This window comes from Kocuria tytonis (assembly GCF_003226895.2).
Taxonomy (GTDB): domain Bacteria; phylum Actinomycetota; class Actinomycetes; order Actinomycetales; family Micrococcaceae; genus Kocuria; species Kocuria tytonis.
Window position 1 is genome coordinate 682,611 of the sequence record NZ_PNJG02000002.1, and the last position, 56,549, is coordinate 739,159.

Here is a 56,549-nt window from a genome sequence, read left to right on the forward strand (position 1 = left end):
CGGGCAGGGCGAGCATGGCGGCGGTGGACGTGGCCGCCGTCCCCACCGAGGGGTCACCCGTGGTGGAGCACAGGGAGATCAACCGCCGCACCGCGTCCGGGTTGGCCCGCCAGGGACTGCGCGATCATCCCTCCCAGGGAGAAGCCCATGACGTCCGCGCGCTGCACCCCCAGTTCGCGCAGGGCGTCGGCCACGTCCTGGGACATGTCCTCCACCGTGTACTGGCCCTCGGGGAGCGTGCCGCTCAGCAGCTGCCGCGCGGTGGGCGGGGCCGACGACGCACGGAAAGAACGTCCCTCGTCCCGGTTGTCCAGCCGGATCACGCGGTGGCCGTGCCGGGTGAGTCCGCGCACGAAGGACAGCGGCCACGTGGTGAGGTCGAAGCCCAGGCCGGTGATCAGCACCAGTGGCGGACCGTCGGGCGGGCCTTCCAGGCGCGCACAGATGAACCGCTCCTCGTCCAGGCGGATGATCCGTTCCTCGCCGCCGCCCTCCGGCTCCAGGAGCGGGTCAGGCTCCGGGGGCGCACCCGGAACCGGGGGCGGGACCGGTTGCGGCGCGCGGGCGGTCGCGGCGGCGTCGTCACCCGAACGGGAACGGCCCACCGCGGGAGCACGGAACCGGCGGGTCACGGCACCCGGCGGAGCCGCGAGAGCCCGGACGGACCGGTGGGGGCGCCGGTCACCGCAGCACCACCGTCTTGCCGCCGTGCAGGATCACGCGGCCCTCGCAGTGCCAGCGCACGGCGTCCGAGAGCGCCTTGCACTCGGTGTCCCGCCCGGCGGCCACGAGGTCCTCCGGACCGTAGGCGTGGTTCACCTCCACCACCTGCTGGGTGATGATGGGGCCCTCGTCCAGCTCCGCGTTCACGTAGTGGGCGGTGGCACCCACGGTCTTCACACCACGGTCGTAGGCCTGGTGGTAGGGTTTGGCGCCCTTGAAGGAGGGCAGGAACGAGTGGTGGATGTTGATCACGCGCCCCTCCATCCTGGTGGCCAGGGAGTCGCTGAGCACCTGCATGTACCGGGCCAGCACCACCAGGTCCACCTCGAAACGGTCCACCAGGTCCAGCAGCTTCGCCTCCGCCTCCGGCTTGGTGTCCTTGGTGACGGGCACGTGGAAGAACGGGATGCCGTGCCACTCCACGAGCCGCTGGTGGTCCCGGTGGTTGGAGACCACCGCCACGATCTCCACCGGCAGCTCCCCGGTGCGCGCACGGAAGAGGAGGTCGTTGAGGCAGTGGCCGAACTTGGAGACCATCACCAGCACCCGCCGCTTGGCCCTGTGCTGGTGCAGCTCCCACCGCATCCCGAAGCGTTCGGCCACCGGTGCGAGGTCCGCGCGCACCGCGTCCTCGTCCAGCACGGCGCCGTCCATGGGTGCCATGTGCACGCGCATGAAGAAGCGGCCCAGGCGCCGGTCGTCGAACTGTGTGAGCTCCACGATGTTCGCGCCGTGCTCCAGCAGCACCCCGCTCACGGCGTGCACGATCCCGGGCTGCTCCGGGCAGTCCAGGGTCAGCACCAGTTCCGGGGTGGCCGGCGTGGCGGGCGGTGAGGTGGGGTGGGGTGCGGGGTGCTCACGGGTTCTCCTGGTGGTTGCTCGTCCATGGTGGTCGGGGTCCGGGTGCGGGTCCCCGGTCGCGTCGCACGACCTCGGGACGTGTCCTCAGTCACGGCGTCCAGGAGCCAGTGTGCCGTGTCCCACCCGCAGGATGCGCGAGGCGTGACCCGCCACGTGTCCTGCGTCGCAGAGCGGGGCGGTCGCAGCAGCGGAGCAGCGCGCCGACCGCCCAGGTCGCCCGCGTGCTGACACGGTGGGCGATCGGCGTCTCGGGAGGACCGGTGGGCGGAGCGCCTTGCCGTTCCGGGTGTGACGTGACTAACGTTGGCGCACAGCCTACGGCGGGTCCTGAACGGACTATCTACCGGGCGAGCAATCAGAACCGCACCGGTTCGGCGCCAGGAAGCTCCCGGAACAGCTGAGGACTCATCCGCTTCGCGTCGCGGCCGGTGGCTTGTCACGAGGAGTCCAGCGCCATGAACCAGATCCGGATGACCATCAACGGCCAGGACAGGGAGTTCGCCGCGGTCGGTCCCCACGCCCGCCTGCTCGACTTCCTGCGGGACCAGGGGCTCACCGGCGCCAAGGAGGGCTGCGCCGAGGGCGAGTGCGGCGCGTGCGCGGTGCTCGTGGCCCGCCCGGACGGCGTGCAGGGCACCCGGTGGACCTCCGTCAACGCGTGCCTTCCCGCCGCCGCGGCGTTCGACGGCCAGGAGGTCGTCACGTCCGAGGGTCTCGGCACGGCTCCCGGCCCGCGCGGACCCGGCAGGCTGCACCCCGTCCAGCGGGAGATGGCCGAGCGCGGCGGTTCGCAGTGCGGCTACTGCACCCCCGGTTTCGTGTGCGCCATGGCCGCGGAGTACTACCGCCCCGAGCGTGGAGCCACGGCCGCCGCGGACGAGGAGCAGACCGGTACGGGCGTGGCCGGTGCCGAGCACGCCGCCGACCACGAGTGCGGTCCCAACGGCTTCGACCTCCACGCCCTGAGCGGCAACCTGTGCCGCTGCACCGGCTACCGTCCCATCCGCGACGCCGCCTACGCCCTGGGCGCCCCGGAGGAGACGGACCTGCTGCGGCGTCGGCTGCGGGAACCGGCCCCGGAGCCGAGTCCCACGCGCATCGAGGCCGACGGCTCGCGCTTCGTGCGCCCCGCGAGCACGGCCGAGCTGTTCGCGTGCCTGGACGAGGACCCGGACGCCCGGCTCGTGGCGGGTTCCACGGACGTGGGCGTGGAGGTCAACATCCGCCACGTCCGTCCCCGCACCGTGCTCGCGGTGGACCGGCTGACGGAGCTGCGCGGCCTGGAGGTCACGGCGGAGCACGTGCAGATCGGTGCCGGGCTGAGCCTGTCCGAGGTGGCGCAGGCCCTGGAGCACCGCGTGCCGCTGCTCGACCAGCTCTTCCCGCAGTTCGCGTCCCGGCTGATCCGCAACGCCGCCACGTTCGGCGGGAACCTGGGCACGGGCTCGCCCATCGGGGACTCGGCGCCGGTGCTGCTCGCGCTGGGGGCGTCCCTGCTGCTGGCCTCCCGGGACGCGGAGCGCGAGGTCCCCCTGGACGAGTACTACACGGGCTACCGCGAGAGCGTCCGCCGCCCGGACGAGATCATCCGGGCCGTGCGCATCCCGCTGCCGGTCGCGAACACGGCCGCGTTCCACAAGGTCGCCAAGCGCCGCTTCGACGACATCTCGAGCGTCTCGGTGGCCCTCGCGCTGCAGGTCGACGACGGCACGGTGACCGCCGCGCGGATCGGCCTGGGCGGCGTCGCCGCCACACCGTTGCGGGCCCGTGAGGTGGAGGACGCGCTGATCGGCAGACCGTGGACCCGCGAGACCGCCGAGGCGGCCGCGGCGGTGCTGGGACGGCAGGGGACGCCGATCGACGACATGCGCGCGAGTGCACGCTACCGCCGCGCCGTGCTCGAACAGTCGCTGCTCAAGTTCTGGGCGCAGTCGCAGCCCGGCCAGGCCCAGGAGGTGCGCTCATGACATCCCTCGCGGATCGCCCCGAGAACCCGGTGGTGGGTCGTGCGGTGGCGCACGACCACGGTGCGGACCACGCCACGGGTGCGGCGCTCTACACCGACGACCTCGTCCACCGCAGCCGGAACGTGCTGCACGCGTGGCCGGTGCAGGCCCCGCACGCCCACGCCCGGATCACGTCCCTGGACACCGCCCCCGCGCTGCTGGTCCCGGGGGTCGCCCGCGTGCTGACCGCCGAGGACGTGCCCGGCGTCAACGACGCCGGCATCAAGGAGGACGAGCCGCTGTTCCCGAGCGAGGTCATGTTCCACGGGCACGCGGTGTGCTGGGTCCTGGGGGAGAGCCTCGAGGCCGCCCGCCTCGGCGCGGCCGCCGTGCAGGTGGAGTACGAACCGCTGGCCGCGATCATCACGCTCCGGGAGGCCATCGCGGCCGAGAGCTTCCAGGGCGGTCAGCCCACCGTGAGCCGCGGGGACGCGGCGGCCGGCCTGGCCGACGCCCCGCACCGCTTCAGCGGGGAGTTCGAGTTCGGGGGGCAGGAGCACTTCTACCTGGAGACCCACGCGTCCTTCGCCCACGTGGACGAGGGCGGTCAGGTGTTCCTGCAGTGCAGCACCCAGCACCCCACGGAGACCCAGGAGATCGTGGCCCAGGTGCTCGGTCTGGACGACCACGACGTCACCGTCCAGTGCCTGCGCATGGGCGGCGGCTTCGGCGGCAAGGAGATGCAGCCCCACGGGTTCGCGGCCGTGGCCGCCCTGGGGGCCACGCTCACGGGCCGCCCCGTGCGGCTGCGGCTCACCCGCAACCAGGACATCACCATGACCGGCAAGCGCCACCCCTACCACGCGCAGTGGGACGTGGCCTTCGACGACGACGGCCGCCTCCGTGCGCTGCGGGCCACCGTCACGAGCGACGGCGGCTGGAGCCTGGACCTCTCGGAGCCGGTCATGCAGCGGACGCTGTGCCACATCGAGAACGCGTACTTTGTGCCCGACATCGAGGTGCACGGGCGGATCGCCCGGACCCACAAGACGTCCCAGACGGCGTTCCGGGGCTTCGGGGGACCACAGGGGATGCTGGTCGTCGAGGACATCATGGGCCGGTGCGCTCCGCTGCTCGGGATCGACCCCACGGAGCTGCGCGCCCGCAACCTGTACACCCCGGGACAGAGCACCCCCTACGGTCAACCCGTGCGCCACGCCGAGCGGCTCAGCGCCATCTGGAACGAGCTGCACCAGCGCGCGGACGTGATCCGGCGCAAGCAGGAGATCGAGCGGTTCAACGCCGGCCACCCGGACACCCACCGGGCGCTCGCGGTGACCCCGGTGAAGTTCGGCATCTCCTTCAACCTCACCGCGTTCAACCAGGCCGGTGCACTGGTGCACGTGTACCGGGACGGCTCCGTGCTCATCAACCACGGTGGCACCGAGATGGGCCAGGGCCTGCACACCAAGATGCGCCAGGTGGCCGCCACCGCACTGGGTGTCCCACTGGAGGCGGTGCGGTTGGCGCCCACCCGCACCGACAAGGTGCCCAACACCTCCGCCACCGCCGCGAGCTCCGGGGCGGACCTCAACGGCGGTGCCGTCAAGAACGCGTGCGAGCAGATCCGGCAGCGCCTGGCCGAGGTCGCGGCGCGGGAGTTCGACATCCACCCCGACGACGTCCGCTTCGTGGCGGGCAGGGTCACCGGGATCGGGTTCCACGACCGCGAGCTGAGCTTCGGCGAGCTGGCCCACAAGGCGTACTTCCAGCGCATCTCCCTGTGGGCGGCCGGCTACTACCGCACCGAGGGACTGCACTGGGACGCCCAGCGGATGCAGGGCGAGCCGTTCAAGTACTTCTCCTACGGGGCCTCGGTCTCCGAGGTGGAGGTGGACGCCTTCACAGGTTCCCACCGTCTGCTGCGCACGGACATCGTCCACGACGTGGGCGACAGCCTGTCGCCGCTGCTGGACGTGGGGCAGATCGAGGGCGGATTCGTGCAGGGCGCCGGGTGGCTCACCCTGGAGGAGCTGCGCTGGGACACCTCGGACGGGCCCTCCCGTGGGCGGCTCAGCACCCAGGCGGCCAGCACTTACAAGCTGCCGAGCTTCTCCGAGATGCCCGAGGAGTTCAACGTGCACCTGTTCGAGCGGGCCACCGAGAGCGGAGTGGTCTACGGCTCCAAGGCCGTGGGGGAACCCCCGCTCATGCTCGCGTTCAGCGTGCGCGAGGCGCTGCGCGAAGCGGCGGCGTCGTTCGGGCCGGAAGGCCACAGCACGCAGCTCGCAAGCCCCGCCACCCCGGAGGCCGTCTTCTGGGCCGTGCAGGACGCGCGGAAGGCGCTCGCGGCCGCGCGGTCCGCGGGAGCGGTCGCCCCGGCGGCCGTCTGACGTGGACTGGCTGGACGCCCTGCAGCTGCTGCGCGGGGAGGGGCGCGCGTGCGTGCTCGCCACCGTGACGGACGTGCGCGGGCACGCCCCGCGCGAGGCCGGCACCAAGATGGTGGTGGACGAAGCCCGCACCTGGGACACCGTGGGCGGCGGGAACCTCGAGGCCACGGTGGTCGAGCGGGCCCGTGCCATGATCGCCGCGGGGGAACGGGATCCGCGGAGCGTGGAGTTCGCCCTCACGGAGCACGCCACGGTGGAGCACGGCCGGCAGTGCTGCGGGGGCGTGGTGCGGGTGCTGCTGGAACCGCAGCCGGCGCTTCCCACCGTGGCGGTATTCGGCGTGGGGCACGTGGGTCACGAGCTGGCACGCGTGCTCAGCCGGTTCCCCGTGCGGCTGCACCTGGTGGACAGCCGCGCGGAACAGGTCCGCCGCGACCGGTTCGCGGACCTGGTGGACGGCCCCGCCCAGCTGCAGCTGCACTACACCCCGGCGCCCGAGAGCGTCCTGGCGGGGCTGCCCGCCGGGGCCCACGTGCTGATCATGAGTCACGACCACGCCGAGGACTTCCTCCTGTGCGATGCCGCTCTGCGCCGGGGGGATCTGGGCTCCGTGGGCCTCATCGGCTCGTCCGCCAAGTGGGCGCGGTTCCGCAAGCGGCTGCGGGAGGAAGGCCACACGGAGGCGGCGGTCCGCAGGATCAGGTGCCCCATCGGTCTGCCGGACGTCCCGGGCAAGTCCCCGGCGGCCATCGCCGTGAGCGTGACGGGGCAGCTGCTGGGGGAGTTCGAACGGCAGCGGCCCGGCCACCCCCGGGACGGCGCGGCTCAGTAGTCCGTGCGTGCGCTGTTCTCCGCCCAGGCCTGGAACGGCGCGTTGCGGTTCTCCACGGCCACGTGGGAGACGGGGAGCATCCGGTCGCGCTCCTCGGGCGCGGCGGTGAAGAAGTCGTGGAACGCGGCGTCGTCGAACCCGCCGCGTGCGGCGTCGTGGCGGTCCGCCGCGAAGTGGACCGCGTCCAGCCGGGCCCACAGTGAGGTCGCCAGACACATGGGGCAGGGCTCGCAGCTGGAGTACAGGACGGCCCCGCTGAGGTCGTGGGTGCCCAGCGCACGGCACGCGGCACGGATGGCGGAGACCTCGGCGTGGGCCGTGGGGTCGTTGTCAGCGGTGACGCGGTTGACGGCGGTGAACTCCCGCCCGTCCGCCGTGACGAGCACGGCACCGAACGGCCCGCCGTCCTCGGAGGCGTTGCGCGCGGCGGCCGCGATGGCCGTGCCCAGGTGTCGGCGGACGGTGTGCGGATCAGGGGAGTGCGTCATGGGGCTGTGCCTTCCGGGAGGGGATGTGGATGTGGCTGCATGCTCGTGTCACCGCTCGTCCTGCGGGTAGACCCGGTGGATCTGTCCGGTCTCCGTGAGCTCGCCGCTCTGCACGCGTCGGCGGGCGTCCGCCACGAGGTGGTCGTCCACCACGGCCACCTCCTGACCGTCCTCGCCCAGCAGGCGGCCGTCCACCACGGTGTCCCCCTCCTGCAGGCCCTGGACGACGGAGCGCGGGAGCACGCGCGGCGGGGCCGCGGCGAACACGGACGAGTCGGGGCGTGAGCCCCACGTGATCTCGTTGAAGAGGATGTTGAGCAGCACGGCGGTCACGGCCGACGCGCTGATGCCGGAGCCCAGCACCACCTGCACCCAGGACGGGAACTGCTCGTAGAAGGCGGGGGAGACCACCGGGATGAGGCCCATGGCCACGGCGACCGCCACCACCACCAGGTTCAGCCCGGAGCGGTAGTCCACGCCGCCCAGGGTGCGGATGCCGGAGGCGGCCACGGTGCCGAACAGCACGATGCCCGCCCCTCCGAGCACGGGTGAGGGCACGGCGGCGACCACCCGGCCCAGGACGGGCAGCAGGCCCAGGGCCACCATGATCACGCCAGCCCCGGCCACCGCGAAGCGGCTGCGGATCCCGGTGATCGCCACGAGGCCCACGTTCTGCGCGAAGGCCGTCTGGGTGAACGAGTTGAAGATCGGGGAGACCGTGGAGGAGAGCATGTCCGCCCGCAGGCCGCTGGCGATGCGCCGGGAGTCCACGCGGGTCCCCACCACCTCACCCACGGCCACGATGTCCGCGGTGGTCTCGGTCATGGTCACGATGACCACCACGATCATGCCCAGCACGGCGGAACCCACGATCACCGGGAAACCGAACGCGAACGGGGTGGGAAATCCCACCGCGGGGCCCTGGCCCACCCCCGAGAAGTCGGCCTGTCCCGTCAGGACCGCCACGAGGGTGCCGATCACGATGGCCAGCAGGATCGACAGGCGCGAGATCGCCGCGGAGCCCACCTTGGACAGCAGCAGGACCACCAGGAGGGTGAACGCGGCCAGCCCGATGTTCGCCGCCGAACCGTGACCCGGACTGCCCTGCGGGCCGAGGGCCCACCCGGCCGCCACGGGCATGAGGGTCACCCCGATGGTCGTGATGACCACACCCGTGACCACGGGCGGGAAGAACCGGATGATCTTCGCGAAGAACGGGGCCAGCACGAATCCCACAGCCGCGGCCACCACGATGGCGCCGAACACCACCCGCAGGCCGTCCTTGCCCGGGGTGCCCTGCAGGATGGCCAGCATGGTGGCCACTCCCGAGAACGAGACGCCCTGCACCAGAGGAAGCTGTGCCCCCAGGAACGGGACCCCCACGCTCTGCAGGATGGTGGCCAGCCCGCCCGTGAAGAGGGCCGCGGCCACCAGGACCCCGGTGGCCCCGGCATCCAGGCCCGCGGCGTTGCCGATCACGAGCGGCACCGCGATCACACCGCCGTACATGGTCAGCACGTGCTGCAGACCGTAGCCCAGGGACCTGCCGACGCCCAGGCGGACGTCCTCGGGCCGCCGCGGTGTTCCCGTGGTGGCTGAGGTTCCTAGTGCTCTCCCGACACGTGCCACGGCGATCGCCCCCCTCGTTCTCGGACCGTCGCGCGGGAGGCGCGGGACCGGCACGGCCACCGGCCCACGCCGTCACCGGCGCGGGCCGGTGTGCAGTGGATTCCTGTCCGGTCCCGCTCCCACGGGGAGGCACCGCGGCCAGGGTGGGGTCGAGCGTAACCGGCGGAAAGTGTGAGGTGCAACACTCCCGCATTCGGGCCCGGACTCGGCCCCCGCCCATCCGCGGGCAGCCCGCCTCCCGGCGCGGACGTGGAGCACTCGGCATGGTAGTAATGTGGATCACATCCTGCGGGGAACGCGCCGGTGCCCGGGGCCCGCCCGCACGAGCAGGCCTGCAGCGCGTCGTTCACGCACCCCTCGTCGATTGGACCCGCGACATGCGTTCCCGTCAGAAGCAGCTGCTCCCGGCCATGGTCTCCATCCTGGCGCTGGTGGCGCTCAGCGGCTGCGGTGCGGGATCCCGCGTGGCCGAGAACGGCGGCGGCACCGAGGTCCCCTGCGACGTCGGCGTTCCGCAGGGCGGCGCCACGGTGGAGGTGCTCGCGTACAACTCCTCGGCCATCGACCCGTTCACCAACACGATGGTCCGCAGCTGCAAGCAGGACAACCTGGTGGTGCGCCACGAACCCATCGACTTCGCGGGGCAGCTCCAGCGCACCCAGGCCACGCTGTCCGGTGACAAGGGCACGTTCGACCTGGTGGAGACCTACAACTTCATCGTCCCCACGTACGGGGCGGAGGGCAAGCTCAGGCCGCTCGACGACCTCTTCGCCAAGTACAAGGAGAAGTACGGCCTGGACGGGCTGAACCAGCAGATGCTGGACGCGATGTCCTACGACGGCCACCTCTACGCCCTGCCCATGCAAGCGCAGGTGTTCACCATGGCCTACCGCAAGGACGTCTTCGACGAGCTCGGGCTGAAACCGCCCACCACCTTCGCCGAGCTGCGGGACGTGGCGCGCAAGATCCAGGACTCCGGGAAGATGGAGCACCCGGTGGCGATGCCCTGGCTCGCGAGCGCGGACATCGTCACCGCCTACGACGCCGCCATGGGGTCGTTGGGCACGGACCTCATCGACAGTGCCCGCAACCGCCCCAACTTCGACACCCCGGCCGCCGGCAGGGCGTTCGAGGAGCTCACGTCCCTGATGCCCTACATGGATCCGCAGGTCACCACGTTCGACCAGCCGGCCGTCCAGCAGCAGATGTACAACGGGGACGCCGCGGTGTCCATCATGTTCTCCGGCCGCATGAACGACCTCGCGGACCCGGACAACTCCCAGTACGCGGACCGCATCGCCTTCGCCCCGCCGCCCAGCGTGGAGAAGGGCGGCAAGCAGTACAGCTCCCTGTCCGTGGACGGCTGGTCGATCCCGGCCAACACGGAGGTGGATCCTGATCTGCTCTTCCAGCTCATGGCAGTCTCGGTGGGGCAGGAGGCCTCGGAGTCCGCGGTGCCCGCGGCGTATCCCGCCCGCAAGGGCGTGGTGACCCCGCAGAACTCCCCGTACGCGGACGCGGCCAACAACGCGATCAAGCACGCGCCGCCCCCGGAGCCGTACGCGGCGACGTCGTTGATCAGCAACGCGATCACCCCCACGGTGGCCGAGGTGGTGACGGGCAGGACCGAGCCCGAGGAGGGGACCCGGCGCATGCAGGAGACGGCCGCGAAGATCCTGAAGGAGAACCAGTGACACGTGATCCGAGCGCAAGGCGGCCCCGATGATGCGCAAACGGGAGTTCTACTCCCTGGTGGGCCCCAGCATGCTGGTGATGGTGGGGCTGCTGCTGGTGCCCCTGTACCTCACGGTCAAGTGGAGCTTCCAGGACGTGGACTACGGCTCGCCGGGGCAGTTCGTGGGCCTGGACAACTACGCCCGGGCGTTCACGGACCCGCGGTTCGGGCACGCGCTGCTGTTCACCGCCGGACTCACCCTGGTGGTGACCGCGGTGCTGCTGGTGGGCGGGTACGTCCTGGCGGCCATGATCAACAGGCTGGGCCGGATGCGCCCGGTGGTGCTGGGGATCCTGCTGATCTCCTACGTGATCCCGCAGGTGGTGGGCGCCACCATGTTCTCGTGGCTGTTCGACCAGAACTTCGGCGGCGTGGTCAACCTCGCCGTCAGCTGGGTCACGGGGGAGGATGTCCTGTGGTTCGTGGAGGCGTGGCCCAACCGCATCATGGTGGCACTAAATGTGATCTGGTCCATGCTGCCCTTTGCCACGCTCATCATGCTGGCCGGTCTGCAGGGGGTTTCCCAGGATGTGCTGGAAGCGGCGCAGCTGGACGGCGCGGGGCCGGTGCGCACCCACTGGAGCATCATCATCCCGTCCATCCGCGGGGTCATCGGATTCGTGGGGCTCATCTCGATCATGGACATCCTGCGGGTCTTCGACAACCTCGTGCCCCTGTCCCCGCAGGCCGTGCAGCTCGGCAACGAGTCGCTGATGCTCTACATCTTCAACATTGCGTTCCAGGACGGCGGTCAGGACCTGGGGCTGGGAAGCGCGCTGTCCGTGCTGACCATCGTGGTGATCGTGATCATGCTCTACCCGTTCCTGCGTGATGTGGTCAAGGAGGCCCGGCAGCAATGACGACATCCCCTTCTCCCTCGTCGGGGGCCCGGGCCGGATCCTCGAGCTCCACGACCTCTCGCCCGCGGAGGCCACGCCGCGGTGCCGCGCCCCGCTCCGTCGCCCGCCGCGGTCTCGGGCCACTCGGCGGCATCGTCCTGGCGCTCGTGTGCGTGCTGATGCTGCTGCCGGTGATCTGGACGGTCCTGTCCGTCATCAAGCCCGCGAACGTGGCATTCGCGAACCCTCCCGTGCTCTCGTTCCGACCCACCCTGGACGCGTTCGTGGACCTGTGGCAGGCCACGTACTTCTACCGCTACCTCATCAACACGTTCGTGGTGGCGCTCATCAGCACCCTGGGCGCCCTGATCCTGGGCATCCCCGCGGCGTACGCGCTGTCCCGGTTCCCCGGGTGGGTTTCGGTGGCGCTGCTGCTGCTCGCCCTGGTGTTCCGGTCTCTGCCGCGGTTCGCGATCGTGCTGCCCATGTACGACATCGCCCGCAACCTGGGCATCTACGACACCCGCTGGGTCCTGGCGGTGGCCCTGATGGCCATCAACCAGCCGTTCACCATCTGGCTGCTGCGCAACTTCTTCGCGGCCATCCCCCGGGAGCTGGACGAGGCCGCGATGCTCGACGGCTGCCGCCGTGACCAGGTCCTCACCCGGATCATGGTCCCGCTGCTGGGTCCCGGCATCCTGACCTCCGGGATCTTCGTGTTCTTCTTCGCGTTCCAGGAGTACCTGACCGCCGTGGTGCTCACCAATACGGAGGCCGGCACCGTCCCGGTGTTCATCGCCACCCAGCTGGGCCAGACCCTCCCCATGCTGCAGCAGGCGGGCGCGGCGGCCGTCCTGCTCACCGTTCCCGTGATGATCTTCGCGTTCGTCGCGCAGCGCTACCTGGTGGCCGGACTCAGCGCGGGCTCGGTCCGCGGCTGAGGGTGCGTCCGCCCCACGACGCCCCCCGGCCGGCTCCCGCTACCGGCTCTCCTCGTCCTTCGCGATGGTCTGCGACTCCGCCCAGCGTCGGCCCGGGTCCCCGCCCCACGCGTCCCAGGCCACGCGACCGGGGGAGGGAAAACCCTCCTCGCCGGAGGAGAAGCCCGTGGCCTCCGAGTCCTTGTGGTGGCGGGCGAAGTAGGCGCGCATCCGCTCGATGACCTCGTCGTCCACCGCCCGGCCCTCGGCCAGCTGGTGGGCGCGGTGCTCACCGGTGTCGGTGAAACCCTTGCCCGCCCTGCCCTCCTCGATCCAGCGCACGGCGCGCGCGGCGGCTTCCTGGACGCCCTTGGGCGGCTGATGCGTGCTCATGACTGCTCCTCCGGTGTTCGACGTGGGGCCTCCGGTACGGTCCCACCCGGCCGACTCGACCTCTTCATGCAGGAATACCAGGTTTTCCGGCCGCGCACGCGGTGGAGGTGCACTGAGTCGTCACGGCCTGGCGACGACGCCGTGGCCGCGCCCACCGCGCGGAGGATCGCCCGGGGCGTCGTCCTCCGCGGGTTGATAGCTTGGGGCGATGAGCGGCGCGCCCGTCACGGAGTGTTCCTGCGGGCGGAGACCATGCACGGCACGTTCGCGTATCTCTCGGAGGACAACTCCGGGCGGGGAGACGGCAAGTACAACTTCCAGGGCCACGACGGCCCGTCCCCGGCGCACGCCGAATAGGCTCGCCCCATGGTCACTGCGCCGCCCGCTCCCCGCCGGATCCTCGTGGCCGGTGTCAGCGGCGTCGGCAAGACCACGCTCTGCCGGAAGATCGCGCGGCGCTCCGGGATCTCGCACACGGAGATCGACGCCCTGTTCCACGGCCCGGACTGGACCCCGCGCCCCGAGTTCGTGGCGGAGGTGCAAGACCTGACCGCGCAGGACGCGTGGGTCAAGGAGTGGCAGTACGACGCCGCCAGGCCGCTTCTCGCCGCCCGCGCCGACACTCTGCTCTGGCTGGATTTCCCCTTCTGGACCGTGACGTTCCCGCGCGTGCTGCGCCGGACCGTGCGGCGCAGTTGGAAGCAGGAGGAGCTGTGGAACGGCAACCGTGAGGCACCGCTGCGCAGCATCGTCACGGATCCGGAGCACATCATCCGCTGGGCGGTGGCCACGCGGAACAGCTACCGCGAGCGCATCCCCACGCTCGCGCGGACGGCCCCACAGCTGCGGGTGGTGCGGTTGCGCCGTCCCCGGGAGGCAGAAGCGTGGGTGGCAACCACCTGGCCACACCCGCTCGGATCGACCGGCTGGGTCAAGACTTCGGGACCTGGCCCGGGGTGACGAACATCCTGGGCGGGAAATGCCCACCGATGGACCCGCGGGGCAGTCATTTCGTGCCTCAGATGTCGGGCGGGGCCCACGCACGGGACGTGGTGGCGCTGAGTGCTCCACGGGAACGGGCGGGTGAGCGGGTTCTGGACCCGCTCACCCGCCCGTTCCACAGCAGGGGGTGTGCCTCTCCGGGATCCTCAGATCTTCAGGTGCACCAGGCTCGGGCCCTTCGTGGCGAGCGCCTTCTGCACGGTCTCCGCAAGGGTGTCCATGGTCGCGGGGAACCCGGTGGCGCCGAAGCCCTCCGCGAGCTTGACCCAGTCCGGCTGCACGAGGTCCACGGCCAGGGGGTCGATGTCCCGGTCCACCATGTTCTGGCGGATCTCCCCGTAGCCGCCGTTGTCCACGCAGATGATCGGCAGGTCCAGTTCCAGCTCCACGGCGGTCATGAGCTCCTGGATGGAGAACATCAGCGCGCCGTCACCCACCAGGCACACCACCGGGCGCTCCGGCGCGGCCAGCTTGGCGCCCACCGCGGCGGGAAGCCCGTAGCCCAGGGTCGCGTACGTGCCCATGTACAGCAGCGAGTGCGGCTGGGGTGCACGGAAGAACGTGGTGGAGCCCATGTAGGTCACCTGGGAGGAGTCCCCGGCCAGGATGGTGTCGTCCGGGACCACGTCCATGATCGTCTCGTTGAGCGCGGCGAGGTCCGATGCCCACTGGCGGCCCTCCTCGTCCATTGCGTCGAACACCTCGCGCAGGTCCCGTTCGGGCCGCGGCTGCGCGCCGGAGGCCTCGAACGCGGAGCGCAGCCCGGCGATCAGCTGCGGCATCACGGCGGCGGCGTTGCCGGGGACCTCCACGTCCGGAGCCAGGTTGCACAGCATCTGGTCGCGCATGATGTCCACGCGAACGATCGGGCCCTGCGGGGTGATGTCACCGCCCCACAGCTCCGCCTCGCCCACCTTGGAGCCGATCACGAGCAGCGCGTCCGCCGAGCGCATGAACTCGTGCGCGGTGCTCAGCCGCAGGTCCGCGCCCAGGGACAGCCGGTGCTTCTCCGGGATCGCGCCCTTGCCGTTGGTCGTGGTGATCACGGGGGCCTCGAGCAGCTCGGCCAGCTCCAGCAGCCGGGACCCGGCCGCGAGCGAGCCACCGCCGGCGAGGATGACCGGGCGCTCGCTGGCCGCGAGGGCGGAGACGGCCGCGGCGACGTCGTGCTCCGGGGCGGGTGTGGGCTCACCGAGGGGACGCGGCGCCGTGGCCGACTCGGGGACGTCCGCCGGGGTCTCGAGGATGTCCAGGGGGATCTCGATGTGAATGGGCCGGGGCCGCGAGTGCGCGAAGTCCCGCATGGCGTCGTGGATCATGGTCACGGCCTCCGCGCCGGAGGTCACGCGGCGGGAGAGGCCCACGATCGCGTTGACGGCGGCGGAGGGGTTCTTGGTCTCGTGCAGCGAGCCGATGTCCCGGAAGTCGTGGCCCACGGGGCGGCCCGGGGACAGCAGGATCATGGGTCGGGACTCCGCGTACGCGGTGGCCGCACCGGACAGCGAGTTGAGCAGACCGGGGCCGGAGGTGGTGATGACCACGCCGGGCAGCCCGCGCACCTGGGACCAGCCGTCCGCGCCGTAGGACGCGCCCTGCTCGTGGCGCGTGGTGACCGCGCGGATGCCGAGCTCGCGCAGCGGCCGGTAGAACTCGAGCGAGTGGGTGCCCGGGATGCCGAACACGGTGTCGATCCCGTAGCCACGCAGGGTCTCCAGCACGGCCTTGGCCACGGTGCGTTCGGGGTACGACGCCGCCTGGGTCCCCCCGGTCTCGGACGTGCTGTTCTCGGTGCTCATGCCTTGGACTCCTGGATGCGTCGGTTCCACTCTTGACTGATTCGGGGCGCCGTGGGCGTGCTCACCAGGGACACCACCACGAATACTACGGCGGAGGCGGTCAGACCCAGGTAGATGGGGGCGTTGGCCAGCACCCCGAACGCGACCATGCCCGCCACGGTGGCCACCACTCCTGCCGCCATGGACCACATGGCCCCGGCTGCGGTGCCGCGGCGCCACACGAGCCCGCCGAGCACGGCCACCAGAAGCCCGCCCACCAGCAGGTCGTAGGCGATGGTCAGGGCCACCACGGTGGAGCTGACCAGCATGGACAGCACGGTGATCACGAGGCCCACGACGACCACGTAGATCCGGTCCTTCGTCACGGAGGCATCCTCGGAGCGGGCGCGGGCGACGTCGTCGGGGGACGCCCCGGACAGCCCGCGCAGGGTGGGGACCACGTCCACGCGGGCCACGGTGGCCGCGGCGATCGTGGCACCGGAGGCCGTGGACATCATGGCGGCCACGCCCGCGGCGAGCACCACACCGCCCAGACCCACGGGCACGTGGTGCTGGGCCATGGCGGCGAACGCCTCCTCGGGCACCTCCAGGGTGGGGAGCACGGCGGCCGCGGCGGTGCCGATCAGGGCGCCGGCCACGCCGTAGACGGCCACGTACGCGGCGGCGGCCAGGCCACCCCAGCGGGCGACCTTCGGGGAGCGCGCCGTGAACACGCGCTGCCAGATGTCCTGGCCGATCAGCATGCCGAAGCCGTAGACCACGAACTGGGTGACGATGGCCTGGAACCCCATGGAGCCCACGGAGAAGAAGGATGCATCCAGGCGCTCGGTGATCCCGGACCAGCCACCGCCGGCGGCCAGGGAGAAGGGCAGCAGGATCGCGAAGATCCCGATGGTCATGAACACGAACTGCATGAGGTCCGTGAGCGTGATGGACCACATGCCGCCCAGCACGGAGTAGGCGATCACCACCGCGCCGCCCAGCAGGATGGCCCAGGGCCGGGAGATGGGGAACAGCACGGAGAAGATCGCGGCGTAGGCCGCCGTGGAGGTCACCGCGATCATCAGGGTGTACGCGAGCATCACGAAGGACGACGCCGTGGCCCCACCGCGCGCGCCGTAGCGCAGCTGCAGCATCTGGGAGACCGTGAACACCTTCAGGGACTGGATGCGCGCGGCGAAGAACAGGCTCAGCACCGCGAGTCCGGTGGCGATGGCCACCACGAGCCACATCCCGGAGATGCCGTACTGGTAGCCCAGGCCCACCCCGCCCACGGTGGAGGCGCCCCCGAGCACCACGGCGGCCATGGTGGAGGTGTAGAGCCCCGCGCCCAGGCGACGGCCGGCCACGCGGTAGTCGGTGGCGGTGCGCGCACGGCGTGCGGCCCACAGTCCGATCACCACCATTGCGGCCAGGTACAGCACGATCACGATCACGTTCACGGGGGTCTCTCCTCGGACGGGGGCCACGGCGCCGGGCGTCCGGGCACGGCTGTGCTCTCGGGTGTGAGCGTGGCGTTAGGGTTTATGCACCAGGTCACAGAAAGTACCACCGACACGGTGGATCGCAGCATCACGGGGCCCCAGCGACGTGGCCCCGGACGTCTCCCGGATGATCCCGGGACGAGAGGAGTACGGGTGGAACCGGAACGCATCGTCGAGACCAACAGCGCTGGTGAGCAGCGGGTGGGGCCCGTGAACGCGGCCCTCACTCCGCGCTGGGCCGGGCCCGCCACGTTCGCGCGGCTGCCCCGCACGGACCAGGTGGAGCACACGGACGTGGCCGTGGTGGGCGTGCCCTTCGACTCCGGGGTGTCCTACCGCTCCGGGGCGCGCTTCGGGCCGAACCACGTCCGCGAGTCCTCCCGCCTGCTGCGCCCCTACAACCCGGCGCAGAACCACTCGCCGTTCGCCAACCTGCAGGTCGCGGACGCCGGGGACATCGTGGGCAACCCGTTCGACATCCCCGAGGCCATCGACTCCATCGAGACCGCGGCCAAGGAGCTCATGGGGGAGTCCACCAAGGTGGTGGCGATCGGCGGTGACCACACCATCGCCCTGCCCCTGCTGCGCGCGGCGCACTCGCGCCACGGCAAGGTGGCGCTGCTGCACTTCGACGCCCACCTGGACACATGGGACACCTACTTCGGCGCCGAGTACACCCACGGCACCCCGTTCCGCCGGGCGTTCGAGGAGGGGATCATCGACACCGACGCCGTGATGCACGTGGGCACCCGCGGTCCGCTCTACGGCACGCAGGACCTCGAGGACGACTCCCGCTTCGGCTTCGAGATCGTCTCCTCCGCGGACGTCATGCGCTCCGGTGTGGACGCCGTGGTGGCCGCCCTGCGCGAGCGCGTGGGGGACCGCCCCCTCTATATCTCCCTGGACATCGACGTCCTGGACCCCGCCCACGCCCCGGGCACGGGCACCCCCGAGGCCGGCGGCATCACGAGCCGCGAGGTCCTGGAGATCCTGCGCGGGCTGCGCGGCCTGGACGTGGTGGCGTGCGACGTCGTGGAGGTCTCCCCGGCCTACGACCACGCCGAGCTCACGGGCATCGCCGCCGCGCACGTGGTCTACGAGCTCATCTCCCTGATCAGCCTGGGGGCCGACGCCGCCGCGGACGGCCCCGCGTACGGCATCTCGGGCACGCGCTACGGAGCCGCGCAGTGAGCGGCTTCGCGTCCCGCGCGGACGAGTTCCGTCCCTCCCCGGTCCGCGCTGTCTTCGAGGTGGCCCGGGACCCCTCGGTGGTGTCCCTGGCGGGTGGCAACCCGGACCTCTCGGTGCTGCCTGCGGACGCGGTGGGGGACGTCGCCTCCCTGCTGCTGCGCGGCCGCGCCGGGGAGATCCTGCAGTACGGCTCCGGCGCGGGCATGGACGGGCTGCGCGAGCTGGTCGTGAAGCTCATGGCGCGCGGTGGCTCCACCGTGACGGGTGCGGACATCCTGCCCACCACGGGCTCCCAGGCCGGGCTGGACCTCGTGACCAAGCTGTTCTGCAACCCCGGTGACGTGATCCTCGCGGAAGGACCCACCTATGTGGGCGCGCTCGGCGTGTTCGGCGCGTACGAGGTGGAGGTCCAGCACGTGGCCATGGACCACGACGGGATGCAGCCCGAGGCCGTGGCCCGGGCGCTCGACGATCTCGCCGCCCAGGGCAGGCGCGTCCCGTTCGTGTACGCGATCCCCAGCTTCCAGAACCCCACCGGCGTGACCATGCCGGAGGAGCGGCGTCGTGAGCTCGTGGCCGTGTGCGCGCAGCGGGACGTGATGATCGTGGAGGACGATCCGTACGCGCTGCTCGCCTTCGACCGCAGCGAGCCCGTGGCCTCCATGCACGGCATGGACCCGGAGCACGTGATCCACCTGGGCAGCTTCTCCAAGATCTTCGCTCCCGGACTGCGGGTGGGCTGGATGGCGGCACCCCCCGAGGTGCGCGGCCGGCTGCAGATCGCCGCGGAGTCCGTGGTCATCCACCCGTCCAACCTGGCGCAGTCGCTCGTGACCTCCTGGGTGGGCTCCGAGCACTGGGAACCGGCGCTGGACCAGGCGGTGGAGCTGTACAAGGAGCGCTGGGAGGCCATGAACGAAGCACTCACCGAGTTCATGCCCGAGACGGCATCATGGACCACCCCCACCGGCGGCTTCTTCACGTGGGTCACCGCGGAGGAGATCCGCGGGAAGGACATCCTGGCCGAGGCCATTGCCCACGGCGTGGTGCTCGTGCCGGGATCGGCGTCCTACATGGACGGCCGGGATTCCAACGCGGTGCGCCTGGCGTTCTCGGGTGTGGCCCCGGCGCGCATCCGTGAGGGCGTCCGACGCCTCGGTGAGGCCCTGCGCAACCTCTGACGCGGCACCGCCGAACGGTGCTCCCCGGGCGGGGCGGGTCACGGACCTGCCCCGCCCGAGGTGTTTCCCGCGGTGGCCCTGGATGCGCTGATCGCCCGGACGGTGAGAATCCGGGCGGATCGCCGCCGAGAGATCCATCTCGCTGGGCGTTGCTGAGCGGTCTCCGCGTGCACGGATAAAATGGGGCGCCATGGAGACCTCCCGCACCTCGGCACCGGATGACGACCGCGCCCGCATGCTCGCGAGCGCCGCGCGGTTGCGGGAGGTGCTGCGGCACGGGGTGTATTTCCTGCGCAGCATGGAGGGCGCGCGGGAGATCACCAGTCAGCAGGTCAGTCTGCTGACCATGTTGCGCCCGGGCGGTGTCCGGATGACGAGCATCGCAGCACAGCTGGGCGTGCGCACCCCCACCGCCACCCAGAGCGTGGACCGGCTGAGCAGAGCGGGTCTCGTGCAGCGGGATCCGGACCCCACGGACGCGCGCGCGGTGCTCGTGTCCCTCACGCCCCTCGGGCACGAGGTGCTGGAACGCGAGGACCAGCACCGCAACGAGTGCGTTGCGGACGTGCTGCGCGAGCTGAGCGAGCAGGAGGTCGCCACCCTGGACGCCGCCCTCCCCGTGCTCGCGAAACTTGCCGGGGCGGAGCACGAGACGGGCGACGACGCCGCCCCGGGAACCGCGCGCTCGTAGCGGCACGGCCCACGGGGCGGCGCGGGCGGAGCTCAGATGGTTTCGGTGACGTCCTCGGCGGCGAAGCGCGGGCTGCGCTCGTAGCCGGGGGCCTGGGGATGGCCCAGGTTGACCACCACGATGGAGCGCTTGCCCGTGCCCTCGAAGAATTCCCGGTCCACGGCGGGGGCGTCGAAGCCGGTCATGGGGCCGGTGGCCAGCCCGGCCGCACGCGCGGCGATGATGAAGTACCCCACCTGGATGTGGGAGTTCGCCTTGCCGCTGGTCATGCGCAGCTCGGCGTTCTCGTCGTACATGCCCTGCATGTGCGGGGCCGAGGGGAGGAACTCGGGGAAGCGGGTGTGCCAGTTCTCGTCGTAGGACAGGATGGCGGTCAGCGGGGCCTTGCGGGTCTTCTCCTGGTTGCCGCCGCTCATGTGCTGCACCAGGCGCTCGCGGGCCTCCGGGGACTCCACCCAGGTGATGCGCAGGGGCTGCGAGTTGAACGCGGTGGGGCCCATCTTGGTGAGTTCGTAGATCGCGTGCTTCTGCTCGTCGGTCACGGGCTCGTCCGTGAAGTGGCTCGCGGTGCGGGCGGTGGTGAACAGGCGCTCGGCGTCCTCGGGGGTGATCTCGAGGGCCAGCTGGTGCATGGCGGGGGCAGTCATAAGGGGGTCCTTTCGCGTGAGTGTTCACCACGGATGCCGCGCACCCGAAATGATTTCTGGGGAAACTATACATGCCGGCGCCCCCACGACGCACTCGGATGTCGGCGATCTCACGTGAACCTGTAGTTTGTCGTGGTGACTTCTGCGTTCCTCCCGGGCCTCGTGACCGGCCTGGCCCTCATCGTCGCCATCGGTGCCCAGAACGCCTTCGTGCTGCGGCAGGGGATCCGTCGGGAGCACGTGGGCGTGGTGGTGGGCATCTGCATCGTCTCGGACGTCTTCCTGATCGGACTGGGAACCGCGGGGATCGGATTCCTCATCGACCGGGTGCCGTGGCTGCTCAACGCGTTCCGCTGGGTCGGGGTGGCCTACCTCGCGGCGTTCGCGGTGCTGTCCTTCCGCTCCGCGCTCACACCCCAGACGATGGCGGCCGCGCGCGACGGCGCCGGCTCCCTCCGCGGCGTCGTCCTCGCGACTCTCGCGTTCACCTGGCTGAACCCGCACGCCTACCTGGACGCCGTCCTCATCCTGGGCAACCTGGCCAATCAGCACGGCGCTCAGCGCTGGATCTTCGCGGGCGGTGCGTTCACCGGATCGGTCATCTGGTTCACCGCCCTGGGTGCCGGTGCGAAGGCGCTCTCCCACGTGCTGAACACCCCGCTGACCTGGCGCATCGTGGACGTGGGAGTGGGCCTGGTGATGCTCTTCATCGCGGTGCAGCTAGCGCTGATGCCGGCGATCTGAGATTTCGCCGCCGCGGAGGGTTATTCTTAGGCGATACTGAGAGCGCTGAATTATGTTAAGTGAGGGGCTTTGAAAGATTATAGCGTAATCGGCTGCGCGCTAGTTACAAAAATTTCAACGCGAGAATATAGTCGTGAAAAGAAAAGAGATTTAAATGATTCCGAGTGGAAACCTCAACCTTTAAAATCGACCATTTTTTGGGATTCCATAATTTGCATTTTCGCATACGTTGCGCTGGTTGCATTTCCTGCGCTGTTTGGTCTAATGTATGAAAAATCGAAAAACAGCTCCCAGGAGGGTGGGGAGGCGGCGTTTGTGGAAGTAGTGGGGGAATTTTGGGCCGTTTGGCAAACCCAGGTAAAAATTGCTCTAGGTCTGCCGGATTCGGGGGTGTTGCTGGCATTGACTGGAGGTTTTCTCACGCTAATAATCGCGGCTATTTTTTCAAGCAATGGTAACCCTGGGCCGGCCACCCCCATAATGCTCGCAGTGGAAATTTGGGGCTATTTGACGGGGGTTTATGCGGTCCACTCGATTTTATCGCCGATTGCTATATCTTGGGGTCAACCAACGTGGTTATTTTTCGGTATTAGTTCCCTGGTGGCGATCGGCGTGTTCGTCGCCGTTTCACTTCTTCGAAACTCTATGATTCAAGGGGGTATTGGTTTCCGGTTTAGAAACGAGAGCGAAGTATCCCGTAGAAAATTTATTCGTAATGAACGGCAAAATTTAAAAAATGTTTACGAAAAAATTCGTGCTGGGGACGAGGAAGGTGGCAGCTACAGCATATGTAGTTTGCACGGAGCTGCATATAAACGGAAAAAACTTCGGTCAGCAATCAGAACTTTTGTAAGTCCATTAGCTATAACAATAATAGCGGTACTTTTCTTTACTTTATTTCGACAGTTTGGTGTAGCAGCTATTATACTTGCACTCACCTTTTTGTGGCAAATTTTTATTTATTATTTTCATTGGAGTATCCCATCCTGGAAGCCAAGGTCGGGATTTTCTAGGGTGGTTGCACCTTCGTTAGTTGGCCTCTATTTTGGTATGGCGCTGTTGTCGACAGCTGGCTTGTCTTTATCGCGTATAATTATCCCTTATGTCCCTCAACTGCAAAATAACTTGGTTCTCGGTGTATTATTCATGACATCTCTGGCGCTAATTATAGGCTGGCTGTTTTATAGTAGTTACCTTAAGGCGTGGAAATCATTTATTAATTCTCCGGACTTTCTGTGGCTGCAAGATTACGCGCTTCGCAGACAAATTTGTTCCTCACTCCGGCGTACTAAAAAAAATCGGCAGTCTGCCCCCAGAGAAGGATACCGAGTGCCCCCAAGGCACCGAGGAGGGGAGGCGGAGGAGTGTGCTGAAATGGACTTATGACGCCCACCTCCTCCTACACCAGCAGCGGAACCGGGCGCAGGTCCCAGGAGTTCACCCCTGCCACTGCGGTGCGCGGGTTCCTGGAGCACTCCCGGCGCCGTGCCGCGGACCTCAGCCCCGGCTACGAGCGCGTCTGGGCCCGTGTCGCGGAGGTGGCGTACGCCGCGAACGGGCTGCAGCAGGACCTGGTGATGGCCGCGGTGGAGGCGTACCCCGCGCGACCCACCCGCCCTGTGCTCAACGCGGTGGCCGCGGGCTTCGAGCTGCTGAACACCGCCCTGCTGCTGCGCGGGGAGGGCGTGAGCCCCGGGACGGCGATCGCTGCGGCGTCGTCGGGTGGGCCACGCGCGGCGGCTCCTGATCCGGACGGCACGCCACGCGAGGACGCCGCGGCATGCAGCGCAACCGCCGGGACGAAGGCCCCGGGCGGCGCAGACGCGGCGGGCCCCGGCCGCTCCGCTGCGGACGCGCCCGACCAGGAGCGGCAGAGCCCCGAGGACCCGGTCCACTACACGTCCCTCGCGAGCGAGCTCGCCCTGGCCGCCGCGTACCGGATGGTCGCCACGTCCCACGCGCCCGAGACCCGGCTCATCAAGCTCCTGGAGATCCTGGACCACTCCGTGTTCCACGCCGCGGCGGGGGAGCGGATCCTGGGCGAGCTCACCCAGCGCGCCGCCACGGTGTCCCACGGTGAGGTGCTGGAGGCCCTGCGGATCGGCAGTGCCGTGCCCTGTTACGAGGCGCCGCTGCGCGCCGGGGCAGTGCTGGGCGGGGCGCCCACCGCCCACGTGAACGCCCTGGCGGACACCGGCCGCGCCCTGGGCATGGCCCACGGCCTCGCCCGGGAACTGCGGCTCGCGGCCCACGCGGACGGCGGCCGCGGCGCCCGTGAGCTGCTGCGGGCCGACCGCCCCACGGTCCTGGGCACGTTCGTGGCCTCGGGACCGTACGGTCCCGCGTGGCGCGCCCTGTGCGAGCGCGCGGCGGAGGGCACTCTCACGGACGACGACGCCGCTCACGCCCACGAGCTGCTCGACCGCTCCGGCTCCATGCGCGCCGTGGCGCGCATGATGGGCACCGCCCGAACCCGCTCCGAGCACGCGATGGCCGGCGGGGACCTGCCGGTCGCCCTGGTGGAGCGCCTGCGGACGTGGGCGGACCGGGAACTGGCCGCCCCGGAGGACTGACGCCCGAAGCGATCCACCGCGGGAGGCCCGGATGGCATCTCGGAGGGGCGGGAACAGGCGGGCCCGCCTTGAGGCCGCGTCCCACGGCCCGGACGCGCGTGGGGCGGGACCCCCCCCGGAACAGCACCCCGCACACGACGACGGCGCCCGGGCCGAAGCCCGGGCGCCGTCGCAATCCCCTCCGCACGCACCGGCAGAACGGTGCGCGCGGTCGATGTCCCCTGGGACCCGAGCGGGTCAGATCTGCGTGAGTGCCCCCACGGGGTTCTCGATGCAGTCCGCCACGAAGCGGATGAAGCCGCCCGCCGCGCCGCCGTCGCACACGCGGTGGTCGAACGCGATGGTCACTGTGGTGACCTTGCGCACCGCCAGCTCACCGTTGACCACCCACGGCTTGTCCACGATCCGGCCGATGCCCAGGATCGCCGCCTCGGGGTGGTTGATGATCGGGGTGGCGCCGTCCGTGCCGAACACGCCGTAGTTGTTCAGCGTGAACGTGGAACCGCTCAGCTGGGCCGGGCTGGCCTTGCCGGAGCGTGCCACGTCGATGATCTCCCGCATGGCCCCGGTCAGCTCCATGGCGCTGAGCCGATCGGCGTTGCGCAGGTTCGGGACCATGAGCCCGCGCTCGGACTCCACGGCCAGCCCCAGGTTCACGCCCTGGAAGCGGGTCAGCGTCCGGGAGCCGTCCTCGGCGGTGTCGATGCGCGCGTTGAGCTGCGGGAACTTCCGCAGCCCGGCCAGGGTGAACCGTGCGATCAGCGCGAGCAGGCTCGGCGTGCTCTGCGGGTCCTTGGCCTTCAGGTCCGAGCGCAGCTTCAGCAGCTCGGTGGCGTCCACGTCCACCCACACGGTGGCCTCGGGGATCTCCGTGCGGGAGCGGGTCATGGCGTCCGCAATGGTCTTGCGCACGCCCTTCACGGGCTCCTGCGAGGCGATCGGCAGTCCGGTGCGGGAATCGGTCCCCGCGGGCGACGCCGCGGGCCCACCGTGGGCCGGCCCGCCCTTGCCGGGGCCACCCGGAGCGGGCGGCGGGGGCGGCACGGGGGCACCCGCGGCCGCAGGTCCGGGAACCGCGAGCCCGGGCCCGGCCAGGCCCGTGGGAGCCGGTCCGGCGGCGTCGGCGCGCATCCGCTGGTCGGCCACCTGCTCGATTGCGGCAAGGACGTCCTTGCGCATGATCAGACCGCCCGGGCCGCTGCCCTGCAGCGCGGTGACGTCCACCCCGTGCTCCCGCGCGAGCTTGCGCACGAGCGGCGAGATCACGGTGGGCGCGAGCCGTGGGGACCCGGTCAGGGCGTCGTGGGTCCGGGCGGCGGCACCCGTGGGTGCGGTTCCGGCGGCCTCGGTGTCTGCACCGCGCTTGCGGCGGCGTCGGCGGGACGAGGACGCGGCGGAGGTGCCGTAGCCGATCAGCACGTTTCCGGAGGACTCCTCGTCCTCGCCGGCGGTGGGATCGGCCTCGTCCACGGACAGCTCGACCGAGGGCGTGGTGCCCGCGAGCTCCTCCTCGCGGTAGCTGGCACCGTGCTCGGCTCCGGGGGCGGCGGCGTCCGATCCGGTGCCCGCGGGGGACACCACGCCGTCGGAGATCGAGATCAGTGGCTGGTCCACCAGCATGGTGTCGCCCTCCGCGCCGTGCAGCGTGTGGACCACGCCCTCGAACGGGGTGGGCACCTCCACGGCGGACTTGGCGGTCTCCACCTCCACGATGGGCTGGTCCATGGTGACGGTGTCACCCTCGGCCACGAGCCAGCGGAGGATGTCCGCCTCGGTGAGCCCTTCGCCCAGGTCGGGCAGGTTGAACACATTGATGCTCACGGGTCAGTCCTCCCACTGCAGGTCGTCCAGGGCGTCCAGGATGCGCTCGGAACTCGGGATGTGGTGGTGCTCGAAGGACGGCGAGGGGTAGGGGATGTCGAATCCCGTGACCCGCAGCACCGGCGCGGCGAGCGAGTGGAAGCAGCGCTCCTGGGTGCGCGCGACGATCTCCGAGGCCACGGACGCGAAGCCCTGGGACTCGGCGACCACCACGGCCCGGCCGGTCTTGCGCACGGACGCCGCCACGGTCTCGTCGTCGTAGGGGACCACGGAGCCGAGGTCCACGACCTCCACGGCCATGCCCTCCTTCGCGGCGTCCTCGGCCGCGGCCAGGCACACCGGCACGGACGGGCCGTAGCTGATCAGGGTGGCGTCGGTTCCCTCGCGGGCGACGACGGCGTGGCCCTCGCGCCGCGGCAGGCTCCCGTTCTCGTACTGAGAGCGCAGCTCGTCCAGGTCCAGCTGAGCGGTGGACCAGTACAGCCGCTTGGGCTCGAAGAACACCACGGGGTCCGGGGAGTCGATGGCCTCGCGCAGCATCACGTAGGCGTCCCGCACGGAGGCCGGGGTGAAGACCTTCAGGCCGGGGGTGTGCGCGTAGTAGGACTCGGAGGAGTCGCAGTGGTGCTCCACGCCGCCCACGCCGCCGCCGTAGGGGATGCGGATGACCATGGGCATGGTCAGGCGCCCGCGGGTGCGGTTGTGCATCTTGGCCACGTGGGAGGCCACCTGCTCGAACGCGGGGTACGCGAACGCGTCGAACTGCATCTCGGCCACCGGGCGCATGCCGTTCATGGCCATGCCCACCGCGGTGCCGATGATCCCGGACTCCGCGAGCGGGGTGTCGAAGCAGCGCTCGCGGCCGAAGCGCGCGGTCAGGCCGTCGGTGATGCGGAAGACGCCACCGAGGGTGCCCACGTCCTCACCGAAGACCACGACCTCCCGGGAGGTCTCCATGGCGTCCGCCAGTGCGGTGTTCAGCGCCTTGGCGAAGCTGACTTTCGAAGCGCTCATCACGCCTCCTCTCGGGAGAGCTCGTCGGCCAGCTGGGCGCCCTGTTCGCGCAGCTGGGTGGTGGGTTCGTGGTAGACGAAGCGGAACAGGTCCTGCGGGTCCAGCTCCGGCTTGGCGGACATCGCCTCGCGCAGCCGCTTGGCCATGGCCTCGGCGTGCTCGGAGATCTTCCCCGTGACGTCCTCGTCCAGCGCGCCCTGGTCCTCCAGGTAGCGCTGCATGCGGGTGATCGGGTCCTTGGCCACCCACTCGCTGACCTCGTCCCGCTCGCGGTAGCGGGTGTCGTCGTCCGCGTTGGTGTGCGCCTGCATGCGGTAGGTCATGGCCTCCACGAGCAGCGGGCCGCCGCCCTGGCGGCACAGCTCGACGCCGCGGCCCAGCACGGAGAGCAGCGCGGCGAGGTCGTTGCCGTCCACGCGCTCACTGGCCATGCCGTAGCCCACGCCCTTGTGGGCGAGGGACGGCGCGCGGGTCTGCGAGGACAGCGGCACGGAGATCGCGTAGCCGTTGTTCTGCACCAGGAACAGCACCGGCAGCTGGAACACGGCGGCGAAGTTCAGGGCCTCGTGGAAGTCCCCCTCCGACGTGGCCCCGTCACCGCACATGGCCAGCGTCACCGTGTTCTCGCCGCGCAGCTTGGCCGCGTGGGCCACGCCCACGGCATGCAGCAGCTGGGTGGTGAGCGGGGTGGCCTGGATGGAGACCTTGTACTGCTTGGGGTCGTAGCCGCCGTGCCAGTCGCCGCGGTAGGTGCTCATGACCTCGAGCGGGTCCACGCCGCGGGACATCACGGCCACGGAGTCGCGGTACGTGGGGAACAGCCAGTCCTCGTCCTCCAGGCACAGGGCGGCGGCCACCTGGCATGCCTCCTGGCCGTGGCTGGAGGGGTACACGGCCATGCGGCCCTGCCGCACGAGCGCCATGTTCTGGTCGTTGATGCGCCGACCCACCACGAGCTTCTCGTACGCGTTGAGCAGCCGCTCGGTGCCCGGCATGGGGTACTCGTGGCCGGGCTCCTGGCCCTGCTCGGACTCCGGGACGGCGGTGCCGTCCGGGTTGAGCAGCCGGATCTCCTTGCTCGCGGGCAGCATGTACTGCTCGGGGGTGATCCCGAAGTTCTTCGAGGCCTCCACCGCCGGATTCACGGGCGGGGTGGGCTCCCGGGTGGCGGACTCGCCACCCGCGGGGTTGGGCTCGCTCATGGTGCGTCCCTTTCTTCTCTGGGTGGAACTCGGTGGTGTCCGTGGCGCGGCGGGCAGGTCCGGGCGCCGACGCGTCGGACACGTCGTCCGGTCAGTATGGGGACTCGGGGCGCTCCGTCTCCACACCGGGGGGCAACTGTGGACGATAAACTCGCAGCAACGATGCGCCGTGGACGAATTGCTCCCGGGTGACCTGTGCCATGCGGGAATGTCTTGCACGTCACACCAGCGTGCCGTTCACCGCGCCGCGGTGCGGTGAGCGGCGGGGGAGCCGCCCCGGGGAACGGGCGCGGCGGCGTCGTGGACCACGGCCGGAGGAGAGGGTGGAGCGGATGGCGGAGAACAAGCGCGTGGACCTGGACGAGACCGACCGGCGGATCCTGGACGAGCTCACGCGGGACGCGCGGCAGTCCGTGACCGCGCTCGCGGCCAAGGTGCACATCTCCCGCGCGCACGCCTACGAGCGGATCCGCAGGCTGCACGAGCAGGGGGTGGTGCTGCGCTACTCCGCGGTGATCGACCCGGCCAAGGCGGGGCTGGAGGCCTCCGCGTACGTGACCCTGCGGCTGAAGCAGAACACCTGGGACACGCTGGGCCCCAAGCTGCGCCGGATCCCGCAGGTGCAGCACGTGGCCCTGGTGGGCGGCACGTTCGACGTGATGCTGCTCGTGCGCGCCCGCGGCACCGGTGAGCTGCGGGACGTGATCTTCGAGCGCATCCAGCCCATGCCCGAGGTGGTGGACACCCAGACGTTCCTGATCTTCGAGGACGTGGACGTCCGCGGTTGACGGGGCCGTCTCGCCCTGAGCGGAGCCCGTGGTCGAGCCCCTCGTCGCGCTGACATACTTGCAGCGGCAACGGCGGTCCCGGACCGCACCGGGGCGGGCCCCGGTCTCGACACGCACGACACGGGATGGAACACATGAGCGAGAACGCACGGCTGGCCCTCGTCACGGGGGCCACGGGGTACATCGGCGGTCAGGTGGCCCAGGAACTGCTGCGCCGCGGCTGGCGGGTGCGTCTGCTCAGCCGCAGCGCGGAGAAGGTCCGCAACCTGCCGTGGGGGGACGCCGTGGTGGCCGGGGGTCGCTCGGCCGGTCCCGGCGAGGCCGAAGTGGTGGAGGGCAACGCCTCCGAGGCCGCGGACGTCGCGCGGGCCCTGCAGGACGTCGACGTCGCGTGGTACCTGCTGCACTCCATGGGCGACTCCGAGAACTTCGTGCAGGAGGAGGTGGAGATGGCCGAGACCTTCGCCACCGCCGCGCACGACGCCCACGTGCAGCGCATCGTCTACCTGGGCGGACTGCACCCGGAGGACGAGCCCGTGGAGGAGCTCTCCGACCACCTGCGCTCGCGGGTGGAGGTGGGCCAGGCCCTCATGGACTCGGGGGTTCCCACCGCGGCCCTGCAGACCGGCGTGGTGATCGGGGACGAGTCCTCGTCCTTCATCATGATCCGCCACCTGGCCGAGCGGCTCCCCGGCGCCATCGCCCCCAAGTGGGTCCGCAACCGGATCCAGCCCATTGCCGTGGCGGACGTGGTGCACTACCTCGTGGGTGCCGCGGACCTGCCCGCGGACGTGAACCGCACGTTCGACGTGGGCGGGCCGGAGGCCATCGAGTACGCGGACATGCTGGACCAGTACGCCCGCGCCGTGGGCAAGGGTGGGCGGTTCATGCTCACGGCGCCCGTGACCACCGCGGGGCTCGCCGCCAGCTGGATCGGCCTGGCCACCCCGATCAGCTCCAGGCTGGCCCGGCCGCTGGTCGGCAGCCTGCAGCACGACACCGTGATCCACGAGCGGGACCTGGACGACTACATCGGGGCCCCGGAGGGCGGGCACACCTCCTTCGCGGACGCGGTGCGCGAGGCGGTGAAGGACCTGGACACCAACCGCTGGCGGCGGGTCTTCCTCTCCACCACGGCGGCCGTGGCCACCACGGCCGCGGTGGGCACGCTGGCCGGGTCCCCGGACTCCCGCTGGTACAGGACGCTGCGCAAGCCGGCCTTCCAGCCCGCGGGGTGGGTCTTCCCCGTGGCGTGGACCGCGCTCTACGCGGACATCGCCGCCATCGGATCCCTGTCCATCGCGGACCTGGGGGAGCAGGGGCGCACCGAGGAGCAGCGCGCCTACGTGGCGGCGCTCGGCGCCAACCTGGTCCTCAACGCGGGCTGGAGCATCCTCTTCTTCAACCGCAAGCGCCTGGGCGCGGCCGCGGTGGAATCCGTGCTGCTCGCGGTGAGCAGCGCGGACCTCGTGCGCCGCAGCGCCAAGGTGGCCCCGGAGAAGGGCGTGGTCCTCAGCCCGTACGCCGGGTGGACCGCGTTCGCCTCCGTGCTGTCCACCACCCTCCGGGTGCTCAACCCCCGCCGCCGCTGAACCGCGCGGCCCACGCACGTTCCCGACGGCTCCTTCCGCCGGGCGGAAAGGAATCCCGGTGAGTGAACACGAGCTGAGCCCCTACGGGGACACCACGGCAGCCACTCGCAAGCGCACGGTGTGGGTGGTGGCCGGCACGGGCGTCGTCGCCGCGGCCGGTCTTGCCTGGTCCCTGCGCATCCCCGCCGGGGACCCGTGGTTCTACCCCGCCACGTTCATCCTGGCGGGCGTGTACATCGTGGGCAGTTCCATCGCCGTGCGGATGACCGGGGAGCGCCTGCCCTGGCGGGTCGCGCCCGCGGGTCTGCGGGACGCCGTGATCGGCGGCGTCGTGCTGGCGGTGCTGTTCATCGCCGGCGGCTTCATGGTGCGGTTCATCCCGTTCCTGGGCGAGCCGGTGCACGAGCTGCTCAACCACGCCCGCGTGGGGAGCCTGCTGATGGTGGCCCTGACCACGGCCGTCAACGGCGTGGCGGAGGAGTCCTACTACCGCGGTGCGCTGTGGCGCGTGCTGCCCAGGGGTCGCCGGATCCTGGTGACGACGATCGTCTACACCGCCGTGACGTCACTCGCGGGCATCCCGCTGCTCGCCGTCGCCGCGGCCGCCCTGGGTGCCTTCGTGGGCTACCTCAGGGAGCGCACCCGTTCCCTGGTGCCGGGCATCGTGACGCACCTGCTCTGGTCCCTCACCATGCTGTTCGTGCTGCCGTTCGTGGTCTGACGACGCCGCCGCGGGCCTCACACAGGCCGCGTGAACGCCAACCACATGGCGGGGATCACGTGCTGGGCGTCCCGCCCGGAGTGTCCCACGGCCATGTCGTCCGTGAGCTGCCCCGAGTAGCTCGTCACCAGGATGCGGGCCACGTCCCTGGGTGCCACCACGAACTCCAGGTGCTGGGTCTCGGCCACCCGGGCGAGGGCCTGTTCGATCACCCGGTACACGCGGTCGCGGATGGGGGAGACGGCCGCCCGCACCTCGGGTGAGCGGAACGCCGCCAGGAACAGCTCCACTCGCAGCGCCTGCTGGTTCACGTTGGCCACCTGGTCCGTGACGCCCTCGATGATGCGCGTGACCACCTCCTGGATGTCCAGTCCGGAGTCCAGCCACTGGTCGAGCTCCACCTCGATGGTCCGGGTCAGCTGCTCGGCCAGGTCCTCGAACGCGAGGATCGCCAGTTCCCGCTTGGACTCGAAGTTGGAGTAGAACGCACCCCGGGTGAAACCGGCGGCGGCGCACAGGTCGCTGACGGACGCGCCGTCGATCCCCTGCTCCGCGAAGACCGCTGGCGCGCACCGGATCAGTCGCAGTCGGGTGGCGGAGCGGGAACGTCTGTCCGCGGGGCCCCCCGGTGTGACATCGTCACTCGTGGAGGGGCGCAACCCGTCCTCCGGTGCCGCTGAGCGCGGCACGTCTGTCTGATTGCTCACGTATTCATCGCCTCGTCGTGACTGTTGGATGCATCAGTGTATCGTGTTTGCAGAACTCAATACATTCGTGTATCCCCTGCCCCAGGAGAAATCGGTGACACCCAAGCACGCACCCGCCCACTCGTTCCGGGCCCGGCTCGGCAGGCCGTTCGGCCAGGCCGCGTTCTGGCTCCTGCCCATGCTCGCCGTCCTCGCGGTGGGCGTGATCGGCACCGCCCTGTACCTCGGGGGCCTGTCCAGCCCGGACAAGCACTTCAAGGAATTCCCCATCGCCGTGATCAACGAGGACCAGGGCGCCTCGGTGCCCCAGGCCGACGGCAAGAAAACCCAGGAGAACCTGGGGTCGGACCTCGTCCGGAAATTCGTGGACAAGGCCAACGAAGAGGACAAGATCGACCTTCGCGAGTTGACCATGGACCAGGCCAGGGACCAGCTGGACCGCGGTGAGCTCTACGCGGCCGTCGTGGTGCCCGACACCTTCTCCAAGGACACCGTGAGCCTCATCGAGGGCTCCCTCACCCGGGACAACGCCGCCCGCCCGGAGGTCACGGTCTACACGGATCCGCAGGCCGGCTCCCTGGGCACCCGCCTGGCCACCGGCGCCGTGGAACCCGGCGTGCAGGAGGCCAGCAAGAAGCTCGGTGAGCAGCTCACCCAGTCCGTGGCGCCCGCCGAGGAGCAGGCCTACGACCAGGTGCTGCAGCAGCTGCAGGAGAGTCAGCAGGCGCAGGCCCAGCAGCTGCAGCGCTCCGCGGCCCAGGGCGGGCCCGAGGTGCAGCAGTTCGCCCAGCAGGTGCAGAAGTCCCAGGAGGGCTCCGCTGAGCAGATCGCCAAGGAGCTCTCTCCCACGGTCAGCTCCGTGGCCAGGGACACCCTGAAGGACCCGGTCTCCGTGGTCTCCAAGGCGTACAACGACCTCCCGGAGGGCACTGCGCTGGGCATGAGTGCCTTCTACTACTCCATCCTGCTGCTCGTGGTGGGCTTCTCCGGATCCGTGGCGCTGAACCTGCTCATGGATGCCCGCATGGGCATGGCGGCTTTCGAGATGGGCCCCTTCTTCCGTGACTACCAGCGGGCCGTGCTGCCCCGCCCGGTCGGCTTCCTCATGAAGTGGCTGACCTTCGTGGTGGCGGCCGCTCCCACGTCCGCCCTGATGATGTGGGTGGCCTCCACCGTGGGGATGCCGGTGCCGCACGGGTTCCTGGTGTTCCTGCTCGGCTGGCTCGCCATGTCCACCGTGTCCGCGATCGTCCTGACGCTGATCGCGGTGGGTGGCAGCGTGGGCATGCTGCTGTGCCTGGTCTACCTCGTGTTCATGGGCCTGCCGTCGGCGGGCGCCGTGGTCCCGCTGCAGGCCGTGCCGGAGTTCTTCCGGGCCATCGCACCCATCGAGCCGCTGCACCACATCTTCACCTCCCTCCGCTCCGCACTGTTCTTCGACGCGATTCCGGAGGCGGGTCTGACCACGGGCCTGATCGGGCTGTTCGTCATGCTCGCCGTCGCACTGGCCGTGGGCCTGCTCGGCGGCTGGGGCTACGACCGGTGGAAGGGCCTGCGCGGGGACGTGACCCCCGCCAAGCACAGCGCGCAGGCCCAGGCGCCGTCCGGGGAGGAACCGGACGTGAAGATTGCGGAAAACCCCTCGGTCCCCGGCCACGCATCCGCCTAGCCTGGACACAGCACCGCACAGTGAGCCGCACCGCCGGCTCGAAGACACCAGGGAGAACCAGATGAGCTACGAACCGCAGCAGCCCCGCCCCGACTACCGCAGCCACGGGGAGCCCGGGCGGCCGGATCCCCGCACGCAGCAGTACGGGCCGGGCCCGGGCGGCCCGCAGTACACCCGGGACCAGGGTGGCTACCGCGCCGGTTCCTCGGGCCCGCAGGACGACGAGAAGACCGTGGCCGTCCTGACCCACCTGGCCGGGCCCATTGCGGCCATCATCTCCGTGGGTTGGCTGGGGTTCGTGGGGCCGCTCATCGTGTGGTTCATCTACCGTGACAAGAGCCCGTTCCTGCGCGCCGCGTCCGCCGGGGCGTTCAACTTCAACGTGACGCTCTGGCTGGTGAACGTGGTCGGGTGGATCTGCGTGTTCACGGTGATCCTCTCCCCACTGGGCTTCCTGCTCATCGCGGCCTACTGGGTGATGCTGCTGGTCTGCCACATCATGGCCGCGGTGAAGGCCGGCCGCGGTGAGGTCTACCGCTACCCCATGCAGCTGCCCATCCTGCACTGAGCGGACGACGCCGCCCGGTCGCCTCGCGCGATCGCGGCGCATGCGTCCCCGCCGTCCGAGGACCGCCCGGGAGCGAGCACATCCGCCGCCCCCGGGCGGTCCTTGCGTATGCATGGAGAGGTCGTATTGTTGAACAATCCCTTGTCCAGATTGTTCAACAACCGGTAGAGTGCAGGGATCACCCACCGTGTGACTCCGCTCACGTGAACCCCTGGATGGATCCATGTCCGCAGCCACTCCCCGCCCGCAGCCGAACGGTCTGCCGGAGCCGCACCACTCACCGGATCGTGCCGTGCCGGAGGCCCAGAAGCCCTCCGGTCACCGCAGCGCACTGCTGGGCGCCATGTTCCTCATGGCCACGAGTGCGATCGGCCCGGGTTTCATCACCCAGACCACCGTGTTCACGGTGCAGCTGGGGGCGGCCTTCGCATTCGCCATCCTGCTGTCCATCCTGGTGGACATCGCTGTGCAGCTGAACGTGTGGCGGGTCATCGGCGTCTCCGGGATGCGTGCCCAGGAGCTGGCGAACCGCGTGCTGCCCGGTGCCGGGTACGTCCTGGCGGCCCTCGTGTTCCTGGGTGGGGCGGTGTTCAACATCGGCAACATCGCCGGGACCGGGCTGGGTCTCGATGCCATGCTCGGCATGGACCCGAAGCTCGGCGGAGCCGTCTCCGCGGCCCTCGCCATCCTGGTCTTCCTGTCCAAGCGGGCGGGTCTCGCCCTGGACCGGATCGTGGTGCTGCTCGGTGCGGTCATGATCCTGCTCATGCTCTACGTGGCGGTCGTCGCGGCCCCTCCCGTGGGGGAGGCGCTGAAGAACACGGTGCTGCCCGAGAAGATCGACTTCCTTGTGGTCACCACGCTGATCGGCGGCACCGTGGGCGGGTACATCACCTACTCGGGTGCGCACCGGATGATCGACTCGGGCGTGAGCGGCGTGGCGAACGTCAAGGAGGTCAGCCGCAGCTCGGTGCTGGGCATCCTCGTCACGTGCGTCATGCGGGTCCTGCTGTTCCTCGCGATCTTCGGCGTGGTGGCCGGGGGCGTGGCGCTGTCCGGGAACAACATGGCGGCCCAGGCCTTCGGCGCGGCCGCCGGTGAGATCGGCGTGCGGATCTTCGGCGTGGTGCTGTGGGCCGCCGCGCTGACGTCCGTGATCGGCGCGGCGTTCACGTCCATTTCCTTCGTGACGTCCTCCACGGGCAGGCCCCGCACCCGCAACCTGCTCACGGTGGGCTTCATCCTGGTCTGCGCGGTGCTGTACCTGGTGCTGGGCAAGGCCCCGCAGACCCTGCTGGTCTTCGCGGGTGCGTTCAACGGGCTCATCCTCCCGTTCGGTTTCGCCATCCTGCTGTGGGTGGGTTGGCGGCGTCGGGACCTGCTGCAGGGCTACCGCTACCCGGCCTGGCTGCTCGTGGTGGGTGTGCTCGCATGGCTGCTCACGGTGTACCTGGCGTGGAACTCCCTGGCGGGGCTCGGCAAGCTCTGGGCCTGATCCCGCCGCGCCCGTCCCGGCTCCACAGGGGCGCTCGTCGGACTGGTTTCCGGGACACCGGGTGCCGCGAGCCCCTGCCGGTCCGGGATCAGCCCAGCCGGTGCAGCAGCTCGTCCCGCGCGGCCGTGAGCGAGTCGCGGAGGAGCTGCGCGGCTCGTTCCCCGGCGCCGTCCTCGAGTGCGGCCAGCACCTCGGCGTTGCGCACCGCGTAGCGGGCGTGGAACTGCGGGTCCTCGGCCATCATGTGGAACACCAGCCGCATCCGCGCCAGCACCCGGTCCATCCCCGAGAGCAGGGACGCCGAGCCCGGCGCGGACACCAGTGTCCGGTGGAAGTCCTGGTTGGCGTCGGCCATCACGGCCACGTCCCCCGTGCGCTTCGCGTCCAGCGCCGCGCAGACGATCTCGCGCAACCGGCCCAGGAGCGCATCGTCCATCTCGCCCCACAGCACCGCACCCGACTCGATGATGCGCCGGGCCGCATACAGGTCCCTGACGTCCGCCGCGGACGGTTCCGTGACGAACACGCCCCGGTGCGGGATGCGCACCACGAGGGTCTCCGCGGCGAGCGTCGTGAAGGATTCGCGCAGCGTGTTGCGTGAGATTCCGAGGGTTCGGGCCACAGACTCCTCGGAGAGCTTGGCCCCCGGGGGCAGCTCGCCGTCCGAGATCATGGCGCGCAGCCGGGTGGCCGCGTGGACGCTCGCCTGGGCGTCGTCGTGGGTCTGCGGGGTACTCATGCGATCTCTCCCAGTGACTGGCCCCTGCTCACGGTGTCCCCCTCGGCCACGTCCGCGCGGCCCAGTGTTCCCGCCCGGTGGGCCCGCACGGGTGTCTCCATCTTCATGGCCTCGACGACCAGCACGGACTGGCCCTTCTCCACGGCTTCGCCGTCTTCGGCGAGCCACGTGACCACGGTGCCGTTCATGGGGGCGGCCAGGGTCGCCTCCGCCTCGGGCGACGACGCCGCCGGCGCCCCGGCCCGGTCCGCCGCCCCGTTCCCAGCGGCCTCGGCCGCACCGCCGCGCAGCAGGGCGCGGGCGAGGTCACCGGGCAGTCCCACCCGGACCGCGCGCCCGTCCAGCTCCACGGTGAACGTCTCCCGCTCGCCCGCCCCGGGCGCGAGGTACGGGGACGCCTCCAGGTCCCGGGTGAGCTCGTCCTCGATCCAGGTGGTGTAGACCCCGAGCTCCTCCGGAGAGGTGAAGGCGGGCTCCTCCAGGACGGCGCGGTGGAACGGGACCACGGTGGGCAGTCCGCGGATCGTGAGCTCCCGCAGTGCGGCCCGGGACCGGGTGACGGCCTGCTGCCGGTCCTCGCCCCACACGATCAGCTTGGCCAGCAGGGAGTCGTACTCCGCGGGGACCACGGAGCCGGAGCGGACGCCGGTGTCCACGCGCACACCCGCGCCCGTGGGGGCCTCGAACACCGCCACGGTGCCGGGCGTGGGCAGGAACCCCAGTGCGGGGTCCTCCGCGTTGAGCCGGAACTCCAGGGCGTGGCCGTGCGGGGCGGGGTCCGCCGTGACACTGAGCGGCAGGCCCTGGGCCACCCGGAACTGCTCGCGCACCAGGTCCACGCCCGCGGTCAGCTCCGTGACGGGGTGCTCCACCTGCAACCGGGTGTTGACCTCCAGGAAGGAGATCAGCCCGTCCGGGGCCACGAGGTACTCCACGGTGCCCGCGCCGGTGTACCCGGCCTCGCGGCAGATGGCCCGGGCGGACTCGTGCAGGGTGGTGCGCTGCTCCTCGGTGAGGAACGGCGCCGGGGCCTCCTCCACGAGCTTCTGGTGCCGGCGCTGCAGCGAGCAGTCCCGGGTGCCCATGACCACCACGTTGCCGTGGGTGTCCGCGACCACCTGGGCCTCCACGTGGCGTGGCCGGCCCAGGAAGCGCTCCACGAAGCACTCGCCGCGGCCGAACGCCGCGGTGGCCTCGCGGACCGCGGCGTCGAACGCGGGTTCCACCTCGGCCGGTTCCCGGGCGATGCGCATGCCGCGCCCGCCGCCACCGAACGCCGCCTTGATGGCGAGGGGCAGCCCGTGCTCCTCGGCGAACGCCCGGGCCGCCGCGGCGTCGGCCACGGGACCGTCCGTGCCGGGCACGAGCGGGGCGCCCGCTCGCACGGCGATCTCCCGGGCGGTGACCTTGTTGCCGAGTGCCTCGATCACGTCCGCCGACGGGCCGATCCAGGTGAGTCCGGCATCGACCACCGCGCGCGCGAAGTCCGCGTTCTCGGACAGGAAGCCGTAGCCGGGGTGGACGGCGTCCGCGCCGGAGCGTTCAGCCACCGCGAGCACCGCGGGGATGTTGAGGTAGGTCTCCGCGGAGGAAGAGCCCTCCAGGGCGTATGCCTCATCGGCCATGTGCACGTGGAAGGCGTCAGCGTCCGGTGCGGAGTACACGGCCACCGAGGTGAGCCCGGCATCCGCGCAGGCGCGTGCCACGCGCACGGCGATCTCCCCACGGTTGGCGATCAGGACCTTCTTCATGCGGTGTCTCCCGGGGTCGTGTGCTCGGCGGAGTTCGCTGCCGGTGCGGTGGGTGGGGTGGGGCGGTCCCGGGGCGGCGTCCCACGGTGCGAGCCGGGCGGCGTCGCGGTGGCGGCGTTCCCGACGGGCCGGAAGCGGACCTCGGCCCCGGGTGCGAGCTGCGCGGCGAGCGGGAGGTCCTCGGGGAGCACCACGGCGATCACGGGGTAGCCCCCGGTCACGGGATGGTCCGCGAGGAACAGCACCGGCGCGCCGGAGTGGGGGACCTGCAGGGACCCGATGGCCACGCCCTCGCTCGCCGGTTCGTCGGTGCGGGAGCGCTCCAGGGAGGTGCCGTCCTGCGGGGCCTCCAGGCGGACGCCCACGCGGTTGGAATCGCCGGAGACCCGCCAGGACTGCTGTTCCAGCGCCTCGCGGGAACCGGGGGTGAACCAGTCGTCACGCGGGCCGAGCAGGATGCGCAGCTCTGTGGGGTCACCCGCCCCGGGCACGTCCACCTCCGGGTCCTCACGCAGGCCCACGGTGTGGCCCACGGGGACCCGCCGCACGGGCAGCTCGTCCCCTGCGGCCACCGGCAGCGGACCGATCCCCGACATCACGTCCGTGGCGCGGCTGCCCAGCACCTCGGGGACGTCGATCCCGCCGCGCACGGCCACGTAGCTGCGCAGCCCGGCGGAGGGGGCATCCAGGGTGAGGTGCTCACCGTCGTAGAGGGCGAACGGGGCGCAGAACGGGACGGGGCGGGTGTGTGACTCCGCGGGGAGGTCGTCGGGGCGCGAGCGCGGTGCCGCGTCACCGTGCCCTTCGGCGCTCGGGGCCGAGCGGGGCTCCTCCACAGCAGACGGGTGGCCCGGCACCGGCGCGGACCGTGCAGGATCCCGCCCCTCGGACCTCGTGACGGCCTCCCGGGCGTCGTCCCCGACGGGTGTCGTGATCGTCCCCGTGACGGGCGCGCCGCCCAGGGCGAGCACGTGGTGGCCGCGGGCCGTGAGACCCAGCCCGCCCAGGGTGACCTCCAGGACGGCGGCCCCGGGGTGGTTGCCCACCAGGCGGTTCGCCTGCACGGCGGACACCCGGTCCGCGGCGCCCGACGTCACGACCCCCAGGTCTCCGAGCCCGGGGCGGCCGAGGTCCTGCACGAGGGTCTGCATGCCGGACTCGGCCACGGTGAGGCCGAACACCGTCCGCGCCCCGGGGGCTGTCCCTCGCCCCTCCGGGAGGTCCGGCGTGGCGCGGGTCGCGTGGGCGGTCTCGTCCGCGGGCGGCGCGGGCTCCTCGTGGACTGAGCCGCCCGGTTCGGGGGCGCTCGTGGTGCCCGCGCTCTGCGGGTCGCGGCGGTCCTTCCCGGGCGCGCCCACGGGTGCCGCGGCGTCGTCGGCCAGGGGGACCAGCTCCCGGACCGCCCGGTAGCGCACGGTGTCCCCGGGACGGATCAGCACGGGGGGCTCCCGGAACTCGTCCCACAGCACCGCGTCCGTGCGCCCGATCAGCTGCCAGCCCCCGGGGGAGCGCCGCGGGTAGATCGCGGAGTACGTGCCGGCCAGTCCCACGGCGCCCGCGGGGACGGCGGTGCGGGGGGAGGTGCGGCGGGGCACGTCCAGGGGGTCGTCCGCCGCGGTGAGGTACACGAAACCGGGGGCGAAGCCGCCGAACGCGGACGTCCACGCGGCACCCGTGTGGGCCTCGACCACGCCCTGCTCGCTCAGTCCGGTGACCCGCGCGACCTCCGCGAGGTCCGCGCCGTCGTAGACCACGGGGATCTCCACGGTCCTGCCGGTCGTCCCATCGGACGCCGCCGGTCGGAGACTGCCGACGGCGCTCGCGGCCTCCCGTGCGGCCCGCGCCCCCGAGAAGACCACCAGCACGGTGCGGGCGGCGGCGATGACATCCACCTGACCCGGGAGCGGGTGGTCCGCGAGGTGGGCGTGCCACCGCACGACCTCGGGGAGCTCCCCGCAGTCGAGCAGGAACGCCTCGGTCCCGGCCCAGCGCAGCTCAGGGGGCCGGGTGGGGTGGGACGCGTTCACGCGAAGGACCGGACGGTGATCCCGGCGGCTTCGAGACCGGCGCGGACCTCGGTGGCCATGGCGGCGGATCCGGGGGTGTCCCCGTGCACGCAGATGCTCTCCGCCCGGATGCGCACGGTGGAGCCGTCCACGGCGGTGAGGGTCCCGTCCTCGCACAGCCGGATCATGCGCTCGGTGACCTGCGCGGCGTCGTGCAGCACGGCACCGGGTTCGCGGCGGGAGACCAGCCGGCCCTCGGGAGTGTAGCCGCGGTCCGCGAAGGCCTCGGTGACCGTGCGCAGCTCCGCGCGCTCGGCCCGCCGCGCGGCCACGGAACCGGGCAGCAGGAGCAGGGGGAGGTCACCGCCGAACGCCTTCACGGCGTCCACCACGGCCTGGGCATGGGCTTCGTGGTGGACGATCGTGTTGTACAGCGCACCGTGCGGCTTCACGTAGCGCACCGTGGTTCCCGCGCCGCGGGCCATCGCCTCCAGTGCGCCCATCTGGTACAGCACGTCGTCCGCCAGTTCTGTGGGGGAGCAGTCCAGGAAGCGGCGTCCGAAGCCCGCGAGGTCGCGGTAGGCCACGTGGGCGCCCACGGTGACGCCGGCGGCCGCGGCAGCCCGGCAGGTCTGCGCCATCACGGAGGGGTCGCCGGCGTGGAACCCGCAGGCCACGTTGGCGCTGGAGACAGAACGGAGGATGGCGGCGTCGTCACCCATGCTCCAGCTGCCGAACGACTCGCCCACGTCGCTGTTCAGATCCATGACCGTCATGCGTGACCTCCGTCTCACTGCTGTGACTCCCCAGCATGCCCGATGCGGGCCGGATTGTTCAACAATCCGCTCGGGAATAACCCCGGACGGCACCGCATTACACAGGTAATTCAAATTTGAAGCAAAAAGGCGGGGTCGGAACATGCCCCGCGACGAGGAGTCGGACGAAGGAGACCAGCATGCAACTCGGAGTCTTCACCATCGGGGACGTCACCCAGGACCCCACCACGGGCCGCACGCCCACGGAGAACGAGCGGATCAGGGCCACCGTGGCGATCGCCCGCAAGGCGGAGGAGCTGGGGATGGACGTGTTCGCCACCGGCCAGCACCACAACCCGCCGTTCGTCGCACCCGCCAACCCGCCCGTGCTGATGGCGGCGGTCGCGGCGCAGACCGAGCGGATCCAGCTGTCCACGGCCACCACCCTGATCACCACCACGGATCCCGTGCGGATCGCGGAGGACTACGCGTACGTCCAGCACCTCGCGGACGGGCGGGTGGACCTGACCATGGGCCGCGGCAACACCGGCCCCGTCTACCCGTGGTTCGGCAAGGACATCCGCCAGGGCATCCCGCTGGCCGTGGAGAACTACCAGCTGCTGCACCGGCTGTGGCGCGAGGAGGACGTGAACTTCTCCGGGCGCTTCCGCACACCGCTGCAGGGGTTCACGGCCACCCCGCGTCCGCTCGACGGGGTCCCGCCGTTCGTGTGGCACGGCTCCATCCGCTCCCCGGAGATCCCGGAGCAGGCCGCGTTCTACGGTGACGGGTTCTTCCACAACAACATCTTCTGGAACACGGAGCACACCGGGCGCATGGTGGACTTCTACCGGCAGCGCTACGAGTACTACGGCCACGGCTCCGCGGACCAGGCGATCGTGGGTCTGGGGGGTCAGGTGTTCATGGCGAAGAACTCGCAGGACGCGGTGCGGCGGTTCCGCCCGTACTTCGACAACGCCCCGGTCTACGGCCACGGCCCCTCCCTGGAGGAGTTCACGGCCCAGACCCCGCTGACCGTGGGCTCGCCCCAGCAGGTCATCGAGCGCACCCTGTCCTTCCGGGAGTACGCGGGCGACCACCAGCGCCAGCTGTTCCTGGTGGACCACGCGGGTCTGCCGATCAAGACCGTCCTGGAGCAGATGGACATGCTCGGGGAGGAGGTCTTCCCCGTGCTGCGCCGGGAGTTCGACGCCGCCCGGCCCGCCCACGTGCCGGACGCCCCCACCCACACGTCCCTCGTGGCGCGCCACCGGGCGGGGCAGGACCCCGTCCCCGGTGGCGGTCCGGACTCACGGGCCGCCAAGGACCGCGTCGCCAAGGCGCGGGTCACCGCCACGCAGGACGCCACGGCGTAGCGCGGCCGGCCCCGGTTCGCCGAGCGCGTGCCCCGTGCCATGACGACGTGCAGCACAGAGCAGTCAGGAGAAACATCATGACCGAGCAACAGAGGATCGCGGTGGTGACCGCGGGACTGTCCGAGGACGCCTCCACCACGCGGCTGGCGCGGGCGGTCGCGCGGGCCGCGAACGACGTCGTCGTCCGGGGCGGGCACTCCGCGCCGGAGGTGCGGCTGGTGACCCTGCGGGACATCGCCCACGGGATCACGGACGCCGCGCTCACCGGCATGGCGCCCGCCGCGGTGCAGGACGCGCTGGACGCGGTGCTCACCGCGGACGCGCTGATCGCGGCCACGCCCACCTACAAGGCGAGCTACTCGGGGCTGTTCAAGGCGTTCTTCGACCTCTTCGACGAGGGCGCCCTGGAGAACCTGCCCACCGTGGTGGCCGCGACCGGCGGGACCCCGCGGCACTCCCTGGTGCTGGACACCGCCCTGCTGCCGCTCATGAGCCACCTCAAGGCGCTCGCCCTGCCCATCGGCGTCTATGCCGCCACGGAGGACTGGGCGGACGCGTCCCTGCAGGCGCGCATCGAGCGGGCCGGGGCGGCGCTCGCCGGGATGCTCGGTGCAGGTGCAGGTGCAGGTGCCACTGCCAAGGGTCGGGGCGTGGCGGCGGCGTCCGCTGCGAGGCGGCCCGTGCGGGAGGTGCGCGACGAGTTCGCCACCGTGCCGGACTTCGCCGACCTGCTGGCCTCGGTGCAACGATGAGCACTGTGCCCGAGCCGCCACGTGATCCCGCAGCCTCACAGGGGGCCCGACCGCAGGACCCACGGCCCCAGGACGCACCACTTCACGACGCCTTGCCCGAGGCTGCTGTGCGCCAGGACGGAGCATCTCTGGACGAGCCGCCCGGGGACGCGGCGAGGCAGGCCGCTGCGCCCCAGGCGGCTGGTCCGGCAGCATCCGGCATGTCCCCGGCGGAAACCGGGGGAGCGTCCCGCGCTCCCGACCGCTGGGACACGTGGCAGCTCTACTTCGAGACCACCGCGCGCCTGACGTCGCGGATCGAGGAGCGGCTCAAGGCCCACGGCTGCTCGCTCATGGAGTACCAGCTGCTCCTGCTGCTCCACGGGGCCCCCGAGCACTGTCTGCGCATGGGCGAGCTGGCCCGTCGGCTGGTGTTCTCGCCGTCCCGGCTGAACTACCAGGTGAAGGTGCTGGGGGAGCGGGGCTGGGTGCAGCGGCGTCGTGCCCGCGGGGACGGGCGCGGCTGGGAAGCCGTGCTCACCGCGAACGGCGCGCAGGCGTTCCGCCGCCTGCGCCCCGCCCACGCGCGGGACGTGGAGGAGCTGTTCTTCGCGTCGCTCACGGCGGACGACGTCGCCCGGCTGGGGGATCTCATGGGGCGTCTGGCGCGGGGGATGGGGGAGGGGTAGGCCGGTGCCCGGCTCAGAGCCTCAGCCGATCCAGTAGCGGCGGGTCGGGCGGCCGGCGTCGTCCACCACGACGTCCTCCAGCACCCCGCCGCAGGATTCGATGGTGGCGCAGGACGCCGCGTTGTCGTCGGCGCACGTCACGAGCACCCGCTCGACACCCGCTGCGTGCAACCGCGCCACCGGCTGCCGCAGGATCTCCGTGGCGTAGCCGCGGCGGCGGAACTCGGGGCCCACGGCGTACCCCACGTGTCCCCCCACTCGGCGGAGGTGGTCGGTGAGGTCGTAGCGGATGGACGTCCGGCCCACGATCCGCCCGTCGACCTCCGCGAGCAGGAAGTCCGCCCGAACCCTGTCCGGCGGCAGGTCCGTCCCGCGGGCGGCGCGTTCCACGGCGTCCAGGAACTCGGGCCACGTGCCCTCGTCCAGGACGAAGGAGAAGTCGTCGCGGCGCAGCTGCTCGTGCAGTGCGCGGACCGCGGACTCGTCCTCGGGTGCGGGGTATCGCAGCGTCAGGTCCATGGGCCCATGGTGGCACGGGTTCTACGCCGGGGGCGGACCCGGCGAACCGTGTTCCGATCCCCGCCTGAGCTGTCGGATCTCGGCGCGGGGGTGTAGACCGGAGGGCAACCGGGGGGCCCGAGCCGTCACGCACCCCGGATCCTCGTCACACGGGCCACCACCGGCCGTGCCGTGCAAGGAGACCCACCATGACCGAACCACCCAGGACCACGACGTCGCCCGCCGCCGCCCGCGCGTCCGTCACCGTGGCGCGCGGGGGCGTCGCCCCCGCAACCGTTGCCTCCGAATCAGTTGCCCCCGACGCCGCTCCGAGAACCTCCGCATCCGATGGATCCGGCCCCGGCGCTCCCGACCTTCCCGGGGGCGTGGTCCACGACCTGCCCGCGGACCTCGCGGGTGCCCTGCTGGCGGATCCCACCACGGCCGAGCTGTGGCGCGGGCTCACCCCGCTGGGTCGCAACGAGTTCGTGTGCTGGGTGGCGGATGCCAAAAAGCCCGAGACCCGCGCCCGTCGCATCCGCCGCACCGGGGAGGAGCTGCACGAGGGCAGGCGCCGCCCGTGCTGCTGGCCCGGGTGCAGGCACCGGGAGCGCACGGGCCGCTGAACTTGGGCGCGGCCCGAGAACCGTCACTGCGCTGCACCACGACACCCCCGCACGTCCGGGACGGCCCGGGCGCGCGGGGGTGTCGTGGTGTCCTGCGGTTCGGCCGCGGCCCGGCCGGCCGCGCACGGCGGCACGCGGCGGCGTCGGGCGCAGACCGCCGGGGCTACAGCCGGAAGAACCCCGCCCCACCGGCGGCGGACCCGAGCCCGGGTGCGGGCACCGGCGCGCTCCCGGCCGGGCACGTGGCTCTGAACCCCGCCACGAGCACGGCGTTCATGTCCGGGTCCGGGCCGGTCTCCACATAGGGCCGGCCCGTGAAGGCCAGCGCCACCCGCCGGGACGCGTCCCGCGTGGTGAAGGAGACGGAGAGGGTGCCGAACCCGGCGCCGTCGTGCCCGATGAGTGTCTCGGGGGCACCCGCGGCGGTGCGGCACGGGCCGGTGATCAGGTAGAGCCCGTACCCGTAGCGCCGGGCCGCGGCAGCGCCCACGGGGGTGACCATCGCGTCCACGAGGTCCTTGCGCAGCAGCTCGCCGCGCATGAGCGCACCCGTGAAGTTCGTGACGTCCTCGGCCGTGGCGTACACGCCCCCGGCCCCGGAGAAGATGGACGGATTGACCCTGGGCAGGGGCGCGAGGCCCGCGGAGAACCGCCCGTAGGGCAGCAGGTAGCGGCCGCGGACCAGGGTGGACTCCTCCAGGCGCGAGTGGTGCATCCCGGCGGGCTTGAACACGCGGTCGCGGATCAGGTCCTGGATCCGGGAACCGGTGGCGGCCTCGAGCATGAGGGACAGCACCACGTACCCGGCGTTGGAGTAGGACCAGCCGGTGCCGGGCTCGAACTCCCACGGCAGGCTCCGGCTCAGCTGCACCAGCTCCTCCTCGGAGTGGTAGGGGACCACGGCGCGCTCCAGGTCCTGAACCGTCCACGTGTACCAGGGGGTCTCGGGGAGCAGCCGGTAGAGCCCGTCCGGCATGCCGGAGGTGTGGTTCATGAGCTGCGAGACCGTCACCGCACCCCGTCCGGGGTAGAGCCCGGGGGTGACCTGGTCGATCGTGGTCCGAAGCGTCCACTGGCCGGCCTCGATGCGCTGCATCACGAGCGTGGCGATCATGGCCTTGGTGATGGAGGCGATGCGCGCCCGGTCCTGGGGCTTTGCGCCGTCCTTCTGCAGATCGCGCCTGCCCACGGCCGTGAGGTAGCTGCCCCGCGGACCCACCACGGAGGCGGTGACGCCCACGGCGCCGTCGCGGAGCATGGCCGCCAGAGCGGCGTCGACGGGCCCGGTGTCGAACCCGGCCTTCCAGGGCGGGGCGGCCGCCGCGGTGGTCATCAGGGCGGGTGTGGCGAGCGCGGCCACGGCGGTGCCCAGGAAGAGCTGCCGGCGGCTGGGGTGAACGGTGGGGTTCATGTCATCTCCTTCGATGTGATCCACAACATACTGAACGCCCGGTCGGCGCGCCAGACCCGACCCCGCCGCGACCTGCGGTGACGTCTCGTCCGCGGGCCCCGGACCCGCGGCCACCTCCCACGCGCGAGGGTCCCGGAGCGGGTGCGGACGGCATCGCTGCGACGCGGGTGCGGGGCCGCTCACGGGTGGGACGGCGAACGGGCGGTGTGCCGCAGGTTACGAACGGGTGGTGGAGCGCCTAGGCTTCCCCTGTGCACTTCGCGCGCCCTCGGCGGAGTGCTCCTTCCCCGGTACCGACCAAAGGTGTACTCGCATGGCCTCGCACCCCTCCGACCCCACGCCGTCCGGCGGCGTGGAGACGCGCAACCAGTTCGTCGCCGAGCAGGAGGGGTACAGCAAGGGACTCACCGCACGCCAGATCAACATGATCGCGATCGGCAGCTCGATCGGCACGGGCTTGTTCCTGGGCGCCGGCGGAGGGCTGGCGGACGCCGGGCCCGCCCTGTTCCTGCTGTACGCCGTGGCAGGGTTCTTCGGGTACCTGATCCTGCGCCAGCTGGGCGAGCTGGTCATGCACCGGCCGTCCTCCGGGTCCTTCGTCTCCTACACCCGCGAGTTCTACGGGGAGAAGGGGGCCTACTTCGTGGGGTGGATGTACTGGCTCTCGTGGGCATCCACCACCGTGGTGGACGCCACCGCCATGGCCATCTACATCAAGTGGTTCGGCCAGTACAGCCAGTTCGTGGCGGAGCTGCCCCAGTGGCTGCTGGCCGCTGTGGTGCTGGTCGTGGTGATGGCCACCAACCTCATCTCGGTGAAGGTCTTCGGGGAGATGGAGTTCTGGTTCGCGGTCATCAAGGTCTCCGCGCTGGTGATCTTCCTGATCGTGGGGATCGTCTTCGTGATCTTCGGGACCCCCACGGGAGCACCCACGGGCTTCTCGCTGATCACCGGGAACGGCGGGATCTTCCCCGGCGGTCTACTGCCCGCGCTCGTGGTGTCCCAGGGCGTGGTCTTCGCGTACTCCGGCATCGAGCTCGTGGGCATCACGGCCGGTGAGACCGAGAACCCGCGCCAGACCATTCCCAAGGCCATCAACACCGTGATCCTGCGCATCGCCCTGTTCTACGTGGGCTCCATCCTGCTGCTCACCATGCTGCTGCCGTACACGGCCTACTCCGCGGACGAGTCCCCGTTCGTCACGTTCTTCGGCTCCATCGGGATCGACGGCATCGGGCCCATCATGCAGCTCGTGGTCATCACCGCGGCACTGTCCTCCCTGAACGGCGGGCTGTACTCCACCGGGCGCATCGTGCACTCCATGGCCATGGCCGGGTCCGCGCCCAAGTTCACCGGGAAGATGACCCGATCCGGCGTGCCCGCCGGCGGCATCATGCTCACGGTGGGTGTGGGCGCCCTGGGCGTGATCCTGAACTACTTCGTCCCGGAGGAGGCGTTCAGCATCGTGCTGAACATCTCCGCGATCGGCATCCTGGTGGGCTGGGCCGCCATCACCCTGCCCCACCAGAAGTTCGTGCGGCTCGCGCGCCAGGGGCTCTACCAGCGCCCCGCGTACCGCGCCCCCTTTGCGCCCTACACGAACTGGCTCACCATGGTCTTCCTGGTGGGGGTGATGGTCCTCGTGGCCTTCGACTACCCGCTGGGCACGTGGACCATGGCCTCGATGCTCGTGGTGGCTCCCATCCTGGTTATCGGGTGGTTCATGGTGCGCCACCGCGTCCGGGCCATCGCGGCGGAGCGCCAGGGGTACACGGGCGCGTTCCCCGTGGTCGTGGAGCCCCCGGTGGCCCAGGAGGAACGGCGCCGCGCGGCCCGGCGGGCGGACCGCTCCGGTCCCCCGCAGAACCGGTGACGCGCGCTCGCGCCGAACCGCGACGTCGTGCGCCCGCTCTCAGCGTGAGCGCAGCGCGGTCGTGACGACCGCGCCGAGCAGCAGAAGCGCCACCGCGCCCAGGCCCGAGAAGCCCACCACGGCCAGCACCGGTCCCGCGAGCGCGCCCCCGGCCGCACCGCACAGGTTCATCACGAGGTCCGAGGTGCCCTGGAGCCCGGGGCGTTCGTGGGCCGCCACCGATTCCGTGACCATGGTGGACCCGGCCACGGTGGAGGCGGACCAGCCCAGCCCCAGCAGGATCAGTGCGGCGATGACCACCGGATGGTGCTCGGAACCCCACCAGGTCAGGACCAGGGCGGCGGCCAGCAGGGCCTGACCCAGCAGCACGGTGGCCGCGCGCCCGATCGAGTCCGCGAGCCAGCCGAACACGGGGGACAGCGCGTACATCCCCGCGACGTGCAGGGAGATGGTCAGCCCCACCACGGACAGGGTGGCCCCGTGGGTGGTCAGGTGCACCGGGGTCATGGACATCACGCTGACCATCACGGCGTGGGACAGGGCCACCACGAGAACCGCCCGCCGCGCCGCGGGCACCGTGCGCAGCAGGACGAGGCCACCCGAGGGGCTCGGTCTCCCCGTCACCGCACCACCCCGGGCCAGTGCCACCTTCAGGGGATCCGGACGCAGCCCCACGAAGTAGACCGCGGCTCCCACGCACTGTGCGCATATCGCGATCACGAACCCGCCCGTGAACTGCGGCAGCCCCAGCGCCCGCCCGATGGCCTCCCCGGGCCCGAAGAGGTTGGGCCCCACCACCGAGCCCACCGTGGTGGACCACACCACCAGGGAGAGGTCCCGGGCGCGGGTGGGCGGGGCGGCCACGTCCGTGGCGGCGAAGCGCGACTGCAGGTTCAGCGCCGTCCCCGCCCCCAGCAGGCCCATGCCCGCGAGCAGCACCGGGAACACGTGCAGGGTCGCGGCCGCCACGATCACGGCCGCACCCACGATCGCCACCAGCGCCCCCGTGGTCAGGGAGATCCGCCGCCCCCGGCGCTGCGCCAGCCGTGCCAGGGGGATGGCCACGAGTGCCGCGCCCAGCGTGTTCATGGTGGAGGCCATGCCGGAGACCGCACTGCTGCCCGAGACCTCCGTGACCAGCAGCGCACCCAGCGCCAGGGTCGCGCCCGTTCCGAGCCCGCCCAGGATCTGACCCGCGGCCAGCACGGTCAGGACCCTGCGCTGGAACCCCGGGCCGGGATCCGGGGGTGCGGTGCTCGCCGCCGTGGTTTCGCTCATGACCGCATCATCGCCGACGACGCCGCTGCCGCGCCGCAGTGACGCGGCCCACCGGCCCGGCGGCGGGGTTCGGTGGGGACCGCGGCGCGCCGAGGTGGGTGAGGGGCCGACACGTGGGGACGCCCGGGGTGCCCGCGTCACGTGAACTGGGCCCGGCGGCGGCGTCCCCGTTGCGCGGGTCACGGCGCGCCCGCCTAGGCTGGGACCCATGAAGCAGCCCGGTGACATCTCGTTCCGCACGCGCAAGTGGGTCAAGCCCGAGGACCTCAATGCGAACGGGACCCTGTTCGGCGGGTCCCTGCTGCGCTGGATCGACGAGGAGGCCGCGATCTACGCGATCGTGCAGCTGGGCAACCAGCGGGCCGTCACCAAGTACATGTCGGAGATCGAGTTCGTGGCCTCCGCGGTGCAGGGCGACATCATCGAGATGGGTCTCACCGCCACCACGTTCGGGCGGACGTCGCTGACCATGCGCGCGCAGGTGCGCAACGTCATCACGGGTGAACTGATCCTGAGCATCGACAAGATCGTCTTCGTGAACCTGGACGAGGACGGCCAGCCGGCACCGCACGGGTACACCGAGATCACGTACGACCGTGATCGGATCCCCACACCCACGAGCCTGAGGAGGCCGCAACCGTGAACCAGCTCACCGCGCAGAGGATCACCCCGTCCTGGATGCACCACGCTGAGGGCCCGTGCTGGAGCAAGGAGTGGGGCGGTCTCGCATGGGTGGACATGCTCGCCGGGGACGTCATGACCTTCACCCCGGAGGACCAGCCGCGGCGGCAGCACGTGGGGGAGGTCGCCGCGTGCGTGCGTCCGCGCAGGAACGGCGGCCAGATCGTCGCCGTGGAGCGCGGGGTGCTCCTCACGGACGCCACCGGGGCCGTGGAGCGCGAGATCCGCATGTGGGAGACCCCTGAGATCCGCATGAACGAGGGTGCAGTGGCCCCGGACGGCTCCTTCTACGTGGGTTCCATGGCATACGAGCAGACCGAGGGGGCGGCCACCCTGTACCGCGTGGCCACCGACCTCACGTGGGAGCCCGTCCTGGAGGGCGTGAGCATCTCCAACGGCATCGCGTGGTCCCCGGACGGCTCTCTGGCCTACTACAACGACACCCCCAGCCACGAGGTCTCGGTGTTCGACTGGAGCCCCGAGGGCGGACTGCGGAACCGCCGCACCTTCGTGGCCCCGGTGCTGGACGAGTACGCCGCCGCGGAGGCCACGGACCCGGAGGAGACCTACGAGCCCGGCAGCGTCTCGGTGAGCCCGGACGGGCTGACCGTGGACTCGGAGGGTGCGGTGTGGGTGGCGCTGAACGGCGCCGGCCAGGTCCACCGCTACCTCCCGGACGGCACGCTGGACACCGTGGTCACGGTGGGGGTCAAGCAGACCACCGCGTGCACCCTGGGAGGCGAGGACCTGCGCACGCTCTACATCACGACGTCGCGCGAGAACCTCCCGGAGGGCGTGCAGCCCACCGCGGGCTCGCTGTACTCGGTGCGGGTGGCCGTGCCGGGTCAGGTCACCGCGGCGTTCGGGGGCTGAGGGCGGCGCCCGCCGCACCGGGTCTGCCGCGGCACCGCGGGTCCGCCGAGGTGCGACGAAAGCCCTGGTTCCCCGAGAGGGGGAGCCAGGGCTTTCGTCATTCCTGCCGGGTCACCGGGTGCGTCCCGGCGGCCCCGCGGTCACACCGCGGTCACCCCGCGGTGATCAGACCCGCACCGGGAATCGCCGCCAGCAGCTGCTGGGTGTATTCCGTCCGGGGATTCTCGAACACCGAGTCGGTGGAGCCCGTCTCCACCAGTTTGCCCTTCTGCATGACACACACGTTGTCGGCGATCTGACGGACCACCGCGAGGTCGTGGGTGATGAACAGGTAGGTCAGCCCCAGGTCGTGCTGCAGCTCGGCCAGCAGGTTGAGGATCTGCGCCTGGACCAGCACGTCCAGGGCGGAGACCGCCTCGTCGCAGACCACGAGCTCGGGATTCAGCGCCAGGGCGCGGGCGATCGCCACGCGCTGGCGCTGCCCGCCCGAGAGCTCGTTGGGGTAGCGCGCGAGCATGGACTGCGGCAGGGACACCTGGTCCATGAGCTCGCGGACCTTCTGCTCCCGCTCCTTGGCGGAACCGACCCCGTGGACCCGCAACGGCTCCTCGATGGTGCGGTAGATGTTGTACATCGGGTCCAGGGAACCGTAGGGGTCCTGGAAGATGGGCTGCACCCTGCGGCGGAAGGCGAACATCTCCTTCCCCCGGAGCCGGGCCACGTCCTGGCCGTCGAAGACGATCGACCCGGAGGTGATCGGCTCCAGCCCGAGCATCATCTTGGCCACGGTCGACTTCCCGGAACCGGACTCGCCCACCACCGCGGTGGTCGTGCCCCGGGGGATCGAGAAGGAGACCTGGTCCACCGCGGTGAAGTCCTCGGAGCGGCCCCACGACCCGCGCAGCTTGTACACCTTGGTCAGGTCCTGGACCTGCACGAAGTTCTGCTTCAGGGCGGACTGCATCGCCGTCTGCGGGTGCTCAGCGAGCAGGTCGTCGACCTCCTCGCCGCGGGCACGGGCCACCTCGATGCGTCGGGACGCCAGCGAGGGCGCCGAGTCCACGAGCTTCTGGGTGTACGGGTGACGCGGGTTGCGCAGCAGCTGCAGTGCTGGGCCCGCTTCGACCACCCGGCCCTTGTACATCACCACGACCTTCTGGGCACGCTCCGCCGCCAGGCCCAGGTCGTGGGTGATCAGCAGCACCGCGGTGCCCAGCTTGTCGGTCATCGTCTGGAGGTGGTCCAGGATGGTGCGCTGGACGGTCACGTCCAGTGCGGAGGTCGGCTCGTCGGCGATGAGCAGCCGCGGCTGGCAGGACAGGCCGATCGAGATCAGGGCACGCTGGCGCATGCCACCCGAGAACTCGTGCGGGTACTGCTTCGCGCGCTTGTCCGCGTCCGGCAGGCCCGCCTGGCTGAGCACCCGGGCCACGTCCTCGTCCTTCGAGGGCAGACCGTTGGCCTTGAGCGTCTCGCGCACCTGGAAGCCGACCTTCCACACGGGGTTCAGGTTCGACATCGGGTCCTGGGGCACCATGCCGATCTGGCTGCCGCGCAGCTTGACCTTCCGCTTCTCGCTGGCGTGGGTGATGTCCTCGCCGTCGAAGATGATCTGCCCCGAGTTGACGCGGCCGTTGGAGGGCAGCAGCCCGATCGCGGCCAGGGCCGAGGTGGACTTGCCCGAGCCGGACTCCCCCACGATGGCCACGGTCTCCCCGGGCATGACGGTGAAGTTCGAGTCGGTGACGGCCTGGACCTCCCCCGTGGCGGTGGCGAACGCGATCCCGAGATCGCGCACCTCCAGCAGGGGGCGGTTCTTCTCCTGTGACATGCTCATCACTTCTTCCGGGCCTTGGGATCCAGCGCGTCGCGCAGCGCGTCACCGAGCATGATGAAGCTCAGGACGGTCAGCGACAGCGCCAGACCGGGCCAAAATACGGGCATCGGGTTCGAGCGGAACGCGTCCTTCGCGTCCGAGATGTCATTGCCCCAGCTCATCATGCTGGGCGGCAGACCGATGCCGAGGTACGACAGGGTGGACTCCGCGACGATGAACGTGCCCAGGGAGATCGTGGCGATCACGATCACCGGGGCCATCGCGTTGGGGATGATGTGGCGCATCAGGATTCCGAGGGACGAGACCCCGAGCGAGCGGGCGCTGACCACGTAGTCCGCGTTGCGCACCTCGACCACCGCCCCGCGCATGATGCGCGCGATCTGCGGCCAGCCGAACAGCACCAGCACCACCACCAGGGTCCAGACCCCGCGGTGGGCCTTGAAGAACGGCAGCTGCATGACCACCAGCGCACCCAGGATCAGGGGCAGGGCGAAGAAGACGTCGCCCAGACGGGCGAGCACGCCGTCGATCCAGCCGCCGAAGTAGCCGGCCAGCGCACCGATGAGGCCGCCGATGACGACCACCCCGATGGTGGTCAGCAGGCCCACCATGAGCGAGGCCCTGGTGCCGGCGATCACACGGGAGTAGACGTCGCAGCCCTGGGCGGTGAAGCCCATGGGGTGTCCCGCGGAGGCCTTCCCGTTGGAGTTCTCGAGCAGGCACTGGGTGGAGGCCGCGGAGGGGTTCTCGGTCCAGAACAGCTGCGGGAGCAGGGCCACCACGATGACCAGCAGAATCAGCAGGGCGGCGATGATGAAGGTGGGCTTCTTGCGCAGCTGCCGCCAGGCGTCGCGCCACAGGCTGACGGGGGCGCCCTCGGCGGAGCGGGAGTCCGTCTCCGCAACGGGGGTGGTCGTGGCATCGGCCACGAAGTGCTCCATCATGAGACCGGCGCTCGGCCCGCCAATGTCCTTCTGGTGGGATCCGGCGGGGGTGTCAGCGGTGTCGCGGACCTCTCGCACGGCCGCTTCGCGGCCGCGGGCCTCGGGATCGAGGCCCCGGCCCGCGGCGTCGTTGTTCTCGATGTTGTTCTCAGGCATAACGGATCCTCGGGTCGAGCCAGGCGTAGAGAAGATCAACCAGCAGGTTGGCCACGCAGAAGATGATCACCATCACGGAGACCACGGAGACCACCATGGGCGCGTCTCCGAGGGTCAGGGCCTTGTACAGCTGGTTGCCGATGCCGGGGACGTTGAAGATGCCCTCGGTGACGATCGCGCCGCCCATCAGGGCGCCCAGGTCCATGCCCAGGAAGGTGGCCACGGGGATCATGGAGTTGCGCAGGATGTGCACCCGCACCACCCGCCCGCGGGTCAGGCCCTTGGCGGTGGCGGTGCGCACGTAGTCCGCGCTGGCGTTCTCCGCCACGGCGGTGCGGGTCAGGCGGAGCACCTGCGCGAAGGAGACCAGACCCAGCACGATGCCCGGCAGGATCAGGTCGCTCCAGTCCGCGGCTCCGGAGACGGTCGGCTTCGCCAACCCCCACTTGACCCCCACGAAGTACTGCATCACGAAGCCGAGCACGAAGATCGGCACGGCGATGACGACCAGCGAGACCACCAGGACGGTCGAGTCGAACCAGCCGCCCTTCTTCAGCCCGGCGTACAGGCCGAAGGTGATGCCGAAGATCGCCTCGAAGATCAGCGCGATGATCGCCAGCCGAACGGTGGCGGGGAAGGCGCCGGCGAGCACGTCACTGATCTCGCGGCCGGAGAAGTTCACGCCGAGATCACCGGTGAGCAGTCCGCCGATGTAGCTGAAGTACTGCACGAAGAAGGGGTCGCCGAGGTGGTACTGCTCGGTCAGGGCGGCGGCGACACCGGGCGTGCAGCCCTTGTCGCCGCACAGGGCGTCGAGCGGATCACCGGGGGTCATGAAGACCAGGAAGTAGACCAGCAGCGTGGCGCCCAGGAACACGGGGATCAGCTGCAGCAGTCTTTTGACCAGATACCAGGCCAAGGGTCGCTCCTCTCAGGAGACGTGGCAACAGGGAGACACCGGGGAACGGTGCCTCCCTGTTGCGTGGTGGGCATTAGGAGGTTAGAAGATCAGCTCTTGGTCTTCTCGACCTTGTAGTACTCGGGAACGCCGTCCCATCCGGTGCCCACTCCCGAGACGTTCTCGGACCAGGCGGTGTTGGCCTGGTTGTACCAGAGCGGGATCGAGGGCAGGTCCTCCAGGAGCATGGAATCGGCCTCCTGGAACTTCTTCACCCCGTCCTCGGTGCTCTTGGCCTCGAGACCAGCATCCAGGGTGTCCTCGAACTTGGGGTTGTCGTAGCGGGAGTCGTTGGAGGACGCGCCCTTGGTGAAGGTGGGGCCCATGAAGTTGTACATGGACGGGTAGTCGGCCTGCCAGCCCGAGCGGGTGGCTCCGGTCAGCTTCCCGGCCTTGGCGTCCGTGCGCAGCTCCTTGAAGGTGGAGTAGGACTTGCCCTCGACCTCGATGCCCAGGTTGTTCTTGATCTGGTTGGCCACGGCATCCACCCACTTCTTGTGTCCGCCGGCGTCGGCGTTGAAGGCGATGGTCAGCTTCTGGGACTTGTTGTAGGGCTGGATCTTCTCGGCCTTGGCCCAGAGCTCCTTGGCCTTGTCCTTGTCGAACTTCGTGTTCTCGGAGTTCGGCAGGTCCTTCTCGTAGCCCTCGATGGTGGGTGCCGTGAAGTCGGTGGCGGGGGAGCGCGTCTCGTTGAAGATCACCTTGGTGATCTCCTGACGGTCGATGGCCATGGACAGAGCCTGGCGACGCAGCTTGCCCGCCTCGCCCTTCCAGTTGTCCTGGTACTCGGGCACGGCCAGGGTCTGGATGCCGGCGTAGGGCTTGTCCGAATAGCGGTCGCCGAGATCCGACTTGTAGTTGCCCAGCGCGCCGGTGGGCACCTGCTGCAGGACGTCCAGGTTGTTGGAGATCAGATCCTGGTAGGCCGTGTCCGGGTTCTGGTAGAGCTTGAAGTTGATGCCGCCGTTCTTGGCGGCCTCCGGACCCTTGTAGTCCTCGTTCTTCACCAGGTCGATGGCGGAGTTGTGCTGCCAGGCACCTTCTTTGGCCATCTTGTACGGGCCGTAGCCCACCGGGTTCTCGCCGAACGCCTTCATGTCCTTGAACGCGGAGGAGGGCATCGGGGCGAACGCGGTGTAGCCCAGGCGCTGCTCGAAGTCCGACTGCGGGGAGACCAGCTTGACGGTGAAGGTGTGGTCGTCCACGGCCTTCAGCCCGGACATCTTGTCCTCGGTGCTGCCCTCGGCGGAGACCTTCTCGTAGCCCTCGATGGGCTCGAAGAAGCTCGCGTTGCCCTGCGCGTTCTTCGCCGCGGCCCCGTAGTTCCAGGAGTCCACGAAGCTCTGGGCGGTGATCTTCTCGCCGTTGGTGAACTTCATGTCCGGCTTGATCTTGATGGTCCAGGTCTGCTTGTCCTTGGACTCGATGGAGTCGGCGAGATCGTTCTGGGTCTTGCCCTCGGAGTCGTAGGTCACCAGACCGTTGAAGATCTGCTGGACCACCACGCCGCCGCCGGTCTCGTTGGTGTTGGTGGGCACCAGCGGGTTCTGGGGCTCGACGGTGTCCGCGGTGATGACTGCGCTGCCGTCGGCAGCCTCGTCGGAACCGCCACCGCCACCGCCGCCGCCGCAGGCGGTCAGGGAGAGGGTCGCCAGGGCGGCGACGCCGAGAGTCTTGGAAATGCGGTTGTATCGCATCTCGCCTCCTCAAAAGCAACAAGGA

50 protein-coding genes (1 of these 50 only partly in view) are annotated in these 56,549 nt (G+C 70.6%); 26 read left to right on the forward strand and 24 right to left on the reverse strand.

All coding sequences use genetic code 11. From position 1 onward, the window contains the following. The 3 genes in view from C1C97_RS12590 to purU are tightly spaced (at most 49 nt apart) and all read right to left on the reverse strand, a layout consistent with a single transcriptional unit that may run on beyond the window. On the reverse strand, positions 1–82 hold the beginning of the coding sequence (locus C1C97_RS12590; RefSeq protein ID WP_233542848.1) for an alpha/beta fold hydrolase. 392 nt of this gene lie to the left of the window's left edge; the window shows 82 of its 474 coding nt (coding positions 1–82); the start codon lies at positions 80–82; its stop codon lies off the left edge, out of view. Then, positions 54–632 (reverse strand): alpha/beta fold hydrolase, encoded by a 579-nt coding sequence (locus C1C97_RS12595; protein WP_233542849.1) that lies wholly within the window; start codon positions 630–632, stop codon positions 54–56. Before C1C97_RS12595 ends, C1C97_RS12590 begins: the two co-directional genes overlap by 29 nt. 49 nt (positions 633–681) lie before the next feature. Further along, the gene (purU, locus tag C1C97_RS09005; RefSeq protein ID WP_121031344.1) at positions 682–1,524 is read right to left on the reverse strand and encodes a formyltetrahydrofolate deformylase; all 843 of its coding nucleotides are present in this window, start codon (positions 1,522–1,524) and stop codon (positions 682–684) included. 515 nt (positions 1,525–2,039) lie between these two features. Here purU and C1C97_RS09010 point away from each other — a divergent pair. Genes C1C97_RS09010 through xdhC form a run of 3 tightly spaced genes read left to right on the forward strand, consistent with a single transcriptional unit; the run spans position 2,040 to position 6,755 of the window. Beyond that, positions 2,040–3,551 carry a xanthine dehydrogenase small subunit gene (locus C1C97_RS09010; protein WP_121031346.1) on the forward strand — a complete coding sequence of 504 codons (1,512 nt, stop codon included), beginning with the start codon at positions 2,040–2,042 and terminating at the stop codon, positions 3,549–3,551. Continuing rightward, positions 3,548–5,923, forward strand: a complete 2,376-nt coding sequence (gene xdhB, locus C1C97_RS09015; protein ID WP_121031348.1) for a xanthine dehydrogenase molybdopterin binding subunit — start codon at positions 3,548–3,550, stop codon at positions 5,921–5,923. The genes C1C97_RS09010 and xdhB overlap by 4 nt, the downstream gene beginning before the upstream one ends. A gap of 1 nt (position 5,924) precedes the next feature. After that, entirely contained in the window at positions 5,925–6,755 is an 831-nt protein-coding gene (gene xdhC, locus C1C97_RS09020; protein ID WP_121031350.1) for a xanthine dehydrogenase accessory protein XdhC, read from the forward strand. Here xdhC and C1C97_RS09025 read toward each other — a convergent pair. Continuing rightward, positions 6,749–7,243, reverse strand: a complete 495-nt coding sequence (locus C1C97_RS09025) for a nucleoside deaminase (RefSeq protein ID WP_110920248.1) — start codon at positions 7,241–7,243, stop codon at positions 6,749–6,751. The genes xdhC and C1C97_RS09025 overlap by 7 nt on opposite strands. Positions 7,244–7,291: 48 nt before the next feature. Continuing rightward, positions 7,292–8,878: a nucleobase:cation symporter-2 family protein gene (locus C1C97_RS09030; RefSeq protein WP_407657268.1), complete on the reverse strand. Its 1,587-nt coding sequence runs from the start codon at positions 8,876–8,878 to the stop codon at positions 7,292–7,294. A 371-nt stretch (positions 8,879–9,249) separates the two neighbouring features. Between C1C97_RS09030 and C1C97_RS09035 the strand changes: the two genes are divergently transcribed. From C1C97_RS09035 to C1C97_RS09045, 3 genes are read left to right on the forward strand one after another with little or no spacing between them, the layout of a single operon-like run. Continuing rightward, on the forward strand, positions 9,250–10,566 hold the full coding sequence (locus C1C97_RS09035) for an ABC transporter substrate-binding protein (protein ID WP_158591146.1): 1,317 nt from the start codon (positions 9,250–9,252) through the stop codon (positions 10,564–10,566). 28 nt (positions 10,567–10,594) lie between these two features. Beyond that, on the forward strand, positions 10,595–11,467 hold the full coding sequence (locus C1C97_RS09040) for a carbohydrate ABC transporter permease (RefSeq protein WP_110920251.1): 873 nt from the start codon (positions 10,595–10,597) through the stop codon (positions 11,465–11,467). After that, complete coding sequence (locus C1C97_RS09045; RefSeq protein WP_121031354.1) at positions 11,464–12,387, forward strand: carbohydrate ABC transporter permease; 924 nt, start codon at positions 11,464–11,466, stop codon at positions 12,385–12,387. The genes C1C97_RS09040 and C1C97_RS09045 overlap by 4 nt, the downstream gene beginning before the upstream one ends. A gap of 39 nt (positions 12,388–12,426) precedes the next feature. On the opposite strand, the gene C1C97_RS09050 is transcribed toward C1C97_RS09045, so the two are convergent. Beyond that, positions 12,427–12,759: a hypothetical protein gene (locus C1C97_RS09050; RefSeq protein ID WP_110920253.1), complete on the reverse strand. Its 333-nt coding sequence runs from the start codon at positions 12,757–12,759 to the stop codon at positions 12,427–12,429. Between the two features lie 366 nt (positions 12,760–13,125). Here C1C97_RS09050 and C1C97_RS09055 point away from each other — a divergent pair, with 366 nt between their 5' ends. Then, a complete protein-coding gene (locus tag C1C97_RS09055; RefSeq protein ID WP_121031356.1) occupies positions 13,126–13,719 on the forward strand; it encodes a P-loop NTPase family protein in 594 nt (197 codons plus the stop codon). 188 nt (positions 13,720–13,907) lie between these two features. Here the strand turns inward: C1C97_RS09055 and C1C97_RS09060 are convergent, their stop codons facing one another. After that, on the reverse strand, positions 13,908–15,557 hold the full coding sequence (locus C1C97_RS09060; protein ID WP_121031358.1) for a thiamine pyrophosphate-binding protein: 1,650 nt from the start codon (positions 15,555–15,557) through the stop codon (positions 13,908–13,910). Continuing rightward, positions 15,554–16,999, reverse strand: coding sequence for a sodium:solute symporter (locus C1C97_RS09065; RefSeq protein WP_121031360.1), 1,446 nt, complete (start codon positions 16,997–16,999; stop codon positions 15,554–15,556). Before C1C97_RS09065 ends, C1C97_RS09060 begins: the two co-directional genes overlap by 4 nt. 195 nt (positions 17,000–17,194) lie before the next feature. Between C1C97_RS09065 and speB the strand changes: the two genes are divergently transcribed. From speB to C1C97_RS09080, 3 genes are all read left to right on the forward strand, one after another. After that, a complete protein-coding gene (speB, locus tag C1C97_RS09070; protein ID WP_121031362.1) occupies positions 17,195–18,232 on the forward strand; it encodes an agmatinase in 1,038 nt (345 codons plus the stop codon). Beyond that, on the forward strand, positions 18,229–19,413 hold the full coding sequence (locus tag C1C97_RS09075) for an aminotransferase-like domain-containing protein (protein WP_110920791.1): 1,185 nt from the start codon (positions 18,229–18,231) through the stop codon (positions 19,411–19,413). The genes speB and C1C97_RS09075 overlap by 4 nt, the downstream gene beginning before the upstream one ends. Before the next feature lie 190 nt (positions 19,414–19,603). Further along, positions 19,604–20,104: a MarR family winged helix-turn-helix transcriptional regulator gene (locus C1C97_RS09080; RefSeq protein WP_121031364.1), complete on the forward strand. Its 501-nt coding sequence runs from the start codon at positions 19,604–19,606 to the stop codon at positions 20,102–20,104. Positions 20,105–20,136: 32 nt separating this feature from the next. Here C1C97_RS09080 and C1C97_RS09085 read toward each other — a convergent pair whose 3' ends face one another. Next, complete coding sequence (locus tag C1C97_RS09085) at positions 20,137–20,751, reverse strand: malonic semialdehyde reductase (protein WP_233542850.1); 615 nt, start codon at positions 20,749–20,751, stop codon at positions 20,137–20,139. A gap of 132 nt (positions 20,752–20,883) precedes the next feature. On the opposite strand from C1C97_RS09085, the gene C1C97_RS09090 reads away from it, so the two are divergent. The 3 genes from C1C97_RS09090 to C1C97_RS09095 all read left to right on the forward strand — a co-directional run bounded on the left by C1C97_RS09090 (position 20,884) and on the right by C1C97_RS09095 (position 24,068). Further along, positions 20,884–21,495, forward strand: a complete 612-nt coding sequence (locus tag C1C97_RS09090) for a LysE/ArgO family amino acid transporter (RefSeq protein ID WP_199712223.1) — start codon at positions 20,884–20,886, stop codon at positions 21,493–21,495. A 69-nt stretch (positions 21,496–21,564) separates the two neighbouring features. Further along, positions 21,565–22,881, forward strand: coding sequence for a hypothetical protein (locus C1C97_RS12200; protein WP_147406069.1), 1,317 nt, complete (start codon positions 21,565–21,567; stop codon positions 22,879–22,881). Then, on the forward strand, positions 22,878–24,068 hold the full coding sequence (locus C1C97_RS09095) for a polyprenyl synthetase family protein (protein WP_121031366.1): 1,191 nt from the start codon (positions 22,878–22,880) through the stop codon (positions 24,066–24,068). The genes C1C97_RS12200 and C1C97_RS09095 overlap by 4 nt, the downstream gene beginning before the upstream one ends. Before the next feature lie 237 nt (positions 24,069–24,305). Here the strand turns inward: C1C97_RS09095 and C1C97_RS09100 are convergent, their stop codons facing one another. The 3 genes from C1C97_RS09100 to C1C97_RS09110 are packed head-to-tail and all read right to left on the reverse strand — an operon-like array spanning position 24,306 to position 28,105. Beyond that, positions 24,306–25,889: a dihydrolipoamide acetyltransferase family protein gene (locus C1C97_RS09100; RefSeq protein WP_121031368.1), complete on the reverse strand. Its 1,584-nt coding sequence runs from the start codon at positions 25,887–25,889 to the stop codon at positions 24,306–24,308. 3 nt (positions 25,890–25,892) lie between these two features. Next, a complete protein-coding gene (locus C1C97_RS09105; RefSeq protein WP_121031370.1) occupies positions 25,893–26,903 on the reverse strand; it encodes an alpha-ketoacid dehydrogenase subunit beta in 1,011 nt (336 codons plus the stop codon). Then, positions 26,903–28,105, reverse strand: a complete 1,203-nt coding sequence (locus C1C97_RS09110) for a thiamine pyrophosphate-dependent dehydrogenase E1 component subunit alpha (protein ID WP_121031372.1) — start codon at positions 28,103–28,105, stop codon at positions 26,903–26,905. The genes C1C97_RS09105 and C1C97_RS09110 overlap by 1 nt, the downstream gene beginning before the upstream one ends. A gap of 332 nt (positions 28,106–28,437) precedes the next feature. Here C1C97_RS09110 and C1C97_RS09115 point away from each other — a divergent pair, with 332 nt between their 5' ends. The 3 genes from C1C97_RS09115 to C1C97_RS09125 all read left to right on the forward strand — a co-directional run bounded on the left by C1C97_RS09115 (position 28,438) and on the right by C1C97_RS09125 (position 31,206). Next, on the forward strand, positions 28,438–28,893 hold the full coding sequence (locus C1C97_RS09115) for an Lrp/AsnC family transcriptional regulator (RefSeq protein WP_121031374.1): 456 nt from the start codon (positions 28,438–28,440) through the stop codon (positions 28,891–28,893). A 134-nt stretch (positions 28,894–29,027) separates the two neighbouring features. Beyond that, on the forward strand, positions 29,028–30,485 hold the full coding sequence (locus C1C97_RS09120; RefSeq protein ID WP_121031376.1) for a tryptophan-rich sensory protein: 1,458 nt from the start codon (positions 29,028–29,030) through the stop codon (positions 30,483–30,485). Positions 30,486–30,543: 58 nt separating this feature from the next. Then, complete coding sequence (locus tag C1C97_RS09125; RefSeq protein WP_110920625.1) at positions 30,544–31,206, forward strand: CPBP family intramembrane glutamic endopeptidase; 663 nt, start codon at positions 30,544–30,546, stop codon at positions 31,204–31,206. 17 nt (positions 31,207–31,223) lie between these two features. Here the strand turns inward: C1C97_RS09125 and C1C97_RS09130 are convergent, their stop codons facing one another. After that, positions 31,224–31,913, reverse strand: coding sequence for a TetR/AcrR family transcriptional regulator (locus C1C97_RS09130; protein ID WP_110920624.1), 690 nt, complete (start codon positions 31,911–31,913; stop codon positions 31,224–31,226). Between the two features lie 94 nt (positions 31,914–32,007). On the opposite strand from C1C97_RS09130, the gene C1C97_RS09135 reads away from it, so the two are divergent. From C1C97_RS09135 to C1C97_RS09145, 3 genes are all read left to right on the forward strand, one after another. Beyond that, complete coding sequence (locus tag C1C97_RS09135; protein WP_110920623.1) at positions 32,008–33,582, forward strand: DUF3533 domain-containing protein; 1,575 nt, start codon at positions 32,008–32,010, stop codon at positions 33,580–33,582. Positions 33,583–33,643: 61 nt separating this feature from the next. Then, entirely contained in the window at positions 33,644–34,150 is a 507-nt protein-coding gene (locus tag C1C97_RS09140; RefSeq protein ID WP_121031378.1) for a DUF4870 domain-containing protein, read from the forward strand. Positions 34,151–34,493: 343 nt separating this feature from the next. Then, positions 34,494–35,645, forward strand: a complete 1,152-nt coding sequence (locus C1C97_RS09145) for an NRAMP family divalent metal transporter (protein WP_407657269.1) — start codon at positions 34,494–34,496, stop codon at positions 35,643–35,645. An 88-nt stretch (positions 35,646–35,733) separates the two neighbouring features. On the opposite strand, the gene C1C97_RS09150 is transcribed toward C1C97_RS09145, so the two are convergent. From C1C97_RS09150 to C1C97_RS09165, 4 genes are read right to left on the reverse strand one after another with little or no spacing between them, the layout of a single operon-like run. Continuing rightward, positions 35,734–36,384: a GntR family transcriptional regulator gene (locus C1C97_RS09150; RefSeq protein WP_121031380.1), complete on the reverse strand. Its 651-nt coding sequence runs from the start codon at positions 36,382–36,384 to the stop codon at positions 35,734–35,736. After that, positions 36,381–38,135: an acetyl/propionyl/methylcrotonyl-CoA carboxylase subunit alpha gene (locus tag C1C97_RS09155; RefSeq protein WP_121031381.1), complete on the reverse strand. Its 1,755-nt coding sequence runs from the start codon at positions 38,133–38,135 to the stop codon at positions 36,381–36,383. The genes C1C97_RS09150 and C1C97_RS09155 overlap by 4 nt, the downstream gene beginning before the upstream one ends. Then, the gene (locus C1C97_RS09160; protein WP_121031383.1) at positions 38,132–40,162 is read right to left on the reverse strand and encodes a 5-oxoprolinase subunit B/C family protein; all 2,031 of its coding nucleotides are present in this window, start codon (positions 40,160–40,162) and stop codon (positions 38,132–38,134) included. Before C1C97_RS09160 ends, C1C97_RS09155 begins: the two co-directional genes overlap by 4 nt. Further along, positions 40,159–40,917: a LamB/YcsF family protein gene (locus C1C97_RS09165; protein WP_121031385.1), complete on the reverse strand. Its 759-nt coding sequence runs from the start codon at positions 40,915–40,917 to the stop codon at positions 40,159–40,161. The genes C1C97_RS09160 and C1C97_RS09165 overlap by 4 nt, the downstream gene beginning before the upstream one ends. Positions 40,918–41,096: 179 nt before the next feature. Between C1C97_RS09165 and C1C97_RS09170 the strand changes: the two genes are divergently transcribed. The 3 genes from C1C97_RS09170 to C1C97_RS09180 all read left to right on the forward strand — a co-directional run bounded on the left by C1C97_RS09170 (position 41,097) and on the right by C1C97_RS09180 (position 43,692). Further along, positions 41,097–42,272, forward strand: coding sequence for an LLM class flavin-dependent oxidoreductase (locus tag C1C97_RS09170; RefSeq protein ID WP_110920919.1), 1,176 nt, complete (start codon positions 41,097–41,099; stop codon positions 42,270–42,272). 77 nt (positions 42,273–42,349) lie between these two features. Next, positions 42,350–43,024, forward strand: a complete 675-nt coding sequence (locus tag C1C97_RS09175) for a CE1759 family FMN reductase (protein WP_110920920.1) — start codon at positions 42,350–42,352, stop codon at positions 43,022–43,024. A 200-nt stretch (positions 43,025–43,224) separates the two neighbouring features. Beyond that, positions 43,225–43,692 (forward strand): MarR family winged helix-turn-helix transcriptional regulator, encoded by a 468-nt coding sequence (locus C1C97_RS09180; protein ID WP_121031387.1) that lies wholly within the window; start codon positions 43,225–43,227, stop codon positions 43,690–43,692. 21 nt (positions 43,693–43,713) lie between these two features. Here the strand turns inward: C1C97_RS09180 and C1C97_RS09185 are convergent, their stop codons facing one another. Then, positions 43,714–44,211: a GNAT family N-acetyltransferase gene (locus C1C97_RS09185; RefSeq protein ID WP_121031390.1), complete on the reverse strand. Its 498-nt coding sequence runs from the start codon at positions 44,209–44,211 to the stop codon at positions 43,714–43,716. Between the two features lie 188 nt (positions 44,212–44,399). Between C1C97_RS09185 and C1C97_RS09190 the strand changes: the two genes are divergently transcribed. Further along, the gene (locus C1C97_RS09190) at positions 44,400–44,816 is read left to right on the forward strand and encodes a YdeI/OmpD-associated family protein (protein WP_110920059.1); all 417 of its coding nucleotides are present in this window, start codon (positions 44,400–44,402) and stop codon (positions 44,814–44,816) included. A gap of 163 nt (positions 44,817–44,979) precedes the next feature. Here C1C97_RS09190 and C1C97_RS09195 read toward each other — a convergent pair whose 3' ends face one another. Then, a complete protein-coding gene (locus tag C1C97_RS09195; RefSeq protein WP_121031392.1) occupies positions 44,980–46,227 on the reverse strand; it encodes a serine hydrolase domain-containing protein in 1,248 nt (415 codons plus the stop codon). 313 nt (positions 46,228–46,540) lie between these two features. Between C1C97_RS09195 and C1C97_RS09200 the strand changes: the two genes are divergently transcribed. Beyond that, on the forward strand, positions 46,541–48,100 hold the full coding sequence (locus C1C97_RS09200; protein WP_121031394.1) for an amino acid permease: 1,560 nt from the start codon (positions 46,541–46,543) through the stop codon (positions 48,098–48,100). A 39-nt stretch (positions 48,101–48,139) separates the two neighbouring features. Here C1C97_RS09200 and C1C97_RS09205 read toward each other — a convergent pair whose 3' ends face one another. Beyond that, on the reverse strand, positions 48,140–49,378 hold the full coding sequence (locus C1C97_RS09205) for an MFS transporter (protein WP_121031395.1): 1,239 nt from the start codon (positions 49,376–49,378) through the stop codon (positions 48,140–48,142). 208 nt (positions 49,379–49,586) lie between these two features. Between C1C97_RS09205 and C1C97_RS09210 the strand changes: the two genes are divergently transcribed. Then, a complete protein-coding gene (locus C1C97_RS09210; protein ID WP_110920055.1) occupies positions 49,587–50,021 on the forward strand; it encodes an acyl-CoA thioesterase in 435 nt (144 codons plus the stop codon). After that, the gene (locus C1C97_RS09215; protein WP_121031397.1) at positions 50,018–50,932 is read left to right on the forward strand and encodes an SMP-30/gluconolactonase/LRE family protein; all 915 of its coding nucleotides are present in this window, start codon (positions 50,018–50,020) and stop codon (positions 50,930–50,932) included. Before C1C97_RS09210 ends, C1C97_RS09215 begins: the two co-directional genes overlap by 4 nt. A 151-nt stretch (positions 50,933–51,083) precedes the next feature. Here the strand turns inward: C1C97_RS09215 and C1C97_RS09220 are convergent, their stop codons facing one another. The 4 genes from C1C97_RS09220 to C1C97_RS09235 form a co-directional block, all read right to left on the reverse strand. Continuing rightward, complete coding sequence (locus C1C97_RS09220) at positions 51,084–52,769, reverse strand: dipeptide ABC transporter ATP-binding protein (protein WP_121031399.1); 1,686 nt, start codon at positions 52,767–52,769, stop codon at positions 51,084–51,086. Next, positions 52,769–53,869: an ABC transporter permease gene (locus C1C97_RS09225; protein WP_121031401.1), complete on the reverse strand. Its 1,101-nt coding sequence runs from the start codon at positions 53,867–53,869 to the stop codon at positions 52,769–52,771. Before C1C97_RS09225 ends, C1C97_RS09220 begins: the two co-directional genes overlap by 1 nt. Then, complete coding sequence (locus tag C1C97_RS09230) at positions 53,862–54,788, reverse strand: ABC transporter permease (RefSeq protein WP_110920051.1); 927 nt, start codon at positions 54,786–54,788, stop codon at positions 53,862–53,864. The genes C1C97_RS09225 and C1C97_RS09230 overlap by 8 nt, the downstream gene beginning before the upstream one ends. 89 nt (positions 54,789–54,877) lie before the next feature. Beyond that, entirely contained in the window at positions 54,878–56,524 is a 1,647-nt protein-coding gene (locus C1C97_RS09235) for a peptide ABC transporter substrate-binding protein (RefSeq protein WP_121031403.1), read from the reverse strand. Positions 56,525–56,549: the final 25 nt, after the last annotated feature.

Excerpts from the sequence above, each read along its gene's own strand:
- C1C97_RS09115 (WP_121031374.1), top strand. The coding sequence starts at position 28,438 with ATGGCGGAGAACAAGCGCGTGGACCTGGACGAGACCGACCGGCGGATC.
- C1C97_RS09235 (WP_121031403.1), bottom strand. The coding sequence starts at position 56,524 with ATGCGATACAACCGCATTTCCAAGACTCTCGGCGTCGCCGCCCTGGCG.
- C1C97_RS09155 (WP_121031381.1), bottom strand. The coding sequence starts at position 38,135 with ATGAAGAAGGTCCTGATCGCCAACCGTGGGGAGATCGCCGTGCGCGTG.
- C1C97_RS09185 (WP_121031390.1), bottom strand. The coding sequence starts at position 44,211 with ATGGACCTGACGCTGCGATACCCCGCACCCGAGGACGAGTCCGCGGTC.
- C1C97_RS09190 (WP_110920059.1), top strand. The coding sequence starts at position 44,400 with ATGACCGAACCACCCAGGACCACGACGTCGCCCGCCGCCGCCCGCGCG.
- C1C97_RS09225 (WP_121031401.1), bottom strand. The coding sequence starts at position 53,869 with ATGCCTGAGAACAACATCGAGAACAACGACGCCGCGGGCCGGGGCCTC.
- C1C97_RS09220 (WP_121031399.1), bottom strand. The coding sequence starts at position 52,769 with ATGAGCATGTCACAGGAGAAGAACCGCCCCCTGCTGGAGGTGCGCGAT.
- C1C97_RS09170 (WP_110920919.1), top strand. The coding sequence starts at position 41,097 with ATGCAACTCGGAGTCTTCACCATCGGGGACGTCACCCAGGACCCCACC.
- C1C97_RS09095 (WP_121031366.1), top strand. The coding sequence starts at position 22,878 with ATGACGCCCACCTCCTCCTACACCAGCAGCGGAACCGGGCGCAGGTCC.
- C1C97_RS09060 (WP_121031358.1), bottom strand. The coding sequence starts at position 15,557 with ATGAGCACCGAGAACAGCACGTCCGAGACCGGGGGGACCCAGGCGGCG.
- C1C97_RS09165 (WP_121031385.1), bottom strand. The coding sequence starts at position 40,917 with ATGACGGTCATGGATCTGAACAGCGACGTGGGCGAGTCGTTCGGCAGC.
- C1C97_RS09140 (WP_121031378.1), top strand. The coding sequence starts at position 33,644 with ATGAGCTACGAACCGCAGCAGCCCCGCCCCGACTACCGCAGCCACGGG.
- C1C97_RS09045 (WP_121031354.1), top strand. The coding sequence starts at position 11,464 with ATGACGACATCCCCTTCTCCCTCGTCGGGGGCCCGGGCCGGATCCTCG.
- C1C97_RS09195 (WP_121031392.1), bottom strand. The coding sequence starts at position 46,227 with ATGAACCCCACCGTTCACCCCAGCCGCCGGCAGCTCTTCCTGGGCACC.
- C1C97_RS09080 (WP_121031364.1), top strand. The coding sequence starts at position 19,604 with ATGGAGACCTCCCGCACCTCGGCACCGGATGACGACCGCGCCCGCATG.
- C1C97_RS09040 (WP_110920251.1), top strand. The coding sequence starts at position 10,595 with ATGATGCGCAAACGGGAGTTCTACTCCCTGGTGGGCCCCAGCATGCTG.
- C1C97_RS09055 (WP_121031356.1), top strand. The coding sequence starts at position 13,126 with ATGGTCACTGCGCCGCCCGCTCCCCGCCGGATCCTCGTGGCCGGTGTC.
- xdhB (WP_121031348.1), top strand. The coding sequence starts at position 3,548 with ATGACATCCCTCGCGGATCGCCCCGAGAACCCGGTGGTGGGTCGTGCG.
- C1C97_RS09025 (WP_110920248.1), bottom strand. The coding sequence starts at position 7,243 with ATGACGCACTCCCCTGATCCGCACACCGTCCGCCGACACCTGGGCACG.
- C1C97_RS09200 (WP_121031394.1), top strand. The coding sequence starts at position 46,541 with ATGGCCTCGCACCCCTCCGACCCCACGCCGTCCGGCGGCGTGGAGACG.
- C1C97_RS09035 (WP_158591146.1), top strand. The coding sequence starts at position 9,250 with ATGCGTTCCCGTCAGAAGCAGCTGCTCCCGGCCATGGTCTCCATCCTG.
- C1C97_RS09120 (WP_121031376.1), top strand. The coding sequence starts at position 29,028 with ATGAGCGAGAACGCACGGCTGGCCCTCGTCACGGGGGCCACGGGGTAC.
- C1C97_RS09145 (WP_407657269.1), top strand. The coding sequence starts at position 34,494 with ATGTTCCTCATGGCCACGAGTGCGATCGGCCCGGGTTTCATCACCCAG.
- C1C97_RS09085 (WP_233542850.1), bottom strand. The coding sequence starts at position 20,751 with ATGACTGCCCCCGCCATGCACCAGCTGGCCCTCGAGATCACCCCCGAG.
- C1C97_RS09180 (WP_121031387.1), top strand. The coding sequence starts at position 43,225 with ATGTCCCCGGCGGAAACCGGGGGAGCGTCCCGCGCTCCCGACCGCTGG.
- C1C97_RS09105 (WP_121031370.1), bottom strand. The coding sequence starts at position 26,903 with ATGAGCGCTTCGAAAGTCAGCTTCGCCAAGGCGCTGAACACCGCACTG.
- C1C97_RS09050 (WP_110920253.1), bottom strand. The coding sequence starts at position 12,759 with ATGAGCACGCATCAGCCGCCCAAGGGCGTCCAGGAAGCCGCCGCGCGC.
- C1C97_RS09175 (WP_110920920.1), top strand. The coding sequence starts at position 42,350 with ATGACCGAGCAACAGAGGATCGCGGTGGTGACCGCGGGACTGTCCGAG.
- C1C97_RS09210 (WP_110920055.1), top strand. The coding sequence starts at position 49,587 with ATGAAGCAGCCCGGTGACATCTCGTTCCGCACGCGCAAGTGGGTCAAG.
- C1C97_RS09150 (WP_121031380.1), bottom strand. The coding sequence starts at position 36,384 with ATGAGTACCCCGCAGACCCACGACGACGCCCAGGCGAGCGTCCACGCG.
- C1C97_RS09110 (WP_121031372.1), bottom strand. The coding sequence starts at position 28,105 with ATGAGCGAGCCCAACCCCGCGGGTGGCGAGTCCGCCACCCGGGAGCCC.
- C1C97_RS09010 (WP_121031346.1), top strand. The coding sequence starts at position 2,040 with ATGAACCAGATCCGGATGACCATCAACGGCCAGGACAGGGAGTTCGCC.
- C1C97_RS09205 (WP_121031395.1), bottom strand. The coding sequence starts at position 49,378 with ATGAGCGAAACCACGGCGGCGAGCACCGCACCCCCGGATCCCGGCCCG.